The sequence below is a fragment of the Erwinia sp. CGal63 genome (genome assembly GCF_037026505.1).
Taxonomy (GTDB): domain Bacteria; phylum Pseudomonadota; class Gammaproteobacteria; order Enterobacterales; family Enterobacteriaceae; genus Erwinia.
This window is the reverse complement of record NZ_JAKUMN010000002.1, coordinates 399,817-457,487: the sequence shown is the minus strand read 5'-3', so window position 1 is coordinate 457,487 and position 57,671 is coordinate 399,817. Positions and strand designations below refer to the sequence as shown.

The following is a 57,671-nucleotide window of genomic DNA, read 5'->3' as shown; positions in this document are numbered from 1 at the left end:
TCTCTATAAGATTCTTGAGCAACTTTATATTTTCCTTAGCCGTAATCGGCAGGATTATGATCTCAACAGCAGATTTATCGATTATGAACTCAATAATAAAGCCCGTGAAACACGGGCAATGTTTGAAAGATTAAAAAAACTCGACTGAGTAACGCCTCTTAATCCGGCTGAATATTTAAAAATGCTATAAAACATCTGCTTTAGTAAAGCTCAGCCCGCCAGCCGTTCAATCAGGCCGCTGCGGCGATGCGTGCGCATCTTCACCGCGCTGTTCAGCACCTGATTATCCGCATAGAGCGTCAGCCGCTCTCTGGCGCGGGTAATGGCGGTATAGACCAGCTCGCGCGTCAGCACCGGCGCAAACTGATTCGGCAGCACCAGCAGCGTGTGGTCGAACTCTGAACCCTGCGATTTATGCACGGTCATGGCATAGGCGGTTTCATGCGGCGGCAGACGGCTGGGCTGAACCGCTCTGATCGTGCCGTCAGGCAGCGGGAAGAAAACTTTCAGCGCGCCTTCGCCGTCGTTCATCGCGATGCCGATATCGCCGTTAAACAGCCCCAGCGCGCTGTCGTTGCGGGAAATCATCACCGGCCTGCCGATATACCATTTGCTGCCCGGCTGACGCTGGATAAGCCGCTGTTTTTGCAACGCGGCCTCGATGCGTTCATTCAGCCCGAAAACGCCAAACGGCCCTTCACGCAGCGCGCAGAGCAGCTGAAAGCGGCCGAATGCCTCAATCACCTGCTGGGGTTCCGCCTGCGCGGCGATCTGCTCAAGGTAGTCGCGATAGCCTGCTACGCTGGCATCCAGCAAATGCTGATACTCCTCGCTGCTGCTCAGCGTGAAGCGAGTGATATCGTTAAAATCGGCGTCGAACACTTTCTCCAGCTGGCGTACATCGCCAGCGTTGACCGCCAGCGCCAGCTGGCCGATACCGGACGAAGCGTCGAAGCGATAGCTTTTACGCAGCAGGCAAATACTGTCGCGCACGGCGGGCGCCTGGCGATCTTCTTTGCTTGCGATATCGCAGCCGGTAAGCCTCATCAGCATTTCCGCGCGCTGGCTGCTGTAGCCGGATTCCGCGCAGCGGCAGATATCCCCCAATACTGCGCCAGCCTCAACCGAGGCGAGCTGATCGCGATCGCCCAGAAAAATGACTCTGGCATGTGGCGGCAGCGCGGCGATCAGGTTGGCCATCATCGGCAGATCCACCATGGAGGCCTCATCCACGACCAGCAGATCCAGATGCAGCGGATTGCCCGCGTGATAGCGCATACGCTGGCTGCCCGGCACCGCACCGAGCAGACGATGCAGCGTGGTGGCTTCCGTAGGAAAACGCTGCTTTTCCGCCTCGCTTACTTCAAGCCGCTGCAGCGCCTTGCCCAGTGATTCGGTAAGCCGTGCGGCGGCCTTGCCGGTTGGCGCGGCCAGTCGGATGCGCAGCGAGCCGGAAGAGAGCTCCAGCAGCGTGGCGAGCAGTTTGGCTACCGTGGTGGTTTTCCCGGTGCCAGGCCCGCCGGAGATCACCGCGATTTGCCGCGTGATCGCCACTGCCGCCGCAATTTTCTGCCAGTTGTCAGGCTGCGCGCCGAAGTGTCTGTCGAGCGCGCTGCGCAGCCGCTGTTCGTCAAACTCTGAATGCGCCTCACGCACGATAAAGCGCGCCACCTCTCCTTCTGACTGCCACATACGGTGCAGGTAGAGTCGCTGCTGATGCAGCACCAGCGGCGTCGCGGTAGTGCCGTCGCCTACCGCCTGGGTGGTGGAGAGCAGATGATGCCAGTCCGGCTCGCCGACGGCCTGCCACAGCCGGGCGGCCAGCTCGGGATGGCGTCCGCCGAACAGCAGCGGCTCGCTGAGGTGCGTCAGCGGCAGGCAGACATGCCCTTCGCCCGCTTCGGCGCTGACGCAGGCGGCAGCCAGCATCAGCGCGGGATGATCGTCGCCCGCCACCATATGGGCGAACTGCACGTCCAGCGGACGCAGCAGCCGCGCTTCACAGGCGGAGAGCAGCAGTTGCGCTATAGCCATGGTTCCTCCTGAAGTTCTCCGGCAAACAGGGCGTCGAGCGAATGAACAAAAGCCGCTTCAGGACAGGTGCGAAAAATGCCGTTTTCACGCGCAGTACCGTCCACGCCACGCAAAAACAGATAGATAACGCCGCCGAAGTGGCGCTGATAGTCATAGTCCGCCAGACGATGGCGCAGATACCGATGCAGCGCCAGGGTATAGAGCTGGTATTGCAGATCGTAACGATGCGCGCGCATCGCTTCCGCCATCGCTTCCGGCGTGTAGTGTTCGCCCGACTCGCCCAGCCAGTTGGATTTGTAATCCAGCAGATAATATTTGCCCTGCCAGCAAAATACCAGATCGATAAAGCCTTTCAGCATTCCCTGCACCTGCTGGAAGTTCAGCGGCGGACAGCCAGCGGAGAGCGGATCGTAATGATGGGCCAGACGATCCAGCCTTTCCGCGCTGAGCATTTGCCTGATGGGCAGATAAAACTGCAGCTCGACCTGGCGACTCTCTGCCGGCAGCTGGCTCAGGCTGACGCCGGTTTCGTTCAGCGGCGTGGTCAGCACGTTCTCCAGCCACTGTTTTATTACCGGCAGCCAGGCCAGGTCGTGGCCCTGTCCGGCAAGCTGTTCGCTCAGCCAGGCTTCATCTACCGGCTGGGTAAAATCGAGGTTCTCGAACAGGCCGTGCAGAAAGGTGCCGGGCGCCGCGCCGCGCGGAAAAGTATGCGGCGTCAGCTGAGCGATCTGCTGGCTTTGCGCCTCGCCCGCCGCGTCCACGTCCAGCCGCGGCAGCAGCTCCAGCGTCGCAGAATGGCTATGCTGTTGCAGGCCGGAGTAACTGGTCACTCGCCACTCGTCCCGCAGCTTGCGGGCTATCGCCTTGCTGCTTAGCGCATGCAGAGCGTGCTGCTGCGGCTGCCAGGGTTCGCTTTCCGCCGCCTCTGCCAGCACGGTTTCCACCGCTTCGTTTTGCAGCTTCAGCAGCTGTTCGCGCAGCCCTGCGGCGTCGGCGGGCTCGCCCTGCTGTAGCAGCCATCCCAGCGCGCTGTGGTGCAGATCGCTGTTGCCCTCTTTCTTACGGTTGCCCTTAATCAGCGGCGCAACGCCCACGCTACAGTGATAAACAGAGCGCGTCAGCGCCACATAGAGCAGACGCAAATCTTCCGCCAGCCGCTCCTGCTCGGCCAGCTCGATGCTTTCCTCGTCGTCGCGCAGATCCAGCAGCGCCTGATAGCTTTGCCGATCGTGATAGATGCCCGTCGCCGCTTCACGGTAGTTAGCCACAAACGGCAGCCAGACCAGCGGGTATTGCAGCCCTTTCGACTTATGGATAGTGACGATCTGCACCAGATGCCGATCGCTTTCCAGCCGCAGCTGCTGGCTGGCCGACTGGCCGTTGGGCTGCGCCACTTCCTGCGCCAGCCAGCGCACCAGCGCGTGTTCGCTGTCGAGCGAGGCGGAAGCCTCCTGCAACAGCTCGCCCAGATGCAGCAGATCGGTCAGGCGCCGCTCGCCGTTTTCGGAAGCCAGCAGATTTTCCGCGATCTGTCGGTTGACCATCAGCTCGCGCAGCATTGGCAGGACGCCGCGCTTTAGCCAGCGCTGACGATAGCGATCGAACTCGTCCACCAGCGCATCCCATTTACGTTCGTCCTCGCTCAGCGCCTGCAGCGTCGGCGCATCCAGTCCGAAAATGCTGGTGGCGAGCGCGCTGCGCAGGATACGCTCCTGCTCCGGCGCCAGTACCGCCTGCAGCAGCCACAGCATTTCACGCGCTTCCTGAGTGGCGAATACGCTGTCGCGATTGGAAAGATAAACCGAAGGAATATTCAGGGCGTTAAGCGCCTCGCGCACCCGCGCCGCCTCGCTGCGGCTGCGCACCAGCACCGTCACGTCCGATGCCTGCACCGGTCGCAGCTCCTCGCCTTTGCCAATCAGCGCCGTGCCCTGCTGTCCCGCGCTCAGCCAGTGGCAGATATCGGCGGCGCACTGGCGCGCCATAAACTGCTGATACTCCGTTACGCCGACGCCTTCGCCCGGCTGTAGCCAGAAGCGCAGCGCAGGCTGCTCTTTGCCCGCGATACTAAAACTCAGCGCGGCGTTCGGCGCGGCCGGCTCCACGGTGATAAAGGGAATTTCACTGAACAGAAAGGGGTTCTGCAGGCGCGAAAAAAGCTGGTTAACGCTGTTGACCATATTCGGCGACGAACGCCAGTTGGTTTCCAGCGTATAGTGAGCGCTGACTTCTGCGCGCGCTTTCATATAGGTGAAAATATCCGCGCCGCGAAAGGCGTAGATAGCCTGTTTGGGATCGCCAATCAGCAGCAGCGCGTTGTCGGGCTGCTGGCCGTAGATGCCGCGAAAGATACGGTACTGCTGCGGATCGGTGTCCTGAAACTCATCGATCAGCGCCACCGGATAGCGCGTACGGATCGCCAGCGCCAGCGCTTCGCCGCCCGGCTGCCGCAGCGCGCTGTCAAGGCGACCCAACAGGTCGTCAAAGCCAAGCAGCGCGTTCTGACGCTTCTCTTTTTGCGTCGTCTGGCGGATCTCCTCCAGCGCGGTAGCGATCACCAGATCGCGCAGCGACAGCGGTTCGGCCAGAAAGCGGTCGATCTCAGCGAACAGCGCATGTTGCGGCGGTTCGCCTTTTTTGGTTTTTTCCTGCAGCACGCGCTGGCCGAAGCGCTCCAGCTCTTTCGGAAACAGGTAGTCCAGCGTCTCCGCCATGGCCCACTGATTGAGCTTGTCCAGCCAGTTAGGTAAGTGCTTGCTACTGTAGCTTCGCTTATCCACGCCGGACTGCGCGATCAGATCGTGCAGATTGCCGGCCGCCAGCCAGGCGGCTTTCAGCCGATCGATTTGCGCGATGATTTTGTCGTGGCGCTCGGCGAAGGTTTCCTGCAGATCCAACGGGTACTTCAGCGCCGGCGCTTCGCCGTTCAGCCACGGCTGCAGCGTGTTCAGCAGCTGCTCCGGCCCTTGCCACATCTGGGTCATTACGCGTGCTATCGGCAGCGGCAGCGGATAGCAGTAGCGCCGCCAGAAGTCGGCTGCGGCCTGGCGGCGCAGCGGAAACTCATCCTCGACCAGCTGCTGCTCGAACAACATGCCCGACTCAAAAGCGTTGAGGTTGAGCATGCGCTGGCAGAAGCCGTGAATGGTAAAGATACCGGCGTCGTCCATCTGACGCTCGGCAGCCAGCAGCTGCGCGGCCGCCTGCGACAGGTCGTCGATTTCCGTCAGCAGCTGCGCCAGCACGCCGTCGTTAGCGTAACCGCGCACGCAGGCGATACGCAGCCTGTGGATGTTTTCGCGAATACGGCCACGCAGTTCCGCCGTGGCCGCTTCGGTAAAGGTCACCACCAGGATCTCTTCGACGGAAAGCGGCCGTCCGAACGACGCTTCGCCGCCCAGACCCAGCAGCAGGCGAAGATAAAGCAGACCGATAGTAAAGGTTTTCCCCGTGCCCGCCGAGGCTTCTATCAGCCTTTCGCCTTTCAGCGGCAGCGTTAAGGGATTAAGACGCTCTACCTTCATTTATCGCTTTTTACCGGAAAAGATTGCTGCAGTTTCGAAAGTTCCTGCCAGTTGGTGAAACCCGCAGGCGCAGCGTAGTCAGCCTTGCCATGCTGGCTGCCGGAGATCTGCGACAGCAGCGTCATCCCTTGTGGTTTGATCACCGCATCGTGGAAAAACGCCGCCAGCTTCTCAGGCGTCAGCGCCTGAATGCGGGCAATCACTTTTTCCCGCGTGTCGAAGCTGTAGTTCTGACGGTTGAAATCTTTGCTGTAACGTCCGGCTTCCTCATCCAGCGTCTGCGGACGCTGTTTCAGCTCGTTGATCATCGCCGTCTGATACTGCGCGAAATCCTCTTTGCTCATTTCGCGCAGGCGTTTTTCCGCCGTTGGATAGAAGGCCTGGAAACGCTGCAGCAGATAAGCGGGCTGCTTCACGTTGCTCTGCAGCAGGAAGCCGATGCCCCACTGACGGCCAACCGGCATCTGGAAGGCAAACACCGCATAGCCCAGCTGCTCCTCGGTACGCAGCTGGTTATAGAACCACGGCTGCACGATCTGGCTGAGCATGGAGCTGCTGGCAATGCTGTCGTACTCCTCATAGCCCAGCGGCACATAGAGCGCGGCCAGCGCGGAATCGGTGCTGCTACCCGCTTTTTGCAGATTGGCCTGGGCGGGCTTATCCACCAGCAGATAATCGCTGTGCCAGTGGTTTACGCCTTCGCAGTTAAGCTGCGTTTTCAGCGAGGCCGCCAGCGCTTTAACGCTTTCCGGCGTCATATTGCCGACCACCATCAGCTCCGGCGTGGCTTTTTCCAGCAGCATGGCGCGATACGCTTTCAGATCGGCCAGCGTGATCTCCGCTACCAGCCTGCGGCGCTCGCTGCGTTGGGTGTAAGGCAGTCGCGACAGCATCTGCGCGGGCTGAATAGCCAGCTCAAACGCCTTGCCTTTTTCAGCGGCGTCCAGACGCTCCAGATACCAGGATTTCGCCTGATCCAGCTGCTGCTGCGTCGGCTGATAGCTGGCGTACTGTTTCAGCAGCGTCTGCATCAGCTCCGGCAGATGCTGGGTAAAGCCGCTGGCGTTAAAGGTCACGCCGTCGTTTTCGCTGGTGGAAAAGCTGATGCCGGCCACGGAAGCCTGCGAGTTCAGCTCATCCAGCGCCAGCCCGGCCAGGTAGTCGTTCATACCGAACAGCACCTGGTTTTTTGCCGTGCTCATCGCCTCTTTATTGCGCAGCGCCAGCGTGATATTGGCTTTAGGATCGTCGGCGTAAAAGCGGCTCGGCATATAGAACACGCGCAGATCGGGCTGATTGACCAGCGCCTGCGGGCGATCGAACTGCTGCGCCGGTTTAATCAGGGTGAAGTCATCCGGGATATAGGGATTGAGCACGGGCAGCGCCAGCGAAATTTTGTCGCTCTCCGCCTGCCAGGCCGCGAAGCGCTCCGGCGTGATGCGATCCACCTGATAAGGCGCTTCAACAAAATAGGCCATCTTGTTATGCGGCTCGTCAGGGCTGATAAACCAGATGCGTGCGTTCTGTGGCGTCATTCCGTCCAGACGCGCTTTGATAGCCTGAGGATCGTAGTCATCGGCAACATACGGCGCGACCAGCGTGTCGGCTACCGGCACACGCAGCATGGTGTCGACCAGCCATTCGATATAGTCCATATCGCGCGTAATCGAAGGATAGCGGAAGTCGAGATCCAGCACGCGCGCCATCTCATCAAAATAGCGCTTGTCGACGCCCTCGCCGCGCAGCTTGTTCAGATAGCTGAAGATGGCGGCGATCACCTGATCACGGTTCGCCTGGCCTTTATCGGTCAGCGAGACGGAGATAGAGAAAACGCCGCCGTTACGGTCGATAACCGGATCGGCGCCCGCGTTGATCGAGTCGGCCAGGCCATTGCTCTGCAGCCAGTCCGACAGCGTATTTTTGCTGCGGTTGCCGATCATATAGCCGATCAGCGTATCGGTTTTGCTGCGGAATTTATCGCTGTTGTTGTCGATGCGAAACTCAATCCGCACCTGCTTGCGCGGCTGAGCCGGCACGTAGTGAATGATGATACCTTTCTGCTGGTCGGTGACTACCGGCACGGTAATCGCTGGCACGGCGGCATCGCGGTTCTCCACCCGGCCAAAGGTCGCGGCGGCGATTTTTTGCAGCTCCGGCAGCGGCTTGTTGCTGTAGATCACCGCCTTCATCAGGTTGGCGGAGTAGTAACGCTGGTAAAAATCTTTCAGCGCATCATGCAGCTTGCTGTCCGGTTTGTCTTTCAGCGTCTCCAGATTACCGCCGGAGAAGAGCGAGCTGGGGTGGTCAGGATTCAGCGTCTCCGCGCCCACCTGCGCCATACGCAGCCCGTCGCGCGAGCGCGCCATCGTCAGCTCGGCGTTAACGGCGTGACGTTCGCGATCGGCATTGATCGGGTCCAGCAGCGGCTCGGCGATAGCGTCCGCCAGCCTGTCTACCGCCGGTTCCAGCGCGTCGTTTTCCACTTCAAGATAAAAAGCGGTGCGGTAAGAGGCCGTGCTGGCGTTATGACTGCCGCCGTGTTTTTTCAGAAACTCCGCCAGGTTATCCGGCTGCGGATAGCGCTTCGAACCCATCAGCAACATATGTTCCAGATAGTGCGCCAGGCCCTGCTGGTTGCGCGGATTGTCCAGCGAGCCGATCGGCAAGGTCAGCGCCGACAGCGATTTGGTCGCCTGCGAATCGGAAACCAGCAGCACCGTCATGCCGTTGTCGAGTTTGATCGCCTGATACTGACGCGGATCCTTCTCGCTCTTCAGGATTTTATCGGTTATCGGCTGCCAGCCAGACTGTGCCTGAGCCAGCGGGCCCCAGACGGAAAAAAGCAGGAACAGCGTGGTGAACCAGACTGCATAACGACGCATTCAAACTCCTCAACGATCTAACTTATCCGCGCACGGGCCGAAGCCGCCGCAGCTTACCCTCAATACTCCGCTACGCCCAAAGGCGGAACGAACGGAAACATAGCCGGATTTGGTTATAAAGTAACACTACAGGACATCTCACTTAATGTCATTCATCCGCAGCAGCGGCAGCAGCCAGGCTTCGGCCTGCTGCATGATTTGCTGCAGCGTGGCCTCGTCCAGCGTGCGGAACAGCCGTGCCAGGTAGGGGTCGCTGCCTTCGCCTTCCATCTGCATATTCCCCTGCCAGGCCTGCAGCAGCTTGTTGCGCGCTTTCGCCTGGGTCGCCTCGTCACGGGCGATCTCCGCTGTTTTGTCGTCGTAGCTGGCTTCCAGCCAGGCGCCGCCCGTTTTAGGCAGCAGCAGCAGCGGCGCGCACATGCCCTCTTTATAACCGGCGATATAGCGTTCCAGCCAGCCGCTGGCCTCGCTGGCGGAGAGCGGCGGGAACCACCAGCGGCTCTCTTTGCGGCCATACATGCGGCTGGCGCCGCTGCCGCCCAGCACGCAGTAGACCAGATGCTCCAGCCACAGCGTCAGGCCGTCGGTAAAGTTGAGATGACCAGGCCGCCAGCGCAACAGGCCGTCATCCTGCACGGCAGGCAGCCAGCCGCTAAGCTGAAGGCCGCCGACCTGCAGGTTGATCTCCCGGCTTACGGCCTCCATGCGCTGCTCGCGCACCACGCCGGCCAGGTCGGCCATATCCGCCAGCTGCTCCTGCCAGAAGAGCTCTCCCCAGGCGCCATACGGCAAATTGCCCGCCGCGCGATGGCGCTCGAAAAGCGGCTCGCCCGGTTCGCCCTCAATCAGCGTATTCAGCAGTTGGGTGTTGAGCTGGTAGCGGCTGAGGTTATCCAGGATAAAAGGTTCGGCGTCCGGCAGCTCCATATCTTCCGCGCTGAAGCTGACCCCCAGCCGCTGGCTGAAAAAGGCGCGTACCGGATGACGCCAGAAACGCAGCAGCTGATCGAAATTCAGCTCCGTTATGTTGGCGTCGGGCAGCGGCTGCATAAATGGCGGGTGCGGCACGCCGCTCGCTTTTGCCGCCGGTAGCCACTCCGCCGCATAGCTCTGGTAGCGCGCCTGAGGCAAAAAGTTTTCCGCCGCGAACGGCATTCGGCTGTGCAGATGGTGCAGATGCGCGACGACCCGCGCCGCGCTGGTGTCCACATCGCTTTGCCTGTCTTCCGGCAGACAGTAGCTCTGCCCGATATAGTCCACCAGTTCACTGACCAGCACCGAAGGAAAACGTTCTGAATTATCCTGAATGGTGCGGCCGATATAGCTGATATAGAGCTGCTGCTGGGCGGAGTTGATCGCTTCCAGAAACAGGTAGCGATCGTCATCGCGACGGCTGCGGTCGCCTTTTTTCGGCTGCTGGCTCATCAGATCGAAGCCCGGCGGCGGCAGCGTACGCGGATAGACGCCGTCGTTCATGCCCAGCAGGCAGACCACCTTAAAAGGAATAGAGCGCATCGGCATCAGCGTACAGAAGTTGATCGGCCCGGCCAGGAAGCGCTGGCTAATCCGCTCCTGATCCAGCGCTGAACGCAGCTCGTCGCGCAGCAGCGACACCGGGATCGCCTGCCCGTACTCCGCCTGAATGCCATAGCCGATTGCCTGCTGCCACTGCTCCTCTATCAGCGCCAGCGCCGCTTCCGCCTCGGCGTCGCCGGCGAAGAAGTCGCCAAGCAGCTCGCGGCACATCGGCAGCCACTCCTGCAGCGTTTTTGGCGCGCTCAGCCGCTCGCGCCAGCGACGCAGCTGCATCAGCAGCTCCGCCAGATGACCAACAAGCTCGGCGATTAGGCCGCTGGATTCGTCATAGGGCAGCACGCCCTGCCAGTGACCGATATCGCTGTGCATGGCGTAGCCCAGCAGCATTCGCGTCAGCCCGAATTGCCAGGTGTGCTGGCCGGTAGGCGGCAGATCCAGCTCGCGCACCGTGTCGTCGTCCAGCCCCCAGCGAATGCCGCACTCGCCGACCCAGTGCCGCAGCCGCCGCAGCCCTTCTTCATCGATGGCGAAACGGCTGGCTACCGCCGGCACTTCCAGCAGCGCCAGCACGCTTTCAGAGGTAAAGCGGCTGTCGGGCAGGCTTAGCAGCGAGATAAAGGCCTGCAAAGCAGGATGTGCCTGACTGGCGCGCCGGTCGGAGATGGCAAAAGGCAGCCAGCGTTCTGCGGGCGCATTGCCGAAAACCGCCTGAATAAAAGGCGTATAGGCATCGATATCCGCCACCATAACGATGATATCCCGTGGCGAAAGCTGCGGATCTTCCGCCATGATCGCCAGCAGCCTGTCCTGCAGCACTTCCACTTCGCGCTGCGGACTGTGGCAGAGGTGAAAAGTCACCGACTGGTCGTCCGGATCCAGTACCCGTTTGTCGCTGCTGGTTTCCCACTCTTCCCGCTGCAGCCCGATAACGGCGTTGTCTTCCAGCTCCAGCAGATCGCGCTGCAGCGTGTGCAGCAGCGTGGTCGGTTCGATATCGACAAAAGCGTCAATCTCGCGGCACTCCATTTGCGCCAGCAGAAACAGGTTGTCGCGTCCGAGCTTGCCCCAGGAAGCCAGCAGCGGATTGCTCAGCTGCTGCTCGCCCGCTTCGTTAAACAGGCTGGCGGCGTTTTCATCGCGAAACAGCGCGCTTTCACGCTGCTGGTTATAGCGTTCCCGACGGCGGCTTTGCAGCTTAGCCAGGAAGGCGTAATCCTGAATATCGCCCCAGTAGTGACGGCAGGGATTGGTAAACAGCAGATGAATATCGATATGTTTGCCGAGCGCCTGCAGCGCCTGCAGATAAACCGGCGGCAGCGCGGAGATGCCGCAGATAAAAACGCGATCGGGCAGGCCTGGCGGTCTGCTGTCGCTTTTTTCCAGCGTGGAGATAAACCGCGCGTACAGATTGGCGCGATGCCATTCGGAATGCCCCAGTTTACGGTTCCAGGCCACCAGCTCCGCCCACAGCGGCGCCTGCCACTGCTGCGCTTCGCCCAGCCCTTCTATCTGGTGCCCTTTTTCCCAACTGTTAAGCCATTCCGAGCGGAACACCAGATACTGGTCATAGAGATCGGCGATGCGCGAAGCCAGCTGAAACAGCTTGCGCCTGTCCTCGTCATCGGAAAGATAGTGTTTCAGCATGGCAAATTCGGGACGCGGCAGCAGATCGGGCAGTATGGTCATCAGCTTCCAGCTCATGCTGGCCTTGCTGAAGGCGCTCTCTTTTGGGATACCGGGCAATACGCGGACAAACATATCCCAGATAAAGGAAGCGGGCAGCGGAAACGCGATATTGGCGGCAATGCCGAACTGTTCAGCCAGCGACATCTGCAGCCATTGCGCCATACCGGGACTCTGCACCAGCACCACTTCCGACTGGAAGGGATCGCGCAGCGGCTGGTTTTCGATATGAAAAGCCGCCAGCGTTTTTAAAAGATCCAGCTGATTTGAGTGGTAAACGGTAAACATGCCTGCTCCTGAAACGGTGATGCGCTCTGCGTGCACACTCTACCCCGTCCGGAGGCCGTTGCAAATGCGGCTGTCAGACCGTTTACCCTTTATGTAGCCGATTATTTAAAAGTGTAGGCGACGCCTAACCTCAGGCGAAGCTGGCGCTCGCTGGTATAAGCGCTGCGACCGATATCAGCAAAGGTGACGTACGGACGCCATTCTCTGTTGGCGCCAAGCGTATAGTCAAACTGCAGCTCCTGTTCGTAATTATGTTTTTTGTTAGCGAACAAGATATCGTCGCCATGCATATAAATATATTTATAGGTGGTGGTTAAATCATTCCAGCGATAGCGCAGATAGGCATCGAAACGATTAACGGTTCTGTGTTTATCCAGGCTGCAGTTGCTGTGACCGGCTTCGTTACACTGACTGTCGTGCGCGTAGTCGCTCAATTCCAGCCTGTACATACCGCCTACAGCCCAACTGTCGTTAATTTTATACCAGGGCACAACGCCAAATTTCCACTCTGTTCTGACGGAACTAAACTCTGGCTGAATAAAAGGTGTAAAACTCCAGTCGCCATAGTAGACGTTTTTCAACAGCGTCATTTCAACCACGTTCAATACAATATCGTTGTAATATTTATCTTTAGGATCCGGGCCGCCCGTTTTAAATTTTGTTTCGACATTAAAAGCGTAGTCGTAAGGAAGGTTCGCGCCCAGCGCCAGCTTGTCATAATGGGTACGATCCCGCAGTCGATAGCCGTGTCGATAATCTACCGTGACATCCTTAACGGCATCGGCATAGACAGAAGGAAGACACGCTGCTGCCAGCGAGAGAGAAAGTAAAAGTTTGGTTGCTATTTTCATTTTATCTCATCCATGAAAGTTTATTAAAAGTTCCTGTAACCTGTTCCGTTTATTCCAATTTTCCGAATCAGAGACTTCCACTTTTTTATAAGGTGATAGCTACCTCCTGTAACGTTACCCGCAGACCAGAGACTGGATAAAATTTAAAGCTGACAAAATTTACACCAGCACAATAAAGCAAAACATTTCATGACAGTGGAAATTAATGGATGCGCAGAAGGTAAACCTTCGCTATTTTGCCAGCCTCTTTTTTTTATGGCAGCCAAAAAAAGATTTCTGGCTGTTAGCTCTCATAAAAAATAATCGGTTGGCCAAATATTCTCTTTTGCGGAATGGGCCAGTGAGCACGGCTACACCTCTGGCTCTGTGCAACGGCGCGCGACCGTACCAAAAGTGGCGACATTTATTCCGCTGTTTCCGCCTGCTGCGTCCGCTCCTCGCTTTTACAATGCAGCTGCGACAGCGCCGCTCTGGCGCCAACAGGGCTGACAACGCTGGCGGTCAACAGCGCGCAGCCGCCCGCTTCGCTTTGCTGCTCCAGCGATGTCCGCCAGCCCGGCGCCTGATAGCCTTCAAAACGCTGCCGCGCCAGCCTGAAGGCCTCGCGCTGCTGCAGCTGCAGCTGAAAGCTTCTGCCCAGCGCCAGCTGGTACTGTACCAGCGCCAGCGAGCTGATACTGAACAGCAGTAGCGCCACCAGCGTTTCCGGCAGGCTGAAGCCTCCGTCAGCTGTCCGGCACACACTCTTCTTCTTTCGCCAGCGGACAAAAATCCAGCCAGCCGTGCGGCTGTGGCCGTAAACTGCCGTTCTGCTCATCGCGCGTCACCCATTGATAAAAAGCTACGGTGTCGCTGCCGCTGTCGCCGCGCAGCAGCGCCTCATCCTGGCTTATGGTTTTTAAACAGGCCCGCCACTCACCGTGATCCTGCGCCGTCCGGCACTGCCACAGGTTAGCCGCCGTCCATGTTTCCGTTCTACCCCACGCCAGCCCGGAAGCGGCCAGACTCGCCTGGCGCAGCCAGAGCCGCTCGTCCGCCACCAGGCTCAATGACGCGTCCAGCTGCTGGCGCGTGGCGTTGAGCAGCGCGGCCGACATCAGCAGCAGCAGGATGACCATCAGCAGCGCGCCGTTTCCCTGCTGCGTCTTCACAGGTTTTCCGCCGTCACCCAGCGTTCAAGGGTCACCGGCAGCTGGGGAAAACGTCGGGCATAGCCGCTGAGCCGCAGGCGTACCTGCCGATCCTGCTTCAGGATGCGGAAATCGTCGATCTTCAGGCTGGCCGGATCGTTCATCTTCTCCCATCCTCCGCCGTCGCAGTTCTCCACGCCGCGCTGCCCTTCCAGATTGCCGTCGCGCAGCCGGTAGCCGTAATAGTCGCTGTTTTCACTGCCTGGCCCTTCCCATTTGCCGTTGCTGTTTTCATCCCAGCGCACCAGCAGGCACTCCTCTGCGATTTTCAGCCCTTGTCCCTGACAGGCGCCATGACAGTAACCGGCGCGCCGCACGCTTTTCTCCAGCGTGCCCATCATCAGCTGCAGTTCCTCCTGCAGTTGAAAAGTCAGCAGAATACGCAGATTGTTGGACTGCAGCAGCGGCAGAAATCTTGCGGCGCCCAGCATCAGCACGCCGCTAATCGCCAGCGCAACCAGCATTTCCGGCAGCGTAAAGCCCGCGCGCGTCACAGGCAGCTCTCCTGACAGATACGCACTCTGGCCCGCGAAGACAAAATAATATGCCGTTCGCCCGCTTCCCCGACGATCACGATGCGGCCCGGTTTGGCGACGTTACGGCGACCATAGAACCCCATGCCTTCCGTTAGCGAAACCAGTTTAATTTCCGGCCAGGGCGCAATCAGCGTTCTGCGCTGGCGTCCACGACAGGGCGGCTCAGTCGGCGTACCGCCCAGACACCAGACAGCGCCACCGGTTTTCCACAGCAATGCCTGCCGGTTATGCCAGTTTGCTTCACCGCGTAGCCGCAGTAAAAAATGCTGGATCTGCCGCGCGCTGGCGTTCAGCCGCTGGGTTTGCTGCCACTGTCGCCAGCCTTCGACGGCGCCGACCGTCAGCAGGCTGGCGATGGTCATCACCACGATCAGCTCTATCAGGGTAAAACCTTTTCTGTTCATGCCGTCTATTGTGCCGCTGACGACAAAGGGCGCCAGCGCTAAAAAAGCAGGATGCGAGTCGCTTTCCAAAGAATGACGCGCTGAAATGTTTACGGAAATTATTCTGCGTACAGGCTCGCAAAAATGGCTTTTTGCCAGTGAGCTGAGAGGAAGGGATTGCGCGAGAGGATAGTGCTGAAGCGGATTGCAGATAAAAAAGGGAGCGAAAATTCGCTCCCTTTTTCTGTCAGATAGCGACCGGCGCTTTAATGGCCGGATGCGGATCGTAACCTTCGATTTCAAAATCCTCGAAGCGATAGTCGAACAGCGAAGCTGGCTTGCGTTTTATCACCAGTTTCGGCATCGCGCGCGGCTCGCGGGTCAGCTGCAGCCTGGTTTGCTCCAGATGGTTGCTGTACAGATGCGTATCGCCGCCCGTCCAGACAAAATCGCCAGGTTCCAGATCGCACTGCTGCGCCACCATATGCACCAGCAGCGCATAGCTGGCGATATTAAACGGCAGGCCGAGAAAAACATCGCAGGAGCGCTGATAAAGCTGGCAGGAGAGCTTGCCGTCCGCCACATAGAACTGGAAGAAAGCGTGGCAAGGCGCCAGCGCCATCTGATCAAGCTCGCCCACGTTCCACGCGGAAACAATAATGCGCCGCGAATCCGGATCGCTTTTCAGCTGCTGCATGACTTTCGCCAGCTGGTCGATCTGCTGGCCGTCCGGCGCGCCCCAGCTACGCCACTGTTTGCCGTAAACCGGGCCGAGATCGCCGTTTTCGTCGGCCCATTCGTCCCAAATCGTGACTTTGTTTTCTTTCAGATAAGCGATATTGGTGTCGCCGTTCAGAAACCACAGCAGCTCATGAATAATGGAGCGCAAATGGCACTTCTTGGTGGTAACCAGCGGAAAACCTTCCTGCAGATTGAAACGCATCTGATGACCAAAAATCGACAGCGTACCGGTGCCGGTACGATCGTTTTTCGGCGTGCCTTCGCTGAGCACTTTCTGCATTAATTCCAGATACTGTTTCATTTTTCCTCACGTACGTGTTGCACAGCACGGCGGCGGTAAGCCCAAATCATCATGATCGCGCCGGCGATAATCATCGGCGTCGAAAGGATTTGTCCCATGCTGATAAAATTGTCGAACAGGCCCAGCTGGGCGTCCGGCTGACGAAAATACTCCACGATAAAGCGGAAGGTGCCATAGCCAATCAGGAACAGGCCTGAAACCGCGCCCATCGGACGGTTTTTACGGATAAAGATATTCAGGATGATAAACAGCACCACGCCTTCCAGCAGCAGCTCATAAAGCTGGGAAGGATGACGCGGCAGCACGCCGTAAGTCGCCAGCAGCGATTGCCATTCAGGATGGGTAGCGGCCAGCGCTACGTCTTCGCCGCGCGAGCCGGGGAACAGCATCGCCCACGGCAGATCCGGCGCCACACGGCCCCAAAGCTCGCCGTTGATAAAGTTGCCCAGGCGACCTGCGCCCAGCCCAAAAGGGATCAGCGGCGCGATAAAATCCGACACCTGGAAAAAATTGCGTTTGGTGCGGCGAGCGAACCACAGCATCACGCAGATCACGCCAATCAGGCCGCCGTGGAACGACATGCCGCCATCCCAGACTTTAAACAGGTAGAGCGGGTTATCAAGGAACAGCGGCAAATTGTAGAAGAATACATAGCCGATGCGGCCGCCAAGAAACACGCCGAGGAAGCCCGCATAAAGCAGGTTTTCGACCTCTTCTTTTTTCCAGCCGCTGCCTGGCTGATTGGCGCGACGCACCGCGAGCCACATCGCAAAAACAAAACCGACCAGATACATCAGGCCGTACCAGTGCAGGGCGATTGGCCCAACGGAGAAAATTACCGGATCGAATTGAGGGAAAGCCAGATAGCCGTTAGTCATCTTTCACCATTGTTAATAGTCCCTGATTTCAGGTGACGGAATGATAAACCAGCGCGCGTGCGGCGCGGCACAGAGGCGCGCATCATAGCACAGGCCGCGCTGAGGCGGCCCGTTGCAACTGTAAACATTGATAAGCTGGCTAGCGGCCGCCGCGGATCAGCCCGCCCAGCCCGCGCCTTTCCATAAAGGCGGCGACCAGATGGCGCACTTCACCGGCCTGCTCTGCCTGTAGCCCCGCTTCCGCCAGCTTCTGCGCCTCTTCGTAATCGATATGATGCAGCAGGTATTTTACCCTGGCGACGTTGCGGCCGTTCATGCTCAGATGATGATAGCCCAGCCCTACCAGCAGGGCGACGCAGCTGGAATCGCCCGCCATCTCGCCACACAGGCAGAGTTCGATATTCGCTCGCTTCGCCTCTTCCGCAATGGCTTTCAGCGCGCGTAGCATCGCAGGATGCAGACTGTCGTAAAGGTTGGCGACGCGCGTATTGTTGCGATCGACCGCCAGCAGATACTGGGTCAGATCGTTGGTACCGACCGAGATAAAATCGACCCGCTTCGCCAGATGCCCGATCAGGAAGATCATGGAAGGCACTTCGATCATCACGCCGACGCGCGGTCGCGGAATCGGATAGCCCAGCATCTCTTCCACTTCTTTACCGGCGCGTTCAATCAGCCTGAGCGCCTCGTCGATTTCATCAATACTGGTGATCATCGGCAGCAGGATACTGAGATTGTCGCTGGCGACGTTGGCGCGCAGCATGGCGCGCACCTGAACCAGGAAGATCTCTGGCTGATCGAGCGTCAGGCGAATGCCGCGCCAGCCCAGGCAAGGGTTTTCCTCGCTGATCGGCATATAGGGCAGCTGTTTATCGGCGCCGACATCCAGCGTACGCAGCGTGACCGGCTTTTCCAGAAAGAGCTGCAGCATGCCCTGATACTGCGCGACCTGCTCCTCTTCCGAAGGAAAACCGTTCTGCAACATAAAAGGAATTTCCGTGCGGTAAAGCCCGACGCCGTCCACACGGCTGCCCTGCGCCTGCTCATGCTCCGCGCTTAGTCCGGCATTGAGCATGACCTTTATCGGCTCGCCGGACTTCAGCGCCGCCGGACGCTCCACCACGTCTTCCGCCAGCTTGCTCAGCTCGTTTTCTTCGCTGATCAGCCGCTGATATTCCTGCACCAGGACGGGTTCCGGATCGACCAGCAGCTCGCCGCGATAGCCATCCACAATCAGCAGCCTGCCGTTGAGCGCCTCGGGCTGGATATCCGCGCCCATCACCGTCGGGATGCCCATCGCGCGCACCATGATCGCCGCGTGTGAGTTGGCCGCGCCGTCTCTGACCACCACGCCCGCCAGACGATCGTGCGGCAGCTCGGCCAGCGTCGTCGCCGTCAGTTCGTCAGCCACCAGCACAAAACGTTCAGGCCAGGTGTTGGTACCCTGCATGGTGTCGTCAAGATGAAAGAGCAGCCGCTGTCCAAGCGCTCGCAGATCGCCTGCCCTTTCGCGCAGATAGCTGTCCTGCAGGCTGGCAAACTGCGCGGCGAATTTTTCGATGACTTTTTTAACCGCCCATTCCGCCACCGAACCGCTGTCGATCTCCGCGTAGAGATCTTTTTTCAGCCGATTATCGCTGAGAAGATGCGAATAGAGATCGAAGATAGCGGCGCTTTCTTTATGCACGCTGGAGGTGAAACGTTTGCTGTAGCGACGAAACTCGCCGGACGCCTCATCCATCGCCAGCGACAGCCTTTCGCGCTCGCGCACCGCATCCAGCGTCGAAGCCGCCGAAACGGTATCCAGCGAAGGCTGATTGCTTTCCACCCAGCCTGCCGCCACCGCCACGCCCGGCGCGGCGGCCAGCGCGCGAACGCGGGTTTGTCGATACTGGCCGAACAGCGCGTTAAGCTGCGACTGCGAAAGAATGGTGGCCATTTGGGTGGCCAGCGTCACCAGGAAGGATTCTTCGCTTTCGTCAAACTGACGATGTTCACGCTGTTGCACCACCAGCACGCCCAGCAGCTGGCGACGGCTGATTACCGGCACGCCGAGGAAAGAGCGAAAGCGCTCTTCTTTTACGGAAGGAATATATTTAAAGCTGGGATGGCTCTGCGCGTCCGCGAGGTTGATAGGTTCAGCCAGGCGCCCGACCAGCCCGACGATGCCTTCGTCGAAGGCCAGCGCGACGGTGCGGCCGCGCGGTTTTTTCAGACCGCGCGTCGCCATCAGGTAATAGCAGCGCCGATCGTGGTCGGCCAGATAGACCGAACAGACTTCGGTGTCCATCGCCAGACAGATTTCGCTGACCAGAATATCGAGCGCCTCGGTCAGCCGAGGCGCTCCTGCTACTTTCTCCACTATCTCGCGCAGCTGTGTAAGCATAATCTGAGCGGCTTACCCTCTCTTCCGTCGATAAGGCGTATTTCGCGGTACGGCATTCTCCTGCTGCGGCATCACTACGCCAGCGAATTCTTTCATCACCCGACGATAGACGTCGCGTTTGAAAGAAACCACCTGGCGCACCGGATACCAAAAGCTGACCCAGCGCCAGCCGTCGAACTCCGGCGTGCTGCTGGTTTGCATGTTGATATCCGCGTCATTGCACAAAAGTTGCAGAAGAAACCACTTCTGTTTCTGGCCGATACAAACCGGCTTTGTGTCCCAACGCACCAAACGTTTTGGCAACTTATAGCGTAACCAGTTTCGGGTAGAGGCAAGGATGCGCACATCTTTACGATGCAAACCGACTTCCTCAAAGAGTTCTCGATACATCGCCTGTTCTGCCGTTTCGCCAGGATTGATGCCTCCCTGAGGAAACTGCCAGGAGTGCTGGCCATACCTTCTGGCCCACAACACTTGTCCCTGCCTGTTACAAATTACGATACCAACATTCGGGCGGTAGCCATCATCATCGATCACTGGACTACCTCAAACTAAAACCTGGATAGCCTGATTGTTTCATACTCCTTACAGGCGGTAAACCACTGCTTTTGGGCCGCCGTGAGCGGCAAACGCGGGATAACTTGCGTAAATTCACGAAGTTATAAACAGAAAGCGCCGCTTTTGCCCGATCTTATTCACCTTTTCTGTGGATATCTTTGTGCAGAACTCTCTTAACCTTTGGGGAAAACTTTCGATCGGGATCGCATAAGCGCGGCAAGCCATATACTTAACTCATTATATTAGCTGGGTTTTATACGTTTAACCTGTCATTAATTCCACCTTCCGCCCTGTTGTTATGTTGCGCAGGCTGGCAAGTGGCGAAAGATCGAACACCGACTTTTTTATCCACAGGATGTGCCGTTATCCTAAGCAAAAAATGGTGAAAAAGGGACAAAAGCGCGGCGTCAAGCCTGTAAATGGAAACAGTATTATTGTAAAACCCAACTTATCCCATTTTTCTGTGGATAACTACGTGTAAGATCCTGTTCATTGTCGGTGCGCAGACGGGCATAACCTTTTTTTTCACTGGCATCAGCCAATGCGGCAAGGATAAAAAGATGCGATTTATCATGCTATTATTCCGCTCTTCCATGGTTATCAACTCGCGCTGTTAACCGCGCCGATAGGCTGTTCATTTTTTAATCAACCCTGGAGAGCCGACGATGGCAGACCTTTTTTCTCCGGTTCCGCCGCCGGAAAACGAAACCGTTTTACTTGAGCGTGCGCATCAGTTGGCAGGCTACACGCTGGGCGAACTGGCGCTACGCGCAGGGCTGGCTATTCCACGCGACCTGCGCCGTGATAAGGGTTGGGTGGGTATGTTGCTGGAGCGCTATCTGGGCGCCAGCGCAGGCAGCAAGCCCGAGCAGGATTTCGCCGAGATCGGCGTGGAGCTGAAAACCATTCCCGTCGATGCTCTGGGCCGTCCGCTGGAAACCACGTTTGTTTGCGTGGCGCCGCTAACCGGCAATAGCGGTCTGGTGTGGGAAACCAGCCACGTGCGCCATAAGCTGGCCAGAGTGCTGTGGATGCCGGTGGAAGGGGATCGCGCTATTCCGCTGGCCGAACGTCGCGTCGGCGCGCCGTTGCTCTGGAGCCCAAATCAGGAAGAGGAGTCGCTGCTGCGGCGCGACTGGGAAGAACTGATGGATATGATCGTGCTGGGCCAGGTGGAACGGATTACGGCTCGCCACGGCGAGGTACTGCAAATCCGCCCGAAAGCAGCCAACAGCAGAGCGCTGACGGAAGGCATCGGCGAAAACGGCCAGCCGGTGATGACTTTGCCAAGAGGCTTTTATCTGAAGAAAACCTTTACCGCACCACTGCTTGCCCGCCATTTTTTGCTGTAAAGCCTTAGCTCGGCGGCAGCCAGATGAGTATACTCTTCGTTTACCTTTCGTTTAGGATGCGACCTCTGTATGTTTGACTGGCTTGCCGATCCCAACGCCTGGCTGGCGCTGGGCACGTTGACGATTCTGGAAATCGTCCTGGGTATTGATAATATTATTTTCCTCTCTCTGGTAGTGGCTAAGCTCCCCAAACAGCAGCAAAACGCCGCGCGCCGCATAGGCCTGGCGGGCGCAATGCTGATGCGGCTCGGCCTGCTGGCTTCCATCGCGTGGGTGATCCGTCTGACCACGCCGCTGTTTACCTTAATGGATCACGCCTTCTCAGCCCGCGATCTTATTCTGCTGTTTGGCGGACTGTTTTTGCTATGGAAATCCAGCATGGAGATTCATGAAACCATCGAAGGCGGTGAAGAAACGCACAGCAGCAACGTGCACTCTTTTGTCGGCGCGATTGTGCAAATTATGCTGCTGGATATCATTTTTAGCCTGGATTCGGTGATTACCGCCGTCGGCCTGTCCGATCACCTGATTATTATGATGGCAGCAGTAGTTATCGCTGTCGGCGTGATGATGTTTGCTGCCCGCGCTATCGGCGAATTTGTCGAACGTCACCCTTCAGTAAAGATGCTGGCGCTGACTTTCCTTATTCTGGTGGGGTTCACGCTGATGCTGGAAAGCTTCAATATTCATGTGCCAAAAGGCTATATCTATTTCGCGATGTTTTTCTCTATGTCAGTGGAATGCCTTAACCTGCTGCGCAGCAGAAAGCATCACGCCTGATAAAAGCTGGCCGACGATATCGGCCAGTTTCTCCTGCCGCTTTTACGATCGAAGTCAATAGTTTGCCGTGCTGCACCTTTCTTTTCGGAGTTATGCGGTTAACGCTTTCCGTAAAATGCGCTAATACTGGGAGCAGGCAAATTCCAGGTAAAGGGAGCGAAGTATGAAGTTGATGTCAGGCGCGGCCGTATTGATGCTGGCCACGCTGCTGGGCGGCTGTAGCAGCGATTACGTGATGGCGACCAAAGAGGGCAAGATGATCATGACCCAGGGTAAACCGGAGATCGATCCCGACACCGGCCTGGTGAAATACAATGACCGCTCCGGTCACGAGCTGCAGATTAACGGCGATGAGGTTTCATCGATTGTCGAACGCTAAAACCGCCTGAGCCACCTGAGTTATCCGCCGGGTGGCTTCCCACCGCACTTACCGATAAATCCGCTCTTCCCCCTGCTGCGCCCGGCGGTTATAGTCAAAAGCCGGATCTGGCGTCTGCTTCAGCGCGTCAGGCTGGTCTTTTAATAATGAAAAAGGAAGCCGGCAAATGCACTATCATCGTATCCCCCACAGCACGCTGGAGATCAGCAGCCTGGGTTTAGGCACCATGACGTTTGGCGAGCAGAACAGCGAAGCCGATGCTCATGCGCAGCTCGATCTGGCGATTCGCTCCGGCATTAACCTGATTGATACCGCAGAAATGTATCCGGTGCCGCCGCGCCCGGAGACCCAGGGTTTAACCGAAACTTATATCGGCAGCTGGCTGAAATCCCGCGGCAATCGCGAAAAAATCGTGCTGGCTTCCAAAGTTGCCGGGCCAGTACGCGGCGCGGACGCTTCCATCCGTCCGGGCCAGGCGTTGGACCGTAAAAATATTCGTCAGGCGCTGGATGCCAGCCTGAAACGCCTGAACACCGATTATCTGGATCTCTATCAGCTGCACTGGCCGCAGCGGCAGACTAACTATTTTGGCCGCCTGAACTATGAGTATGCGGAAGATACGTCCACGGTCACGCTGCTGGAGACGCTGGAAGCGCTAAACGAACAGGTTCGCGCGGGCAAAATCCGCTATATCGGCGTGTCGAACGAAACGCCCTGGGGCGTTATGCGCTATCTGCAGCTGGCGGAAAAACATGAGCTGCCACGCATCGTCTCTATCCAGAATCCCTATAGCCTGCTGAACCGCAGCTTTGAAGTCGGCCTGGCGGAGATTAGCCAGCATGAAGGCGTGGAGCTATTGGCCTACTCCTGCCTGGCTTTCGGTACGCTGAGCGGCAAATACCTGAACGGCGCGAAGCCCGCAGGCGCGCGCAATACGCTGTTCAGCCGCTTTACCCGCTACAGCGGCGAGCAGGCTCAGCTGGCGATTGCCGAATATGTCGCGCTGGCGAAAAAACATGGGCTTGATCCTTCACAAATGGCGCTGGCTTTTGTCCGTCAACAGCCTTTCGTCGCCAGCACGCTGCTGGGCGCAACCACGCTGGAGCAGCTACAGATTAATATCGACAGCTATAACCTGACGCTGGATGAAGAAGTGATGCAGGCGCTGGAAGCGATTCATCGCCGCTATACTTTCCCGGCGCCTTAATTGTTTGCTCTGCTAACGATCTGAAATTCAAAAAATAAAAAGGGCGGATTCATTCCGCCCTTTTTTCTGCGCCAGGGAAAGTTTACCCTGCGCGCTTTCCGCTACGCTTTTGCGCCAGCTGCCAGCCCCAGAGCACGGCAATCGCCAGCGCAAACAGCGCGCCGAAGCCTACGCCTGTTGCTACCGGTGGCGCGCCCAGCTTCACCGCCAGCGAATAGAGCCCCAGCATCAGCAGCATCGCGCCGTTTTCGCCCAGGTTCTGCACCGCGATAGCGTTGCCCGCGCCGACGCTCTCTTTGCCACGCATCTGCAGCAGCGCGTTCAGCGGCACCACAAAGAAGCCGCCCAGCATCCCAATGACGATCAGCAAACCGTAAGCGCCTGCGGCCGTATGCTGCAAGGCGAAGCAGACCACGGCTACACCAATCAGCACGCCCGCCGGCATACATCTGCCGACCGTTTTCAGGGTTACCAGTTTAGCCGCCGCGCCTGCGCCAAATACAATACCAATGGCGACCATCGCGTTCAGCAACGTGGGCGTTTTGTTGTCTGTTATCCCTAATGCGACCGGCACCCAAAGCACCAGCAGGAAACGCAGCGTCACGCCAGCGCCCCAGAACAGGCTGGTGCCCACCAGGGAAAAACGCGTTTCGCCGTCGCGCCACAGCTCGCGGCAGGCGCGGAAAAAGCTGCGTGACATATGTAGCGGATGCCAGCTTTGCCCCGCTCTCGCCGCCGCCAGTTTTGGGATCAGCACGTTGGCCGCAACGGCAAGTCCGTAAGCTAACACGCACGCGACAAGCGCGCCGGTAAGGTTCCAGTCGGCCAGCACGCCGCCGGCGATTGAGCCCAGCAAAATCGCCGCGATAGTGGATGACTCCATCAGACCATTGGCCTTGACCAGGGTTTCGCCTCCGGTGATTTCGCCCAGGATGCCGTATTTGGCAGGCGAATAGGCCGCCGCGCCGATCCCCACCAGCGCATAGCCGATAAAGGGATTAAAGCCGAAGCAGATAGTTAACGCGCCCAGCAGCTTGAGGCCGTTGGCGAACATCATTACGCGTCCTTTGGCGAAGCTGTCCGCCAGCTGACCGACAAAAGGCGCCAGAATGATATAGGTGGCGACAAAGACCATCTGTAACACCGGCTGGCTCCAGTCCGGGTAGACCTGCTGCTTAAGCACCGCCAGCGTAGCGAACAGCAGCGCATTATCGCCAAACGCCGATAAAAACTGCGCGGCGATGACCGCGAGCATAGCGCGCGAAAGCAGCTTTTCACCACCTGTTGAATTATGCATTTTCCGACTGTTTCTCCGGCTGTTCCGCCATGCTTTTCAGCGTTACGAAATCGGGTTTACCGCTGCCCAGCAGCGGCAGCTGCTTAAGAACGCGAATATCGCGCGGTACCGCCAGCTCCGGCGCGCCCAGCTCGCGCGCTGCCTGCTGCAGACGATCGCGGGTTAACTCGCCGTCAGTGGTAAAGAGTACCAGCGCCTCGCCACGATTGCCGTCCGGCTTGATTGATGCGGCATGCTGCTTATCCTCCGAGGCTTTCAGCGCTATCTGCTCTACCGTTTCCAGCGAAACCATCTCGCCGGCAATTTTGGCAAAGCGTTTCGCGCGCCCCTGGATCTGACAGAAACCGTGCTCGTCAAAGCTGACGATATCGCCGGTATCGTACCAGCCCGCTTCCATCTGCCCTTCGCCGTTATCCGCCTGCGGCGCTTCCAGCACGCCTGGCTTTTCGACTCTGAGGTAGCCTTTCATGATGTTAGGCCCGCGCAACTGCAGTAGCCCGCCCTGCTCAATGCCCGGTACGGAGATTAATCGGGAATCCATACCCGGCAGAATACGACCGACGGTATGATTTTTTGCCGCCATCGGCACGTTGATGGCGACCACGGGCGCGCACTCCGTTACGCCATAGCCTTCCAGAATACGAATGCCGAACTTATCCAGCCAGGTCTGACGCGTACCTTCCTGTAATTTTTCAGCGCCCGCCACCACATAGCGCAGCCGCGCAAAATCATACGGATTGGCAAAGCGCGCATAATTGCCCAAAAAGGTCGAAGTCCCGAACAGCACCGTACAGTTTCGGTCATATACCAGCTCGGGAACGATGCGGTAATGCAGCGGGCTGGGATAAAGGAAGACCTGTGCGCCAGTCATCAAAGGCGTAAACAGCCCGACCGTCAGGCCAAACGCGTGAAACAGCGGCAGCGCGGACATAAATTTGTCGCGCGGCGTAAAGTCGGCAACCGTGCGGATCTGCTCAACGTTCGCCAGCAGGCTTTTATGCGAATGCACCACGCCTTTGGGATTGCCTTCCGAACCGGACGTAAAGAGCACCATTGCCGCATCTTCCGGCTGCTGCTTTACCTCAGCAAGCCGCGGCAGCAGCAGATGCCCCAGGATCCAGAGCTTATCCTGAGTAGTAACGGTGTCTTTTAAATCTTCCAGGAAAACCCATTTTACCTGCGTAAGCTGTTCAGGCAGATGCCAGAGCTTGCCCTTGTCCAGAAACTGACGGGAAGTGAAAACCGTTTTCACCTCTGCCGCTTGCAGCGCGCTGCCGACGCCTTTAACGCCCGCAGTGTAGTTCAACATGGCGGGCACGCGACCACGCATGGAGGCGCCCAGAATCGCGGCGGCGGCAACCGTCGCGTTCGGTAACAGCAAGCCGATATATTCACCCGGCGCCGTGTAGCGTTCCAGGATTCGACCAACGCCCAGCGTTTTTTTCAACAATCCCGTGTAGCTGTCTGGCTGAAAATTGACGTCCTCAATGCAGGGTTTGAAGTAGCCATAGCGCATGCGGGCGGCCAGAAACGCCTGATAAAGCGTCTCGCGCGGACGCACCGCCATCCGCGCTTCCATCATAATATGATGCAGATGCTCGCCCGCCAGCTTACGGCGTTCCCGTGCGGTTTTCGCCTCAGGCATAGGGATAGAAGTGGCAGGCAGCACGGTCAGAGTGATACGCGGAAACAGGCGGCGTTTAAACACGCCAGCCAGACGACCAAACGGCGAAAACTCCGCGCCTTCAATACGTATCGGCACCACGGTAGCCTGCGATTTCGCCGCCACGAAACCGGCGCCGTCGTAGATTTTCATCAGCGATCCGGTAACGGTAATTCGCCCTTCGGGGAAAATCACTACGGGGCGACCCTGGCTCACTGTTTTTACCAGATGCTTGATTGAAAGCGGTTTAGTGGGATCGAGCGGCACAAAATCGACCAGCGAACGCACCCAGCGCATATACCACTGCTCGCTGACAGAGGAGTAAACCGCGAAAACCGGCTTTACGGGCAGAAAGAGCGCCAGCAGCATTCCGTCCAGAAAAGACATATGGTTAGGAACAATCAGCACTTTTTGTTGATGCAGCGGGGCGAGCTCACCATTCAGACGAGTGCGATAAAGTAGCCCAACCAGCCAGCGAAAAAACGAAAGCAACATGCCATCTCCTTAGCAAATAAATTTGCCTGTAACGATGCAGGATATGGCGGCGCAAGACAATGGCAGAGAGTGAAAATCAGGACGTGTTGGATCAATTTCTGCGCGGATTCTACAGCGTTGCAGAGAAAGATGCGGCCCGGCTCGATAAATGAGCATTTGCTGTCGCCAGGCAACCTCAGAAAGGCATTCGCTACTTCAGACGAAACAGAAGGAGGGTACATCCTTAAAAGAGATGATTACTGGAAATAAAATTATGAACACTTCATTAACTGAGAAATAAGCATTGGCGGATCGGCAATTTTAAATGAACTTGGGTCCACGTAGAAATTGGCATTCGATTAAAAGGAACGTGTTAAAACAGAAGGTAAAATCCCGCTGTATAAACGGGACTTCACTATAATGCAGAGATTCTTTTGAGAGCCTGACACTCTGTTATGCTGTAAAAATTAACGTACAAAAACCTTATTTATTCTTTTTGAGAAGATAAAATAAGGTACCCATATAACACAGCTTATTAAGCTTCTTCCCATTGCCTTTACACCACTATCATCAAGCTTAAAATCAAATAATATAGCCGGGAACCAGGTGCAGTAAAAAGTAAACCCCAACCCCAGAAGATAATAAGCAATCATGATATACCGGGTACGCTTTAACTTTTTGAAGAAGCACCAGCATGCTGTTAGCGTTATCGCAACCTGTACTATAATAGCAATAATAATCCCTATGCCATAGGTGTTGATCTGACCTGTCTGTTGATGGATTTGCGCAAGCATTTTTATCAAGTAAAAGCAGGTATATAGCAGGACAGGCAGACCTAATATCAAGCCTAAAGCTGGCAAGTATAAAAGCCCGTTGATTTTGCTTTGCTCTGTCTGCTCACAACTATCACAAATCCCCGACTCTTTATTTCCTTCCACTTTGGAACATTTAAGACACAACATTTTAACTTCCCTTTTAGGTTAAGATTTGAAAATATACAAACAGCGCAGACTACACAGGTTACTATCGGCACCGGCATCCAATATATTATTTTTTTAAGAAAATTCTTCAACTGGCGTCCATAACCTGTTTGATTACCTTTGCCTGATTATATGCTCAGCCGCATTCTTCCTGGCCTATGCTCCGATTACTTCAACCGCCTTGCTGTCTCTGGAAACGCCGCTCGCCAGACCTGCTACCAGTGCCGCCAAGTCCTGCTTCGCCTTCTCGCCCGCTATCTGACCTTCCGTGCGCGCGATATCTATCGCCTTTATGTTGATTTTTGCAATGAGCTGATTATTACCCGACAGGAGCCGTAGCTGGAAGTGATGACTACGCTGCGTAAGGCCTACAAAGAGCTGTCGGCCCGCAAACCGTAGCAGATCGCCGAATTTTCCAGCTGATCGCCAGCCCCGGAAGCGGTCGAGGAAGATCCAGGAATGGCTGTAGAGTAGCGAAAACGTTGAGGTAACCCATTGGTTATAAATTTAAAACCCAGCTGATTGGCTAGAGTTCATATTTTAAGAAAGAAGATTAAATAATTTACTTCTTAGTTGATCTAATTCTTCATTTTCGTCTATTAAAATTTTCCCATACCTGTAAAGTACGAGGTCATTCAAAGATCCCATACCACCGTATAAGCCCAACAAGGAACTTCTCGTAACATCAGGTTCTCTCTCATATTGTTTGGCCAGTTTAAAAATGCTGGCGGACCAATCTGTATAGCCGCCCAATTCTAGCAAAGCAGCCATACGCTCCATTTTATTTTTAATAGATTTTGATTTTTCATTAGTCATTTTAGCGGCTTAATCTCCATAATTTCGACTCCCTTAATACCCATGTTGTTGGAGCTATAATCTGTTGATTTCCCTTACAGTTATCGCCTGCTCACGGCTGATACTCCCCGCATCCACTCCCTGAAGAATGTTTTCCAGATCCACCGCTTCCTGTGGACAAAGGTCCTTATAAATAAGCGAATAACTGACATCTTCACCGTACTTCTTCAGTGCTTCCTGTGCCGGGCCAACCAACGCATCACAGGCTGAACAACCTTTATTACCATCCGTACAGACCGTTTTTATCGCTTCATTACGCGCTTTACCTGTCTGATTAATCGTCGCCAGTTCTTTCGCTTCAGCCGGTGTTCACTCCTGTTTCAGGTAGGTGTGCTTCGTCTTCAGCTGTTTCTTTCTGTCGGCTTCTGCACGCTCAGCCAATTATTCTCAACCGCGTTCTTCCCTGCCTGCGCTCCCGCCACCGCATCCGCCGTGCTGTCCCCAATAATGCCGCCCGCCAGCACCGCCGCCAGCGTGCCCAGCGCGCTGATGGTCTGTTTTTCCGTCTCCGTCAGTTCGCTGACCGCGCCCGCTGCGCCAGCAAGGGCAGAGTTGCCGGACGCATAAGACGCTACCGCCCCGACAACCGCATGGGCCATCGCTTTCGCTTCCGGATTGCCTTCCGTAAGCTTGTGTATCTGCTCCGCCAGATAAGGCGCCGCCGCGCCGCTCACCGCCTGCGCCACGCTACCGCCCGCAAGGCCCTGTATCGCCGCCGTGGCCGCCTGGAGTCCCTGCTGCAGCGCGCTGCCCGTGCCGAATGGCTTCATTGCCGTATCAAAAGCCTGCTTCGCTATTTCATCGGCGGTCGGATTCAGCTTACCTTTTCCGGCAAGTTCCGCCCTGGCAGCCGCCAGCGCCGCCGGGTCAGATTTCGCCTTCTCGCCCGCTATCTGGCCTTCCGTCCGGGCGATATCCATCGCCTTGCTGCCGATTTCCGCTTTCAGTTGCGCCGCCTTCAGCCGGTTCTGCTCCTTCTCTTTATCAAAGATTTGCTATAAATTTACTGCCCAAAATTTTTCCATGCTAACGCATGTTTTTTAGATACAGGCTGTAAACAACCTACAATTTTTTTCCATAGTTCTTCATTTTCATCGGAAGCTGTAACCAATGACTCAATCAGTCCTGTAGCAACTGCCGTAGCCAGTTGCTCGTTTTCGGAACATATACCGGATTCAATGTGTTGAAATAAAAATAACTTTTCTGTTTCACTCAGTAGAAATAGCTGACCAGCAATATTCTTTCCTATTTGAGAGAATAACAAAATGGTTGGGACCGGCTCTGGCGCCCAATACTCAATAGCTCGTCCCACTGTTTTTTTTATCTCTTCTGACCTAAGAGTGAAAAAATTTATGTAATCATTAATATAAACATCCATTGCTATTTTCCTTTAAGAGAATTTTGTAGGTCTTTCAGTACATTTTCTGCTGCAGCTCTATCAGCCTGAGAAGCTTGGGGGTTCTTCGTTAGCCAATCCTGAAGAGCTTTAGAATATGCATTTGCCTTTTCAATATGACCTCTCCCCCCAACTTTTTCTCCTGTAGCTAATTCATAACGGACAGCATCTGCAGTACTTCCGCTACCAACTTTTGCATTAGGTCTGTAAAGATCATTAATTAAATTTTTGAGGTTCTCATCTTTTACATTTGGCTTTTCCATGGATGCACGTAAAGAGTCAACATATTCTTCATGTTGTGCACGGTTTTTAGGATCTAGTGGACTATTATTATTTCTCGCATTCTCCTCATCCTGAGGTTCCCAGCCGCCCGGCGTTCCCGAGCCTGAGCCGCCCAGCTCCGTCTTCTCTGCATCCGTCAGATCCTTACCGATATTTGGCCCGGATCCGCTGTTGTCACTGCCGCTGTTCTGCTGCGCAGACACCATCGCCATCAGCAAACAGCCAGGGTTTGCCAGGCAGGCCGCATCAAGCCCTTCTTTTACCTTTTTGGTCAGCGCCAGCGCCGCCTGTTCATTTGCGCCACCTTTGCCTGCTTCCGCCATGGCCGCCGAGTTCAGCGTCTCCTGCGCCAGCATTTGAGACAACAGGCCACTTGCCCCAAACATATTATTACTGAGTTCGTTCTGGCCCGCCTGCGCACCGGCTACTGCATCCGCCGTACTGTCTCCGGTAAGACAGCCTGCAAGGCCTGCCGCAGCCGTGCCCAGCGCAACCAGCGTCTGCTTCTGCTCCTCGCTCAGCTGGTTTACCGGTACGTCGCCGTACAGCGCATTTTTGATGGCTTCACCCATCGCCGCCGTGGTGGTCGCGCCGCTTACCGCCAGCGCCACGCCAGCGCCACGCTACCACTCGCAAGGCCCTGGAAATGACGGCTAGTATGTAAAAATCCCGGTCTGTTCAGAACCGGGATTTTCGGGTTAAGTCCACTCAAGAGAACCGTTTTCAAGCACCCAGACAGCGCCGCCGGGGCAGTCTTCATCGAAAAACCAGATGCCATCCTCCATTTCTTCTTCTGTTTTTGGGAGCGCTAACCGGAAGAGTTCAACCTGTTCCTCGACGCTACCTTCCAGAAACTTACCGTGTTTAGCGAGTTTGATGCGACCTTCTTTAAGAAGACGCATTAAAACCCATAAAAAAATACTCTTTCTTTCTTCAAAGGAAAAATTTAGCGGCGTAGGTTCTTCTGGTTCGCTATAAGAAAATACTGCGCCTAAATTGCGCCCTTCTGCTGCCATGTATAATTCTTTAAACTGTTTATCCGTAATTGGCGCCATCATTTAAACTTCATCTCCACATCTTTAAATTTGTATCCAATATCAGTTAGTTGTTTGTTGCCTTTAATATCAATGGTCCACCTGGCTCCTGTTTGATTCTGAGATGAAGAGACATTACGCAACGTAATCGATGTGCCGTTATCCAGTTTAGCTGTATAGATCCCCGGCCTTACTTCCTTCAGCGGCGTCTCACCTGCCAGTTGCTGAGCATATTTATGGATCTGTTGATCGGTAAGATTTTGGCTTTCAAAAACCTTCGTTGTACCGTAATTATTACTCACTTCGCCCTGTCGGATTGTCTGACCATCTATATTTAGATTTTGCGATGCATTGCTCTTATCATAAAGCTTACTCAGCTCATCGAAATGGTTTTGCTGCTGCTGTTTAACAGTTTCGCTATTACGTGCATTCTCCTCATCCTGTGGCTCCCAGCCGCCCGGCGTTCCCGATCCTGAACCGCCCAGCTCCGCCTTCTCCGCATCCGTTAGATCCTTTGCCACATTCGGAGCATTTTCCTGCCCTGACTCATCCGACGTACATGCCCGCCCGAACGAGCATTCTGTCGCTTTATCAATCGATTCGACTATATTCTTAACGGCCTAATCCAGCGCAGAAGCCATGGTGTTATTGGCATCGCTGACCGCTTCGCCGGTATTTGTTCCGGCTACCGGCGGTGGCGTGACGGGAACAGCTAACGTATTGTTCTCCAGCGCCGTTTTCCCGGCCTGCGCCCCCGCAACCGCATCCGCCGCGCCGTCTCCGGTGACGCCGCCCGCAAGGCCCGCTGCCAGCGTGCCCAGTGCGCTGATAGTCTGCCGCTGCTCCTCGCTCAGGTCTTCCCGTTTCACGTCCGGATAAAGCTGCTGCGCGATAAACTCGCCCATTGCCGCGCCCGATGCGCCCGCCAGAGCTGAGTTGCCTGCTGCGTAAGCGGTGACCGCACCGACCACAGCGTGCGCCATCAGGTTCGCTTCTGTATTCACCTTACCGCTTGCGTCTGTGGTCAGCCTGTGTATCCGCTCCGCCAGATACGGACTGGCCGCGCCGCTGACCGCCTGCGCCACGCTACCGCCCGCAAGGCCCTGTATCGCAGCGGTGGCCGCCTGGAGTCCCTGCTGCAGCGCGCTGCCCGTCCCGAACGGCTTCATCGCCGTGTCGTACGCCTGCTTCGCTATTTCATCGGCGGTCGGATTCAGCTTGCCTTTTCCGACAAGTTCCGCCCTGGCAGCCGCCAGCGCCTGCGGGTCCTGCTTCGCCTTCTCGCCCGCTATCTGACCTTCCGTGCGCGCGATATCCATTGCCTTGCTGCCGATTTACGCTATCAGCTGCGCCGCCTTCAGCCGGTTCTGCTCTTTCTCCTTGTCGAAGATTTGAGTCACTTCTGCTATCGGGCCATCTTGCTTTTGTAGCATGTGATGTAAGTTAACAGGTTTTCCATCAGTACCAACTGGAGCGCGACCAATTTGCATCAACTCTAAGTTTGTCTTTCCTGACTTAGGATCGACATATTTAGGATCAAACAGATCGTTCCTCTGATAAACCTTGTTTCCGTTGATATTGACCGGTTCAGCACTCCAGTACTTACGTTCCTGTCCAAAATAGTTAACCGAGCTGACTTCATTACTGGCTTTATTGATCAGCTTCGACGCTTCGGCAAGGTCTCCTTTCTTCAGCGCTTTTTCCGCTGCCTTAATGACTTTACCAGCTGTATCACCAAGAACAGGAACCAGCCCTACCGTCGCCGCAAGATAGTCTATTGCGCTCTCGGCTTCCGCAAAGCTCTTGATATCGCCCACAACCGGCACAAAGTCAGCGCCGAAGGATGCGCCACCGGCAAGCAGTTCATCCCGGTGCGCAGCAAGAGCGCCTGAGCAGGCATCGGCGCTCAGCCCGGCACAGTATTTCTCTTCAAGCTCTTTCTGCGCCTCTTTCAACTGACCAGGCGCATTTTTGTACCGGTCAACTTGGGAGACACCTGTTGCCAGCTCGTCGGCTATCTCATATAGCGCATTATTCTCAACAACTAACTTTCAATAATGCTTAAGTCCTTATTAACTAATCGACCTACTTTCTTTCCTTTTTTTATAACTACCGCAACTCTTGCTATTAACTCTTTAATACTCTCCATCAACCGATCAGGAACTATGTCAGCGATATCGTCCAGTTCACACCCAGAGGCAACAATATTAATAATTTCTTCAGGTAACTTTGCCTCTTTTAAAACCTGAACTACCGAGGGCATAAAGATGAAGCCTTCTGCATCATCTATAGAAATTAATTCTTTCTCTAAAGAATATAAAACACCCAATGTTAAAAACCCAATAAGTTGCTCGGTATGTACGTTATCAACTCTATAATTAAATTGCATCATTTTAAATTACTCCAATTAGGTTTAACTTTTACATTAAAAACTCTGCCGCTCTGACTTTGAAAATAATGTACAGATACTTTATTCCCTGAGGTATCGAATCCATCTTTATAGACTTTGTTCCACTTCCCAGGTTCAATCTTCCGTAACTGTTCTAATAATGCACGGTCATTAACTGCATTTTTAGTTGTACCATTTTGACTAGCTCTGAAGCCTTGAGGATACTGTGGAGCATCCTTAATAGAGTTATAAATGTGTTTAATCTCATTTCCTGATGAGCCAGTAGATTGTAGCTTGTTCCAATCCTCATCGTCATCAGGCCCCCACCCACCTGAAGAACTCGATCCCGTGCCTCCAAGCTCTTTTTTCTCTTCGTCAGTAAGATCCTTCGCAATATTAGGTTTTGATAAAGTCTCACCTGTTGAGATTTGCTGAGCCGGCAATAACGAGAATATTCCCTTTTTATCCTGCTCAATAAGATAGTCATAAGCTGCTCGCTGCTCTGGCGTCAGTTTTTCAACCAAATCCGCACGGCCGCCGCTCATTGCTACAGCAAACACATACTGTTGCTCTGATGTGGATAAGCTATCTAAGGCCGTTTTAGCCACGCCTATCCCCAGCAACGCACCCAGCCCTTTCTCAACCAGCGCATTCCGGCAGGGAGCCATCTTACTACAGCCCTGAGCGGCCACTTTTCCTACCTGCACTATCAGGTTGTTATTCTCAACCGCATTCTTCCCGGCCTGCGCGCCCGCAATAGCATCCACCGAACTGTCCCCGGCTACGCCGCCCGCCAGCCCCGCCGCCAGCGTGCCTAACGCGCTTATCGTCTGCCGCTGCTCTTCACTCAGGTCTTCCCGTTTAATATCCGGATAGAGCTGCTGCGCGATAAACTCGCCCATCGCCGCGCCCGACGCGCCCGCCAGCGCTGAGTTGCCCGCCGCGTAGGCCGTGACAGCGCCCACCACCGCGTGCGCCATCAGGTTCGCTTCGCGGTTCACCACGTCCTTCCCGTCCGGGCCTTTCGTGGTGGTCATGTCGTGAATGACCTCCGCCAGATAAGGCGCCGCAGCGCCGCTCACCGCCTGCGCCACGCTACCGCCCGCAAGGCCCTGTATCGCCGCCGTGGCCGCCTGGAGTCCCTGCTGCAGCGCGCTGCCCGTGCCGAACGGTTTCATCGCCGTGTCGTACGCCTGCTTCGCGATTTCATCGGCGGTCGGATTCAGCTTGCCTTTTCCGGCAAGTTCCGCCCTGGCAGCCGCCTGCGCCTGCGGGTCCTGCTTCGCCTTCTCGCCCGCTATCTGGCCTTCCGTTCTGGCGATATCCATCGCCTTGCTGCCGATTTCCGCTATCAGCTGCGCCGCCTTCAGCCGGTTCTGCTCTTTCTCCTTGTCGAAGATTTGCTCAAGGCCCGGATTCGCATTTTCCACGTCCCGGCTCAGCTCTGCAACGTCCTGCTGCTGATTTTCCTTATCGCGGATGGTTATCGTGCCTTCGCTCACCGCCGCCCTGGTCGTGGAGTCCGCGCTGTCCGAGCCGTTCAGGCCCGCCAGCACGCCGTTCGCCATATTGCCTTTGAACTGGTCAAGAACGGTGCCGCCGGTGCTCACGCCCGCGCCGACGTGCTCCACCTCATACTCCGCGTGGTTGTGGATATCGCGCCAGCCCAGCGTGCCGGTGTCGAGTTTATTAAGACTGCTGTCCGCCGTCGAAGCTATCACCGCACCGTCCAGCTGCGTGTGCTCGCCCACCGTGATATCAAAGCCGCCTGAACCCGCAAAGATGCCCGACTGCTCCGTTACAGACTGCCAGTCGCTGTTCATTTTATCCCGTGACGCGCTCACGCTCGCCGTCGCCGTGCCCCCGACCGTGTAGCCTGCGCCCGCGCTGGCGTTCTGCTGTTTCGCGTCAAAGGTTTCACTGTCCTGCTCGCTGGCTATCGTCAGGTTACGCCCCACCTCTGCTTTAACCTTTTCGCCGCTGACCTGCGCGCCCGCAAGCGTGGTATCGCGGCCGGACGTAATCGTTACCTGACTGCCCGCGTTTACCTGCGTTTCCACGTGGCTCAGGCTGTCGGCGTTCTCATGGCCTTTGCCTTTGTTGACGCTGGCGGAGACGTTCACACCCGTGCCGCCGGAGCCTGCGGTAAAGCCCACGCCCACGCTGCCGCCTTTGCTGCTGTTGGTGCTTCGCGTGCTGCTGCTTTCCTCTGCCGAGACCAGGTTTACGTCACGCTCTGCCGACAGCAATACGTCCTTGCCCGCCTGAAGCTGGCTGCCCTGAACGTTGATGTCCGTTCCCGTGGCGGTGATGCTCAGATTTTTACCCGCCGTCAGGCTGCTGCCCTGCTGCGTGGTCTGCGTCAGCGAGCTTTCCGATTTGGAGGACTGTCTACCCAACGAGACGCTGACGCCCACCAGATTTGTATTTGTCGGGTCGTCGCCTTTCGCCGCGTCCAGCCTGGCCGCCTGCGTAGCGCTGACGCCGTCCAACGCGGCTTTCATGCCCTGCAGCGCCGCCAGGCGCCCGTCGCTCTCTTTCCGGGCCTCGTTCACCGTGGTTACCGCCGAATTCAGCGCGCTGCCCGCCGTGCCGGAGAGCGCCACCGTCAGGCCTGAAGTTTTCTGTTCGGTTTTGTGTGTTTCGGTATGGGAGTTTTCCGCCGCCAGAATATCGACCTGCCTGCCGCTCAGGCTGATATCCTGTCCCGCCAGCACGTCCGAGCCCTTCACCGTCAGGTTGTTGCCCGCGCTTATCGTGACGCTGCCGCCGGTGCTGCCGACGGTGCTGCCGGTATGCGTCAGTGTGGTTTCGCTGTCCTGCGTTTTTAGTTTGTTGGTTCCTATGCTGATGCCCAGACCGCCGGTGCCTGAAATGCCCGATTTTTTGCTCTGGCTGGCGGATTCGGCGTGATAGTGGTTTTCCGCCGTGGTCACGGTGATATCGTTGCCCGCCTTCAGCGACACGTCGTCGGTGGCGATAATGTTGCTGCCCGCCACGCTGATGTTGTCGCCGCTTTCCAGCGCCACCGACTGTCCGCTTATCAGGCTGCCGGAAGCGGTGCTGCTGTGTTCTTCCCGCTGATATTTGCTTTCCTTTTTGCTGAAGGTTTTTTTGGTCTTGCTGCTGCCGGACATCTGCATATCGTCAGTGTCCTGACTGGCGGTAACCGCGATATCGCCGGTCGCCTTCAGCCCGACGGCGCCTTTTTCACTCTCAACCGAGCTGCCCTGAACAATGATATCGCCTTCTCGTGCAACGATAGTGATATCACCCTGCGCGCTGAGGCCGCTGCCAGTGCCGGTATTGCTGGCCGTGGTCATCTCGCGCTGGCTTTTAGTTTTGCCCACGCGGTTGCTTTCGCTGTCGCGGTCGTTAACCTGCTGGCGCGCTTCTTCAATCGTCACCTGCTGCGCACTCAGCGCAATATCGCCTGCGCTGCTGGCAACCTGCGAGCTAACCGCCGTGAAATCGCCGCCCGCCCGGATAGCGACGCCCGCGTCGCCGCTCAGCCCGCTGGCAACCAGCCTTTCCTCATAGCGGCTGTTGCTGACGGAAGAGGTGCGGCTGCCGGCCTGCAAATGGGTGTCGTTGGCGGTGGTGTCGCTCAGCAGGGAGACGTTGCCGCCGGCCTGCACGCCAAGCGTCCCTTCCGCCTGCGCCTGGCTGCCGCGCAGGGTAATATCCTGACCGGCCTGCAGGCTGAGATTGCCGCCCGCGGTCAGGCTGCTGCCCAGCGCCTGTTGCCATTCGCCGCTGACCTGCGCCATTCGTTTGCCGGGCTCTTCCATGCCTGCGCTTTTGCGGTTGCCCGTGGTACCAGCTATCACCTCTATATCAGCGTTTTTGCTGCTGCGCGACGTGGTAATGGTCAGATTATTACTGGCGCTCAGGGTGAGGTTTTCCGTGGCGGCAAGAGAAGCGCCTTTCAGACTGATATCGCCGCCGGTCAGCGTCAGTTCACGCGCGCTCATGCTCGCCTGACGCAGCGCATTTTGGAGATCGGTACTCAGGTTCAGGCTGTCGGCTTTAACATTGATGCTGTCCGCGCGGATATCGCCGCCCTGATGCGCGAACAGGCTGCTGTCGATATCCAGCGCGCCGTCGGCAAACAGATTTCCCGCATTGCTGACGCTCTCCGCCGACAGCTGCAGCGAGCCGCCGCCGATCAGCGCGCCGTCGCCGGTCAGGCGCACGGTGGTGTTAGCCAGATAGACTTTGGGCACCCAGACCGTCTGCGGCCCGTCAGCCGTTTCCACCGTTTCGCTGACCAGCCAGACGATATCCTGCTCCAGCGCGGCGATCTGTTCAGGCGTCAGCGCCACGCCGGGCACCAGCTGGAAATCCGCCGCCGTTTTAACGCCGTTGTTCATCAGCTGCTGATAGAGCGCCATCGCGTCTTCGCCTTTTTGCGAAGGCCGACCGGTCAGCATCAGCAGCTGTTCACGCACCACGCGCTGCTCGTAGTAGCCATCGCCCAGCCGCTTGTGCACCTGCGACGGGTCGTAGCCGATCAGATCCAGCATATAGTCGCTGCTGATAAACTGGCCTTTATCCGTAAACCGCGAGTCGGTGACGATCAGATAAGGGCTGCCCGCCGCCGTCTGCTGGCGGAAAAGCGCGTTATTGGGGATGCTGGTGGCGACGCTGGCCAGATGCTGCTGGTTAACCAGCTGGAGCTGACCCGGCTGATTAGCGATATCACCCGCCAGCGGATTGCGCTGCCACTCGGCGAGCTCTGCTTCGGCCGCTTTCTGTGCGGACTCCGCCATACTGATTTGCGCCTGGTTGACGGTGGTGTTTTCAATCTTCGCGCCGTTGAGCGTCACCTTGCCGAAGCCGGTCATAATACCGTCGATGGTGCTCAGCGCGGTGGTTTCATCAAGGTTATAGGTGGGGTACCAGTGGCCGCCGGATTTGTCGTAGTGATCCACAATCACTTCCTGCCGCCGCTGGTTTATCGAATAGCCGCGGTTGATGACTTCGCCTGCGCCTTCAATATTCAGAGTGCCATTGGCGCTGATGGTGCTGGCGTCATTCAGCAGTTCTGCGCTGATATTCAACGTCATATTGCCGCCGGAAAGCAGCGTGGCGCCGACGCCAGCTGAGATCAGTTTATCCGTGGTTAAGGTACCTGTTACCGTGCGTTCACGCAGCAGGCTGTAATCCTGGATAAATTTGCTGTCAGTAAAATCAAGATGCTGTTCAGGGTCCCACTGCTCTATTCTTCCCCGATCGTGCTCGCGCCATACGGTGTGATGATAAGGTGTTGGCACCACGCTCTTACGCGTTCCCTGGGTTTCGTAGAACGTTATGCTGTAGCTGCTATCACTGTTTGGCGTGAGCGCCAGGTAATTGACCCACAAATTGATTATTTGTCCCTGGCTGGTTTTTACTTTTACTTCTGCACGCTTACTGGCGGCATCGATGCTGATAAGCGTGCCATAAGGATCGTTTTCGGCTGCATTTTCATCCTGAAAAGTCAGTATGCGGGTTGACGGCTGTATAGGGTCGGTAATAGTGGCAGTTTCATAAGAGCGCCAGTAGTAGTTATAGCGGTGCCACTTGTAGTCGCTCTGCTCCGCCTCGCGCTCGATCTCCAGCCCCTCGCGCAGGTTGTTCAGCCGCTGCGCCTCAATCGTAACGTCGCCTTCAGCCTCAATGTTGCTGGCGCGGTTTTCGATCAGATCGCCGCTTTTCAGCCACAGCGTGCCGCCACTGTAGATAAAGCCGCTGTCGCGGTTGAGCAGCTGTTCACCGGCCTGCAGGCTAATGGATTCCTTAGCGGCGATCAGCGCGGCTCCGCCGTGGTTGTCAATCAGCCGACTGTTTACCGTAATCCTGTCGCCCATCAGCGCATCCTGATTATCCAGGCTGTCGCTTTGCAGCGTGATGCTGTCGGCTTCTGTCCGTCCCTGATTAAGCAGATTGCCGGTGGTCAGCGTGAGCGTTTTACTGACCAGCTTCGCCAGATTGGTGGCGTGCTGGCTGTTCAGCGTCAGCCCGCCGGGCAGCAGCCAGTCGGCCAGATTGGTGAAGGTGCCGCTGAGGGTCAGGTTCAGCGCGCTGTTGCTGCTTAGCGTCTCGCCGGCGCGGTGAACATAATCCTGTTGCAGGGTCAGCGTCAGCGTCTCGCGACTCAGCAAAGTGCCGTTCTGGTTATCCAGCGTGCCGACAGCCGCAGACAGCGTGCCGTTGCTCTCAATCCTGCCGCCCTGGTTCAGTAACGTCAGCGTGCTATTGCTGTCGAGATGCAGATCCTGACCGGAGACAATCGAGCCCTGCTGATTGTCCAGCGTCTGCCGCAGCGCCAGCGTCAGGGTTCCCGTGCTCTGTACGCGGCCCGAGTTATTGTTCAGGTTTTCTGCGGCGGCGCTGAGATGCGTCGTGCCGATAAGCCGTCCGCCGCCGTTGTCGATCTTTTCGGCTTCAAGGGATAAAGCCTGCTGGCTGCTGACGGTGCCGCCCGCGCTGTTGTCCAGCGTTTTACCGGTAAGATTCAGCGCCTGCACGGCCACCAGCTGGCCGCCGCGGTTATCAAACGAACCGCCATTGAGGGTCAGCGTGCCGCCGCTGTGTAGTTTGCCCTGGCGGTTATCCAGCGTTTCCAGCTGCCAGAGACTCGCCGCCTGACTGATAACCGTGCCGGACTGATTGTTTATCGTGGCCGCCGTTACCTGCAGCGTGCCGCTGCTGCTTATCGCGCCCTGCTCATTTTGCAGCTGGCTGGCGACAAGCTGTAGCGCCTGGCCGGCGTGCAGGCTGCCCTGATGGTTATCCAACACGCCGACCAAATCGATATCGAGCCGCCGCTGGCTCTTTATCTCGCCCTGTGCGTTCAGCATTGTGGCAGCGCGAAGCTGCGTATCGCCTTTGCTTTGCAGCGTGCCGGATCGGTTATCCAGGCTGTCGGTTAAGGACAGTGTCAGCTCGCCTTCGCTGTACAGCAGGCCGTTTTGCCGGTTATCGAGCCGCCAGGCGTCGACCTGCAGCTTTTCGCCCGCCAGCAGTTGTCCGCTCGTGTTATCGATCGATCCTGTGGTCAGTTCCAGCCACAGCGCGCCTGTAGTGCTGATTTTGCCGCCGTTGTTCAGCAGCTCGCCTGCCTGCAGATGCTGATTACGCTGGCTGAATAGCGTTCCACTGCGGTTATCCAGCGTGCCATCAATCTGCACATCCAGCGTCGACAGCGACTGAATTTCGCCCTGCTGATTATTCAGCGCGGCGACCGAGATTGTACTGTCGCCGGTGCTGGTTATCTGTCCGTTCTGGTTATCAAGCGTGCCTGTGAGCTCGAGCGTCAGCTTTTGTTGACTCTGAATCAGGCCGTGTCCGCCATTGGAAAGCCGCGCGCTCCGCAACGCCAGATCGCCGCCGGAAAGCAGGTTACCGCTTTCGTTATCTATATTCTGCCGCGCCGTCAGTTCCAGGGCTGAAGCACTTTGTACGGTGCCCTGCTGGTTTGCCAGCTCGCCGACGTCAAACCGCAGATCGCCGTTGCTGCCGATAAAGCCCGACTGGTTATTCAGCAGGCCGCTGACGCGCCAGCTCGCCTTGTTGATGCTCAGCGAGGCGATACGCCCGCGCAGGTTGGTCAGCGCGGCGCTGCTCAGATCGAGCTGGTCGGCTTCTATGTTGCCGTCGGTGTTGTCCAGAAAGCCAGTCAGGCTGAAAGCGCTTTCGCCCGTCGCCGTTTGCGACCAGACGCCGTCCTGATTAAACAGGTTTGCTGCGGTGATGCGCCAGCTTCCGGCCTGGATTTGCGCCTGCTGTGAGTCGATATCGCCCACGCTGTCGATGCTAAGCCGCTGGCTTTCCGTTTGCGCCTGCTTTAACGCTACGTCGCCGGACGCCGCTATTACCGCTTCTTCTGCCGCCAGGCGACTCTGGCTGATATCGATATTTTTGCCGCTGAGGCTGACCTTTTTCTGACTCAGTAAACTACCGCTGGCGCGAATATCGCCTTCGCTGTGAAGCTTAAGGTTGGCAGGCTGAACAAGCTTGCTTTCGGCATCGCTGCCCGCCAGCAGATGACCGCTGCTGCGGATCGCCTGCTTTGCCTGCAGCGTGACGTCGCCAGCGGCCGCCAGCGTGCCGGACTGAACAATGTCGCCCTGGCGGCTTTGCACCTTAAGCTCGTCGCCGCTATGGAGCCTGCCGTGATGCTCAACGTCGTCGCGCGCCGTCAGCGTAATATCGCCGCCCGCCTGGGTATAAGGTTCCGCCGTAGTCGTCTGCCACAGCAGTTTGCCTTCGCTGCTGACGGTTAAGGTTTTCCCGGCCTGGAGATGGCCGCCCTGATTACGCACGCCCACGCCCGCTTCGGTGCCGATCATGCGGATCGCGCCGCTGTACATGCCGCCCAGCTCGCCCATGTCGATAGCCAGTTCCGGCGCGTCTGCCGCTGCCGCCAGGGCGTTGACCGTTTCGCCATCGGCGGAGATCTGGTTGCGCCCGGCCACGACGGTAATTTTCTCTTTAGCCCATATCCCGGCGTTGACCTTTACCGCTCGCGCCAGCAGATCGACATACTCCGTGTCGTGCCGCGCGTCGCCGTTCAGGCCGCCGCCGGTCACGTGGATTAAACCGCGCTCCACCTGATAGCCGGCCAGGCTGCCGTCCGCGTTCAGCTGCGGCTTGCCGGTGGTCAGCGTCATGCGTCCGGCGTTGATGGTGCCGCAGCCGTCGCAGACGATGCCCGCCGGGTTCGCCACGATCACCTGCGCCCTGCCGCCGGCTACCTCCATATAGCCGCGCAGCTGGCTGGGATTATCGCTGTTTACCTCGTTCAGAATGACTCTGGCTGGCGCCGCGTTGGGATTGAATTTGCTGTTGCCCTGGATATAGCCCGCGAGCTGCGTCTGCGTCATGACGGCAGAGTTATTAAGGATGGCGCCCTTCTGCCCAACGTCGAACTGCTGGTACTGGTTGTGCGAGATGCCCGCCTGGTTCGGCGCGTTGATATTGACCTGCGGCAGTCCGTTTTGGGTGGTGATGACTTCCGGGCGCTGCGCGGGCGCGACCCGGCTGTCGGCGACGATGCCTTCCGCCAGCGCTGGCGCGCCGCAGGCCAGCCCCAGCAGCCAGACGGTGCGGCGCAGCGTAACCCATAAACGCGAACCTGCCGTTCCCGAGCGCTGGCCCGAGCGCACGCTGCAGCCGCGCGCCAGTTCCGAAACCACTTTTAATTCGCCATGAGTGCGGCTGAAGATCAGGCAATAACATTTTTTATTCATCGATAACTTCCTTGTTAACGTTCTGTCGCTACAGCTGCAGATTGACGCTGAAACCGCCGGTTACCCCAGAGGTATGAAAATTATCCGGTTTAGCCAGCGGCACGCCGGCGAACAGGTCGTAGCTTAGCCGGCGCCACAATGCGCCACGTATGCCCAAGGCGCTGCCCGCCAGCGCTTTTGCAGGCAGATAGCGGGCGCCCGGCCCGGCGATGCGGCCATAATCCACGCCCCAGTAAAGTTCGTGGCCCGATAACAGGTTCCAGGCCAGCTCGTTACGCCAAACCACGCCTTTCTCGCCCGACAGCATCTGCTCACCATCGAAGCCGCGCACGGTATAGCGTCCGGCTATCGACAGCCGATCCTGCGGCGTCAGCGCGTCTCCGCTCCATTGCCCTCGTAAGCTGGTGTTGTAGCGCCAGGCAGCGGACAACGGCAGGTTAAAGCTGAGGTCGCCGGTAAAGATCGAAGCGCGGGCGCTGCCGCCGCCGAACTGCTCTTCCGGCGCGGGCCGTGCATTAAACAAACCGGTGCCTCTGCGCCAGTTCAGGTTTGCGTCCACAGTCGCGTTGCCGAAGTAGCTACGCTGGTTTAGTCCCAGCTCCCAACCCGCCGTGCGGCGCTGCTGCTGTGCAATGTCAATGCCGTTGACCGCGTTGGTGGAGTGACGCCGCCAGAGGCGAAAATTGAGCGTGGTTTTATGCGACTGATTGCGAAACAGCAGCCGGGAAAGCGTCAGCTGGGCGTTCTCGCTTTCGCCGCTGTAGATCAGCGTGTCGTTGGCGCTGGCGATATTCTGGTGATAGCGATAGCTGTTGTAATTGGCGGAGAAGAGCCAATAACCGGCCGGAATGCTGTAATTAAAGGTTTTTGAGCGGCTGGCGAAAGGGCCCGGCTGCAGCAGATCTTTCCCTAAGCTGAGGTAAAAGAGATCGTTATGCGCGAAAGGCGCGTCAATCGAGAGCGTGGCCGAGCCCTGATATTTGCCGGTGCTTTTCGCGCCGCTGTCGTCAAGGCCGAGGTTCAGATGCACCGGACGGCTTTCCTGCCAGTCGACAGCCAGGTCGCTGGTGGCTTCCTGTCGGCCCGGTTCAATTTTTATCTCCGCGTTCACGCTGGGTACACGCCTGAAATTTTCCAGCGCCTGCTCAATATCCCGCAGATTAAGGATATCGCCTGAGGCGGTCGGCACAGCGTTCCATAGCCGCGCGCGCCAGGAAACGGGAGGCTCAAAAAAGATCCTGTCGATACGGCCAGGCTGCAGCGTCAGCGTCAGCACGCCCGTGGTTAAATCCTGCTCCTGCGCCATAACGCGCGTGGTGACAAAACCCTTTTCCAGAATCAGGTTCTGCACCTTATTGATGGTCAGCAAAATGCCCTGCGCGCCCAGGCAGCGGCCTTTCGCCAGCGCCGCCGCCTTCAGCGCCCACTGGAAACGTTCGGCGCCATCGCCGTTCAGACGCAGAGTATGGATCGGGAAACAGGGACGCTCGCTTAGCGGATAATAGGGCAGCGTGGCCGTCGGCCGCTCAAGGCGGATATCGCTGTCAGTTTTGTTTTGCTGCTGCAGCGTGCGTTCTCTCTCCTGCTGGCGCGTTTGCTCGCGCGCGTCGATTTCTGCGGCGTTTTGTTGAATATCAGCAGCGGTTGTCGCGGCGAAAAGCGAATTAAAAGGCGCCAGCAGAAACAGCCACAGGCAAACCCTGCCAGTTCCGGCAATACAAAGCTTCATCCATGAATTTCCTTGTCAGTAACGTTCAACTGCGGCGCTATAAAGCGCTGATAAATAGGGGACTCTATCGTCAGGCTAAATAAAAGATCCATCTTTTGGCGGCGGATTATTCAATAAGTCAAATCTGAAATCAATCACTGAGTGACTATTAATCAGGCTAAATACGAGGTTTTTTTAAGCGAACCAATAGCTCAGGCAGAGAAAGAAACGCGGAGATTAAGCTGACCACGGCAGAAAGCGCGGTGATAAAAGGCGTTATTACGATCGATTTGGCACGGGAAGATTGGGGCAGTCGCCGGGAGAGTTTCCCGACGACCGGAACGATTAGCGCGGCGATGCCTGCCAGCCGCCGCCAACGGCGGCGATCAGCTGCACGCTGGCGACCCACTGCGTACTTTGCAGCGACAGCAGGCTTTGCTGCTGGCTGAGGCTGCTGTTTTCGGTGGTGGCGACGTCAAGATAGTCAATCATGCCCGCTTCATACTGATTGCGGGTGACGCGCGCCGACTCCTGCGCCGCTGCGGTGGCGCGCTGCTGAGCGACGATCTCATCCTGCAGGGTATTCAGCTCTACCAGATAGTTTTCCACTTCCTGGAAACCGGTCAGCACCGCCTGGCGATACGCGGCGACGTCGGCGTCATAGGCCGCTCTCGCCTGCTCCACCTTCGACGAGGTCGCGCCAAAGTCCAGCAACGTGCCGCTTAGCGACGGGCCGAGCGACCAGACGCGGTTCGGCAGCGACAGCAGGTTATGCAACGCCGAGCTGGTGAAGCCGCCGCTGGCGCTGAGGGTTAAGTCGGGATAGTAGCCCGCAATCGCCACGCCGACCGCTGCATTAGCGGCGGCCACGTTGCGTTCGGCGTAGGCGATATCCGGACGGCGCTCCAGTAGCGTTGACGGCACGGTTTGCGGGATGGCGGGCAGCGTGGCGGTTATCTCTTTGGCCGCCGGCAGGCTGAACTCCGCTGGCGTTTTACCCATCAGGATGGCGATAGCGTGTTCGGTCTGCGCGCGCTGCCAGCTGAGATCCAGCGCCGAAGCGCGCGCGCTCTCCAGCTGCGTCTGCGCCTGAGCCAGCGTGCCGCGGGATTCGCTGCCCGCCTGATATTTGTTGTTGATCACGTTCAGGTAACGCTGATAAGCCGCGACGCTTTCCTCATAGAGCGCAATCTGCCTGTCCATAATACGTAGCTGAAAATAGTCCTGCGCCAGTTCGGACTGGGCGCTGAGCGTGATATTCGCCAGTTCCGCCTCGCTCGCCTGCGCGCTGGCTTTGTTCTCTTCCAGCGTGCGCCGCAGCTTGCCCCAGAGATCCAGCTCCCAGCTGGCGCTTGCCTGGAGCGAATGGCTGTCGCTGACGGTTCGCTGGCCCGTTCCCGTCGCCGCGCTGCCGCTGCGCGTGGAGGAGCCGCTGTAGGTGGCGCTGGGGAACAGATCCGAACGGGATTCGCTAACCAGCGCCTTCGCCTGGCGATACTGCGCCTCATACTGCGCTACGTTCTGGTTAGAGATGGATACCTGCCGCAGCAGGCCGCTCAGCGTGTCATCGTGATAGACCGACCACCATTCGCCTTTGCTCTGTGCATCCTGCGGCGAGGCTTCGCGCCAGCCCTTAGCTTCTTTATAGTGCGTCGGCACGTTCACCGCAGGACGATGATAGTCGGGGCCAACGGCGCAGCCGCTCAGCAGCAGCGCCAGCACAACAGGCGTTAACGCGCGGCGCCCGGTCAATATCGGTAACTTTTTCATTGTCATCATTAAGCTCTTAAACGCGCCCACTGGCGTTTGGTCGCGCGGCTGGCGCGATCGAGGTAAAGGTAAACCACCGGCGTGGTGAACAGCGTCAGCAGCTGGCTCAGCGCCAGCCCGCCCGCGATAGCCAGGCCCAGCGGGCTGCGCAGATCGGCGTCGCCGCCGCTGCCCAGCGCCAGCGGCAGCGCGCCGAAGAAGGCGGCCAGCGTGGTCATCATAATCGGCCGGAAGCGCATCAGGCAGGCCTGGGTAATTGCCTGCTGCGGCGAGAGACCCTGCTTGCGTTCGGCGGCCAGCGCGAAGTCGATCATCATAATGGCGTTCTTTTTCACGATGCCGATCAGCAGCAGAATGCCGATCAGCGCGATCACCGTCAGCTGCGTGTTGGTCAGCAGCAGCAGCAGTAGCGCGCCAACCCCGGCGGAAGGCAGCGTGGAGAGAATGGTCAGCGGATGAATATAGCTTTCATACAGCATACCGAGCACGATATAGACGGCGGCCAGCGCGGCGAGGATCAGCCAGGGCATAGAAGCGGTAAGATCGCCGAAGGCCTTCGCCGTGCCCTGGAAGCCGGCCTGGATATCGCCCGGCAGCGCGATTTTCGCCATCGCGGTTTTGATCAATGCCGAAGCCTGCTCCAGCGAGACGCCGTCCGCCAGGTTAAAGGCGATGGTGCTGGTAGCGGACTGGCCCTGATGCGCGACCGACAGCGGCGCGTTGGCACCGCTAAAGCTGGCAAAGGCGGAAAGCGGCACCTGGTCGCCGGAATCGTTGACCACGTAAAGCTCGTTAAGCATCTGCGGATCGCGCGTGTAAGCATCCTGCAATGACATCACCACGTGATACTGATTCAGCGTTTTATAGAGCGTGGCGACCTGACGCTGCGCAAAAGCGTTATTAAGCAGCGTATCGATCATATTTACATCCACGCCAAGCCTTGTGGCGCGATCGCGATCGATGTTGATCATCACTTCCTGGCCGCCGGTCTGCGAGTCGGAATCGACGCTGGTCAGCTGCGGGATCGCCTCCAGCGCCGCTTTGACCTTCGGCGTCCAGATGCGCAGCGTTTCCAGATCGTCCGCCTGCAGGCTGTACTGGTAGCTGGCGTTGGCGCTGCGTCCGCCGATATGAATATCCTGCGCCGCCATCAGAAACAGCTCCACGCCCGGAATATTGCGCGTTTTGCCGCTCAGCCGGTTGGCGACCTCCGTGGCGTTGGCGTCGCGCTGGTCGAAATCTTTCAGGTGCACGAAGAAGTTGGCGGTATTACGCGAGCCGAACGCGCCGCTGCCCATTGAGGACATCACGCCGTCCACCGCCGGGTCCTGCTGGATCATTTTGGCGAACGCTTCCATTTTCGGTTTCATCGCCTGGAAAGAGACGTTCTGGTCGGCGCGCAGCATCCCCATCAGCAGGCCGGTATCCTGATTAGGAAAGAAGCCTTTCTGCACTACCGAATAGAGAAACAGGTTCAGGATCACGGTCAGCACCAGGCTGAACAGCGTCAGCCGCTGGTGGCGCATCACCCAGTTCAGCGCGCGGGCATAGGCCGCCAACAGCCGGTTCAGGCCGTTTTCAATCGCCTGATAAAGCGGATGCGGCCTTTTGGTCACCTCGGGTTTGCGCTTCAGCAGCCGCGAGCAGAGCATCGGCGTCAGGCTCAGCGACACCACCATCGAGATAATCAGCGACACGGTCAGCGTGACCGCAAATTCGCGGAACAGGCGGCCAACGATACTGCCCATCAGCAAAATCGGAATAAACACCGCCACCAGCGACAATGTCATTGAGAGCACGGTGAAGCTGACCTCGTTGGCCCCTTTCAGCGCGGCGCGCACCGGACTTAAGCCCTCTTCGATATAGCGCGTGATGTTTTCCAGCACCACTATCGCGTCGTCCACCACAAAGCCGGTGGCGATAATCAGCGCCATCAGCGACAGGTTATCCAGGCTGTAGCCGAGCAGATACATCACCGCACAGGTGCCGATCAGCGAAACCGGCAGCGCCAGCGCGGGAATGGCAACCGCCTGAAGATTGCGCAGGAAGACAAAGACCACGCCAATCACCAGCAGCATGGCGATCAGTAGCGTTTCTTCGGTGTCGTAAAGCGAGGCGCGGATGTTGGGCGAACGGTCAACCACGATCTGTAACGACACGTCGGCGGGCAGATCTTTCTCCAGCGCGGGCAGCTGCGCCTTGATGGCGTCGATGGTTTTCAGCATGTTGGCGCCCGCCTGGCGCGTCACGCCGATCATTACCGACGGCGAACCGTTGTAGTAGCCGACGTTGTACTGATCCTCTACCGAATCGTAAACGGTGGCGACATCGCTAAGCCGGATAGCGCGGCCGTTCTGATAGCTGACCACCAGATCGCGATACTGCTTCGCGCCGTCCAGCTGGCTGTTGCCGTCGATAACCCAGGCGCGATCGCTTCCCTGCAGCATGCCTTTCGGCAGGTTGCTGGTGCTGTTGGCAATCGCGGATCTGACCGTGTCCAGCGAAACGCCCGCGTGGGTCAGCTGCTGCGGCTGTAGATCGATGCGCACGGCGGGAAGCGCGCTGCCCATCAGCGACACGTCGCCGACGCCCTGCACCTGCGCGATCTTCTGATCGATTTTGCTTTCGGCGATATCGTAGAGATCGCCTTTGGAACGGGTCGTCGAGGTCAGCGCCAGCATCACGATCGGCGCGTCGGACGGGTTGGCTTTACGGTAGGTCGGCAGCGACGGCATACTGCTCGGCAGCAAACTGCGCGAAGCGTTGATCGCCGCCTGCACGTCGCGTGCCGCGCCGTTGATGTCGCGGCTCAGCTCAAACTGTAAAATGACATTGGTGGAGCCCTGCGAGCTGCTGGAGGTCATTTCGCTGATGCCCGCAATCTGCCCCAGCGCGCGCTCCAGCGGCGTGGCTACCGTGGCCGCCATCGTTTCGGGACTGGCGCCCGGCAGGCTGGCGGAGACCATGATGGTCGGAAAGTCGACCTGCGGCAGCGGCGCGACCGGCAGCAGCCGATAGCCCAGCGCGCCCAGCAGCAGCAGCGCCAGCGTCAACAGCAGCGTGGTGACCGGCCGAAAAATAAAGAAGCGCGTGATGCTCATCGGGCCGTCCTGCGCAGACGGCGGCGCGCGCGTTCAGCCAGGCGATCGAACCACAGATAGATCACCGGTGTGGAGAACAGCGTCAGCACCTGGCTGAAGATCAGGCCGCCGACGATGACCAGCCCCAGCGGCTGGCGCAGCTCCGCGCCGGAACCGGAGGCCAGCATCAGCGGCAGCGCGCCTAACAGCGCCGCCATCGTGGTCATCAGAATCGGCCGGAAGCGCAGCAGACAGGCCTGGTGAATCGCCTCGCGCGGGCTGAGATGCTGCTTTTTCTCCGCATCGAGCGCAAAGTCGATCATCATAATGGCGTTCTTTTTCACGATGCCGATCAGCAATATCACGCCGATTAACGCGATCAGGCTGAACTCCGTGTTCGCCAGCAGCAGCGTCAGCAGCGCACCGACCGCCGCGGAAGGCAGCGTGGAGAGAATGGTGACCGGATGGATAAAGCTTTCATAAAGAATACCCAGCACCACATACATGGTCAGCAGCGCCGCCAGGATCAGCCACAGCGTGTTGCTGGTGGCGCTCTGGAAAGCGTCGGTTTCGCCCTGATAGCGCAGCGTGATGCTGGAGGGCAGCTGCAGGTTTTGCTGCGTTTCCGCGATAGCCTTCTGCGCCTCTTCCAGCGAGTAGCCGTCGTTGAGGTTGAAGGAAACGGTGACCGCCGGGAACTGGTTTAACCGCATATGCACCAGCGAGCCAATGCGCTGATGGATAGTGGCAACAGAGGTCAGCCTTACCATACCGCTGGTCGACGAAGAAGCGCTGCTATCGTCGGTGGAAGAAGCCGAAGACGAACTGCTGGCCGAAGAAGATGTGTCGCTGTCCGAGGATGTGGAGCCGGAAGCCGCCAGCCAGATATCCTCAAATGAGGCCGGAGACTGCTGATACTGCGGCGCGACTTCCAGCACCACGCGGTACTGGTTCGACTGGGTAAAGATGGTGGAAACCAGCCGCTGGCCGAACGCGTTATAAAGCGCGGTATCCACATCCGCGGCGGTAATGCCGTAGCGCGCTGCCGCATCGCGGTTCAGCTCGACGTAAGCGACCTGGCCCTGATCCTGTAAGTCGCTGACCACGGAGCTGAACTCAGGCCGTTTCTCCAGCGCGGCCACCAGCTTCGGCGACCAGGTCACCAGCTTTTCGCTGTCGGCGTCGTCCAGCGAGAACTGGTAGCGATCTGGCGTGACCCGATCGTTGACCGTTAAGTCCTGCGCGGCCTGCATATAAAGCTGGATGCCCGGCACGTTTCTGGTGGCCTGCTGAAGCTCGGCGATCACCTTATCGGCGCGCTCGTCGCGTTCGTCAAAAGACTTCAGATTAATTTGCAGCCGTCCGCTGTTCAGGCTGGTGTTGTTGCCGTCGATGCCGATGGTGGAAGAGAGGCTCTCTACCGCCGGATTTTTCAGCACGATAGCCGCCAGCTGCTGCTGCCTTTTCGCCATCTCACCAAAGGAAACATCCTGCGAGGCGACGGTGACGCCCTGAATCAGACCGGTATCCTGCGCCGGGAAAAAGCCTTTCGGAATAAACAGGTAAAGCAGCGCGGTCAGCGCCAGCGTCGCCAGCGCCACCAGCAGCGTCAGCCGCTGATGGTTGAGCACGATGGTCAGCAGGCGATCGTAACCAGCCACCAGCTTATCGAAAAACTGGCCGCCTTTGCGGTAGAAGCGGCTCTGCTTCTCCTCGGGAATATGGCGCAGCAGGTAAGCGCAGAGCATCGGCGTGAGCGTCAACGACACCAGCATCGATACCAGGATAGAAACTGCCAGCGTAATGGCGAACTCGCGGAAGAGTCGCCCAACCACGTCGCCCATAAACAGCAGCGGGATCAGCACCGCAATCAGCGAGAAGGTCAGCGAGATAATGGTGAAGCCGATTTGCGCCGAGCCTTTCAGCGCCGCTTCCATCGGCGTTTCGCCCTGCTCCAGCCGCCGCGAGATGTTTTCCACCACCACGATGGCATCGTCAATCACGAAACCGGTGGCGATAGTGAGCGCCATCAGCGACAGGTTGTTGAGGCTGAATCCGGCGAGATACATCACGCCGAAGGTGCCGACCAGCGACAGCGGTACCGCCACGCTGGGGATTAGCGTCGCCGCCACGTTGCGCAGGAACAGGAAAGTGACCATCACTACCAGCGCGATCGACAGCATCAGCTCAAACTGCACGTCGCTGATAGAGGCGCGGATAGTTTGCGTGCGGTCAGAAAGGATCTGCACTTTTACGCCATCCGGCAGCGCGGCCTGCAGCATCGGCAGCTGCTTTTTGATGTTGTCGACTACGGAAATCACGTTGGCGCCCGGCTGGCGCTGCACGCTGATAATAATCGCCGGGCTGCTGTTAGCCCAGGCCGACTGATAACTGTTCTCCGCCGCTTCTTCTATATGGGCGATGTCCTTCAGCCGCAGCGCCGCGCCGTTTTTGTAGGTCAGGATCAGGTTGCCGTATTCGTCGGCGGTGCGCAGCTGATCGTTGGCGTCGATGGTGACCGAATGATATTTGCCGTCGAAGCCGCCTTTCGAGCCGTTGACGTTGCTGTTGCCGATCAGCGTGTTGACGTCTTCCAGCGTCAGCCCGTGCGCCGCCAGCGCTTTCGGGTCCATCTGCACGCGGATAGCGGGCTGATGGCCGCCCGCCAGCGTCACCATGCCGACGCCGGAGATCTGCGACAGCTTCAGCGCCACGCGCGTGTTGATCAGATCCTGCACTTTGATCAGCGGCAGCGTATCGGAGCTGGCCGCCAGGGTGATCACCGCCGTATCCGCCGGGTTGACCTTTTTATAGGTCGGCGGATTGGGCAGATCGGAAGGCAGCAGGCTGTTAGCGGCGTTGATCGCCGCCTGCACTTCCTGCTCCGCCACGTCCAGCGACAGATCCAGCGAGAACTTCAGCGTGATCACCGACGATCCGCCGGAGCTGCTGGAGGCCATCTGGCTTAAGCCCGCCATCTGCCCGAGCTGCCTTTCCAGCGGCGCGGTGACGCCCGAGGCCATCACGTCCGGGCTGGCGCCGGGATAGAGCGTGGTGACCTGAATGGTCGGGTAATCCACCTGCGGCAGCGCGGAGGTGGAAAGAAATTTATAGGCGAAGAGGCCGGAGATCAGCACGCCGATCATCAGCAAAATCGTGGCGACCGGACGCTCGATAAAAATACGGGACGGGTTCATTTCGCTGTCGCTTTGCCGCTGGCGTTCTGCGTCTCTTCTGCCGAAATCACCGAGACTTTGCTGCCGTTGCTCAGCCGGTCAATCCCTACGGTCACGACCTGCTCGCCCGCCTTCACGCCTTCCAGAATCGCCTGCTGCGTGTCGCCCAGCGTCGGCCCGGTTTTCACCGCGCGGCGCGTGACGGTTTTGTCCGCGTTAATCACGTAAACGAAGCTGCCGTCGCTGCTTAGCTGTAGCGCCTGCGCCGGGATTATCGTCGCCTGCTTCAGCGTGCCGGTCTGCAGCCGCATATTGACGAACTGATTGGGATAGAGCGCCTCGTCTTTATTATCGAACAGCGCCTTCAGCTCGACGGAACCGGTGCTGGTGTCGATCTGGTTGCTGATAAATTTCACGCTGCCGCTCGCCAGCTGTGCGTCGCCGTTCTGATCGAAGGCGGTAGCGGGCAGCGTCTGGCCGCTGTGCAGCGCCTTAATCAGCGTCGGAATATTGCTCTGCGGCACGCTGAAGGTGACGGCGGCAGGCTGCATTTGCGTAATAGTCACCAGTCCGGTCGTGCTGCTGCTCTGCACCATGTTGCCTTCGTCCACCAGCCGTAAGCCGACGCGACCGGAAACCGGCGCGGTGATGCGTGCGTATTCGATATTCAGCTTCGCCGAGGCGATCTGCGCCTGGTCAGCCTTAACCGCGCCGCGATACTGCCCGACCGTGGCGATTTGCGTATCGAGATCCTGACGGGAAAGCGAATCCTGCGCATAGAGCTTACGGTAGCGCGCCAGCGTCAGCTCCGCGCTCTGCAGCAACGCCTGATTCTGGCTGAGATCGCCCTGATACTGCGCCAGCGTCGCCTCATAGCTGCGCGGGTCAATCTGCGCCAGCAAATCTCCTGCCTTCACCTGCTGCCCTTCCGTGAAGTAAACCTTCATCAGCTGGCCGTCGACGCGGCTGGTCACGGTGACGGTGGCGTTAGGGATAACCGTGCCCAGCGCGGTGAGATAAACCGGCACGTCGGCGGTAGTGACTTCGCCAGCATGTACCGCCACCGGCCCGGCCATCATCATGCCTGGGCCGCCATGTCCGCCGCCCGGCGGCCCGCCTGCATTTTGCCCCGCGCCGCCGTGCGGCCAGAAGCGCCAGATCAGCAGGGCGGCAAGGATAATCAGAATCGCGATAAGGATTTTTCTTCGGGAGGTTTTTGCTGTTGTCAGGGTCATGAGGCTCAGTCGGATCAAATAAAACAAAGGCGCAGCAGCATGTCGCTACCGCCTGCAAAAAGCCAGGTCACTGTGACCCGGCGTTATTATGAGTGAGCAGGCTGATTAAATTCCATGCTCGTAATGTAAGGTTTCCGTTAAACATTGCCGCTAAAAATCGGGTCGGGCGCGAGCTCATCAGGCCCGCGCGCCCGCGCCGTTACGACTTCCAGCCGCCGCCCAGCGCCTTGTACAGCGTAATTTGCTGATTCAGCTGGCCTAAACGGGTGGTAATTAGCGACTGCTGCGCCGCATAGAGCGACCGCTGCGCCACCAGCACGTTGAGATAGTTGTCCACGCCCTGCTGATAGCGAATATGGGCAAAATCGTAGTTGCGCTGGTTGGCCTGCTCGTCCTGTTCGCGCGCGGTCAGCTCATCCTTATAGGTGTCCTGCCCTGCCAGCGCGTCGCCCACTTCCTTGAACGCGGTCTGGATTGCCTTCTCATAGTCAGCAATTTCAATGCGTTTCTGCAAATGGGCGATATCAAGGTTAGCCGAGTTTTTGCCGCCGTCAAAAATGGGCAGATTGATGCTCGGCCCGAACGACCAGGCCGCGGTGCCGCCCTCCAGCAGATGTCCCAGGCTGCTGGACGTGGAGCCGCCGGAGGCGGTCAGGCTGATGCTCGGGAAGAAGGCCGCGCGCGCCGCGCCGATATTGGCGTTGGCCGCTTTCAGCGTATGTTCGGCGGAAATAATATCCGGGCGGCGCGTCAGCAGATCGGAAGGCAGTCCCGACGGCGTGGCCGGGAAGGCCCAGTTTTTATTCAGCCGCGCGTTTTGCAGCATATCCGCCGGGAGATCCGTACCGACCAGCAGCCTCAGCGCGTTGACGTCCTGACGGACCTGGCGCGTGTAGGAGGCGACGTCAGCCTGCGCGGCGCGCACCGACGTTTCCGCCTGCACCAGATCTTGCTCGCTGCTGACGCCGCCGTCCACGCTGCGTTTGGTCAGGTTGTACGAATCCTGCTGGCTTTTCACCGTTTCCTGCGCGAGCTTCATCAGCTCGTTGTCGGCGCACAGCGAAAGGTAAGCCGACGCGACCTGGGAAATCAGGCTGATTTTTGTGGCCTGTTGCGTCGCCGCCGTCGCCAGATAGCTTTCCAGCGCCTCGTCGCGCAGGCTGCGCAGGCGGCCAAAGAAGTCCAGCTCCCAGGCGCTGACGCCCAGGCTGGTGTTGAACTCGTGATAGGTGACCGGCCCGGTCGAAGCGGTGTTGTAGAGATTGCCCGGCAGATGTGCCGCCGTCTGCGAGCCGCTGGCGCTAATGGAGGGCAGCAGCGCCGCCCGATCGATCTGCACCTGAGAACGCGCCACGTCCACGTTCAGCGCCGCGACGCGCAAATCGCGGTTATTCTCCAGCGCGCTGGCGATAAGCTTATGCATCGTCGGATCGGTGAAAAAGTTCTGCCAGCCGATATCCGCGCCGTTAGCGGCGGTCGCTCCCTGCTGGTCATAGTGAGCCGCTACCGGCAGCGCCGGACGCTGATAGTTGGGCGCCATGGTGCAGCCGCCGAGCAAAAGCGCCGTCGCCAGCGCGGTAAGGGGAAAAAGGTGCCGCATTATTGTTTTACCTCTGTTTTTTTACGGGAAAAGCGCTGTGCGACCACAACGTAGAACATCGGCACAAAGAAGATCGCCAGGAAGGTGGCGGTGATCATGCCGCCGACCACGGCGGTGCCGATAGAGTGCTGGCTGCCCGCGCCCGCGCCGCTGGAAATAGTCAGCGGCAGCACGCCCAGCACGAAGGCCATCGAGGTCATGATGATTGGGCGGATACGCAGTTTGGCCGCTTCCAGCGCCGCTTCGACCAGCCCTTTGCCCTCTTTCTCGTGCAGATCTTTGGCGAACTCCACGATCAGAATGGCGTTTTTCGCCGCCAGGCCGACGGTGGTCAGCAGCCCGACCTGGAAGAAGACGTCGTTTTGCAGGCCGCGCATCAGCACCGCCAGAAGGGTGCCCAGGATACCCAGCGGCACCACCATGATCACCGAGAACGGAATCGACCAGCTTTCATACAGCGCCGCCAGGCACAGGAACACCACCAGGATCGAGATGGCGTAAAGCGCGCTGGTCTGCGAGCCGGAAGTCTGCTCTTCGTACGACAGGCCGTGCCACTGCACCTTAAAGCCCTTCGGCAATTTGGCGGCGATTTCGTTGACCGCTTTCACCGCGTCGCCCGAGCTGTAGCCGCTGGCCGGCGAGCCCATGATTTCCACCGCCGAAACGCCATTAAAACGCTCATAGCGCGGCGAACCGTACTGCCACTCGCCGCTGCCGAAGGCGGAGAACGGCACCATCTCGCCGCTGGTGTTGCGGAAATACCATCTATTGAGATCGGATGGCGTCACGCGCGAACCGGCATTGCCCTGCAGATAGACCTTTTTCACGCGGCCGTTGTAGATAAATTGATTGACGTAGCTGGAGCCCCAGGCCGTCGAAAGCGTGTCGTTGATATCTTCCAGGCTCAGCCCCAGCGCGCGGGCGCGTTCGTCGTCGATAATCAGGTGATACTGCGGCTCGTCCTCCATGCCGTTGGGCCGCGTCGCGCTCAGACGCTTGTCCTGCGCGGCCATTCCTAAGAACTGGTTGCGCGCCGCCATCAGCGCCGCATGGCCCTGGTTGTTGCTGTCCTGCAGGAAGAAGTCGAAACCGGTGGCGTTGCCCAGCTCCATTACCGCTGGCGGCACCAGCGCGAAGACTTTAGCGTCCTTCAGCGTGGCGAAGTGCGCCATAGTGCGTGCGGCAAGCTTCTGCACCGTCTGGTCGCTGTTGCGCTGCGCCCAGGGCTTCAGCAGCACAAAGGACATGGCGGTGTTTTCGCCGCGTCCCGAAAAGCTGAAGCCGTTCGGCGAGAACACCGAGCTGACTTCCGGCTCGTTTTTCAGCAGCCACGCCTGAATCTCATCCAGCACCTGCTGTGTGCGTTCTGCGGAAGCGTTGGCGGGCAGCGTGGTCTGCATCATCATCACGCCCTGATCCTCATCCGGCAGGAACGAGGTCGGCACGCGGGTAAACAGATAACCGGTGGCGACCACCAACAGCAGGTAGATCGCCAGGAACAGGTTGCGTCTGGAGATCACCGCGCCGACGCTGTTGGTGTAGTGCAGCGTGCCCGCATCGAACTTGCGGTTAAACCAGCCCGCCATGCCGCTGGTTTTGTGATCCGCCGAGCCGGGCTTCAGCAGCGTGGCGCAGAGCGCGGGCGTGAAGATCAGCGCCATCAGCACCGACAGCGCCATCGCCGAAACGATGGTAATAGAGAACTGGCGATAGATAACGCCCGTCGAGCCGCTGAAGAAGGCCATCGGCAGCAGCACCGCCGACAGCACCAGCGCGATGCCGAACAGCGCGCCCTGGATCTGCGCCATCGATTTGAGGGTGGCGGCTTTGGGATCCAGTCCTTCTTCGTGCATCACGCGCTCGACGTTTTCCACCACCACAATGGCGTCATCCACCAGCAGGCCTATCGCCAGCACCATGCCGAACATGGTCAGCGTGTTGATGGTGTAGCCGCAGGCGGAGAGAATGCCGAAGGTGCCCAGCAGCACGACCGGCACCACCATA

Annotated in this window: 34 protein-coding genes and 4 pseudogenes (2 of these 38 only partly in view); 5 read left to right on the top strand and 33 right to left on the bottom strand. The window is 57.9% G+C overall.

Annotated features, from left to right (window positions below; genetic code table 11):
* Window positions 1-148: the end of a hypothetical protein gene (locus tag MKZ79_RS10760; protein WP_336141953.1), read on the top strand. Its footprint begins 263 nt before the window's first position; only the last 148 of its 411 coding nucleotides appear in the window; its start codon lies beyond the left edge, outside the window; the stop codon is at window positions 146-148.
* 62 nt (window positions 149-210) lie between these two features.
* On the opposite strand, the gene recD is transcribed toward MKZ79_RS10760, so the two are convergent.
* The 13 genes from recD to rppH all read right to left on the bottom strand — a co-directional run bounded on the left by recD (window position 211) and on the right by rppH (window position 19,753).
* Window positions 211-2,034 carry an exodeoxyribonuclease V subunit alpha gene (gene recD, locus MKZ79_RS10755; protein ID WP_336141951.1) on the bottom strand — a complete coding sequence of 608 codons (1,824 nt, stop codon included), beginning with the start codon at window positions 2,032-2,034 and terminating at the stop codon, window positions 211-213.
* On the bottom strand, window positions 2,025-5,561 hold the full coding sequence (recB, locus tag MKZ79_RS10750) for an exodeoxyribonuclease V subunit beta (RefSeq protein ID WP_336141950.1): 3,537 nt from the start codon (window positions 5,559-5,561) through the stop codon (window positions 2,025-2,027). The genes recD and recB overlap by 10 nt, the downstream gene beginning before the upstream one ends.
* Window positions 5,558-8,443 carry a pitrilysin gene (gene ptrA / locus MKZ79_RS10745; RefSeq protein ID WP_336141948.1) on the bottom strand — a complete coding sequence of 962 codons (2,886 nt, stop codon included), beginning with the start codon at window positions 8,441-8,443 and terminating at the stop codon, window positions 5,558-5,560. The genes recB and ptrA overlap by 4 nt, the downstream gene beginning before the upstream one ends.
* Before the next feature lie 138 nt (window positions 8,444-8,581).
* Window positions 8,582-11,950, bottom strand: coding sequence for an exodeoxyribonuclease V subunit gamma (gene recC / locus MKZ79_RS10740; RefSeq protein ID WP_336141945.1), 3,369 nt, complete (start codon window positions 11,948-11,950; stop codon window positions 8,582-8,584).
* Between the two features lie 101 nt (window positions 11,951-12,051).
* Window positions 12,052-12,801 carry an oligogalacturonate-specific porin KdgM family protein gene (locus MKZ79_RS10735; protein ID WP_336141943.1) on the bottom strand — a complete coding sequence of 250 codons (750 nt, stop codon included), beginning with the start codon at window positions 12,799-12,801 and terminating at the stop codon, window positions 12,052-12,054.
* Window positions 12,802-13,204: 403 nt separating this feature from the next.
* Complete coding sequence (locus MKZ79_RS10730; protein ID WP_336141942.1) at window positions 13,205-13,543, bottom strand: prepilin-type N-terminal cleavage/methylation domain-containing protein; 339 nt, start codon at window positions 13,541-13,543, stop codon at window positions 13,205-13,207.
* Window positions 13,527-13,952 (bottom strand): DUF2509 family protein, encoded by a 426-nt coding sequence (locus MKZ79_RS10725; protein WP_336141941.1) that lies wholly within the window; start codon window positions 13,950-13,952, stop codon window positions 13,527-13,529. The genes MKZ79_RS10730 and MKZ79_RS10725 overlap by 17 nt, the downstream gene beginning before the upstream one ends.
* On the bottom strand, window positions 13,949-14,491 hold the full coding sequence (locus MKZ79_RS10720) for a prepilin peptidase-dependent protein (protein ID WP_336142196.1): 543 nt from the start codon (window positions 14,489-14,491) through the stop codon (window positions 13,949-13,951). Before MKZ79_RS10720 ends, MKZ79_RS10725 begins: the two co-directional genes overlap by 4 nt.
* Entirely contained in the window at window positions 14,482-14,931 is a 450-nt protein-coding gene (locus tag MKZ79_RS10715; RefSeq protein WP_336141937.1) for a prepilin-type N-terminal cleavage/methylation domain-containing protein, read from the bottom strand. Before MKZ79_RS10715 ends, MKZ79_RS10720 begins: the two co-directional genes overlap by 10 nt.
* A gap of 226 nt (window positions 14,932-15,157) precedes the next feature.
* Window positions 15,158-15,952, bottom strand: a complete 795-nt coding sequence (gene thyA / locus MKZ79_RS10710) for a thymidylate synthase (RefSeq protein WP_336141932.1) — start codon at window positions 15,950-15,952, stop codon at window positions 15,158-15,160.
* On the bottom strand, window positions 15,949-16,830 hold the full coding sequence (gene lgt / locus MKZ79_RS10705; protein ID WP_336141929.1) for a prolipoprotein diacylglyceryl transferase: 882 nt from the start codon (window positions 16,828-16,830) through the stop codon (window positions 15,949-15,951). Before lgt ends, thyA begins: the two co-directional genes overlap by 4 nt.
* 139 nt (window positions 16,831-16,969) lie before the next feature.
* On the bottom strand, window positions 16,970-19,216 hold the full coding sequence (gene ptsP, locus MKZ79_RS10700; RefSeq protein WP_336141928.1) for a phosphoenolpyruvate--protein phosphotransferase: 2,247 nt from the start codon (window positions 19,214-19,216) through the stop codon (window positions 16,970-16,972).
* 12 nt (window positions 19,217-19,228) lie between these two features.
* Window positions 19,229-19,753: an RNA pyrophosphohydrolase gene (gene rppH / locus MKZ79_RS10695; RefSeq protein ID WP_336141924.1), complete on the bottom strand. Its 525-nt coding sequence runs from the start codon at window positions 19,751-19,753 to the stop codon at window positions 19,229-19,231.
* Window positions 19,754-20,439: 686 nt separating this feature from the next.
* Here rppH and mutH point away from each other — a divergent pair.
* From mutH to MKZ79_RS10675, 4 genes are all read left to right on the top strand, one after another.
* Window positions 20,440-21,126, top strand: coding sequence for a DNA mismatch repair endonuclease MutH (mutH, locus tag MKZ79_RS10690; RefSeq protein WP_336141921.1), 687 nt, complete (start codon window positions 20,440-20,442; stop codon window positions 21,124-21,126).
* Window positions 21,127-21,195: 69 nt separating this feature from the next.
* Window positions 21,196-21,906 (top strand): TerC family protein, encoded by a 711-nt coding sequence (locus MKZ79_RS10685; RefSeq protein WP_336141920.1) that lies wholly within the window; start codon window positions 21,196-21,198, stop codon window positions 21,904-21,906.
* Window positions 21,907-22,069: 163 nt separating this feature from the next.
* Window positions 22,070-22,285 carry a YgdI/YgdR family lipoprotein gene (locus MKZ79_RS10680; RefSeq protein WP_336141917.1) on the top strand — a complete coding sequence of 72 codons (216 nt, stop codon included), beginning with the start codon at window positions 22,070-22,072 and terminating at the stop codon, window positions 22,283-22,285.
* Window positions 22,286-22,451: 166 nt separating this feature from the next.
* Window positions 22,452-23,492 carry an NADP(H)-dependent aldo-keto reductase gene (locus MKZ79_RS10675; protein ID WP_336141916.1) on the top strand — a complete coding sequence of 347 codons (1,041 nt, stop codon included), beginning with the start codon at window positions 22,452-22,454 and terminating at the stop codon, window positions 23,490-23,492.
* Window positions 23,493-23,574: 82 nt separating this feature from the next.
* On the opposite strand, the gene lplT is transcribed toward MKZ79_RS10675, so the two are convergent.
* The 20 genes and pseudogenes from lplT to MKZ79_RS10575 form a co-directional block, all read right to left on the bottom strand.
* Window positions 23,575-24,789, bottom strand: coding sequence for a lysophospholipid transporter LplT (gene lplT, locus MKZ79_RS10670; RefSeq protein WP_336141914.1), 1,215 nt, complete (start codon window positions 24,787-24,789; stop codon window positions 23,575-23,577).
* Complete coding sequence (gene aas, locus MKZ79_RS10665) at window positions 24,782-26,947, bottom strand: bifunctional acyl-ACP--phospholipid O-acyltransferase/long-chain-fatty-acid--ACP ligase (protein WP_336141913.1); 2,166 nt, start codon at window positions 26,945-26,947, stop codon at window positions 24,782-24,784. Before aas ends, lplT begins: the two co-directional genes overlap by 8 nt.
* A 446-nt stretch (window positions 26,948-27,393) precedes the next feature.
* Window positions 27,394-27,888 (bottom strand): DUF2569 domain-containing protein, encoded by a 495-nt coding sequence (locus MKZ79_RS10660; RefSeq protein WP_336141911.1) that lies wholly within the window; start codon window positions 27,886-27,888, stop codon window positions 27,394-27,396.
* Between the two features lie 558 nt (window positions 27,889-28,446).
* Complete coding sequence (locus MKZ79_RS10655; RefSeq protein ID WP_336141910.1) at window positions 28,447-28,722, bottom strand: DUF6966 domain-containing protein; 276 nt, start codon at window positions 28,720-28,722, stop codon at window positions 28,447-28,449.
* A gap of 54 nt (window positions 28,723-28,776) precedes the next feature.
* Window positions 28,777-29,049, bottom strand: coding sequence for a DUF6862 domain-containing protein (locus MKZ79_RS21265; RefSeq protein ID WP_442897147.1), 273 nt, complete (start codon window positions 29,047-29,049; stop codon window positions 28,777-28,779).
* An 83-nt stretch (window positions 29,050-29,132) separates the two neighbouring features.
* Window positions 29,133-29,753 (bottom strand): annotated as a pseudogene (locus MKZ79_RS10650) (VENN motif pre-toxin domain-containing protein); the annotation flags it as partial.
* Window positions 29,754-29,764: 11 nt separating this feature from the next.
* The gene (locus MKZ79_RS10645) at window positions 29,765-30,139 is read right to left on the bottom strand and encodes a hypothetical protein (protein ID WP_336141907.1); all 375 of its coding nucleotides are present in this window, start codon (window positions 30,137-30,139) and stop codon (window positions 29,765-29,767) included.
* 2 nt (window positions 30,140-30,141) lie between these two features.
* A pseudogene (locus MKZ79_RS21260) lies at window positions 30,142-30,615 on the bottom strand (hypothetical protein); the annotation flags it as partial.
* A gap of 216 nt (window positions 30,616-30,831) precedes the next feature.
* Window positions 30,832-31,011, bottom strand: a pseudogene (locus MKZ79_RS21255) (VENN motif pre-toxin domain-containing protein); the annotation flags it as partial.
* Window positions 31,012-31,137: 126 nt separating this feature from the next.
* Window positions 31,138-31,497, bottom strand: a complete 360-nt coding sequence (locus MKZ79_RS10635; RefSeq protein WP_336141904.1) for a DUF596 domain-containing protein — start codon at window positions 31,495-31,497, stop codon at window positions 31,138-31,140.
* Window positions 31,494-33,395, bottom strand: a pseudogene (locus MKZ79_RS21250) (VENN motif pre-toxin domain-containing protein); the annotation flags it as partial. The gene MKZ79_RS10635 and the pseudogene MKZ79_RS21250, both read right to left, overlap by 4 nt.
* A 122-nt stretch (window positions 33,396-33,517) precedes the next feature.
* A complete protein-coding gene (locus MKZ79_RS10615; RefSeq protein ID WP_336141898.1) occupies window positions 33,518-33,865 on the bottom strand; it encodes a DUF3969 family protein in 348 nt (115 codons plus the stop codon).
* Window positions 33,862-43,098: a hemagglutinin repeat-containing protein gene (locus tag MKZ79_RS10610; RefSeq protein WP_336141896.1), complete on the bottom strand. Its 9,237-nt coding sequence runs from the start codon at window positions 43,096-43,098 to the stop codon at window positions 33,862-33,864. The genes MKZ79_RS10615 and MKZ79_RS10610 overlap by 4 nt, the downstream gene beginning before the upstream one ends.
* 28 nt (window positions 43,099-43,126) lie before the next feature.
* On the bottom strand, window positions 43,127-44,827 hold the full coding sequence (locus MKZ79_RS10605) for a ShlB/FhaC/HecB family hemolysin secretion/activation protein (RefSeq protein WP_336141893.1): 1,701 nt from the start codon (window positions 44,825-44,827) through the stop codon (window positions 43,127-43,129).
* 324 nt (window positions 44,828-45,151) lie between these two features.
* Window positions 45,152-46,576, bottom strand: coding sequence for an efflux transporter outer membrane subunit (locus MKZ79_RS10600; protein ID WP_336141892.1), 1,425 nt, complete (start codon window positions 46,574-46,576; stop codon window positions 45,152-45,154).
* Window positions 46,577-46,584: 8 nt separating this feature from the next.
* Entirely contained in the window at window positions 46,585-49,677 is a 3,093-nt protein-coding gene (locus MKZ79_RS10595) for a multidrug efflux RND transporter permease subunit (RefSeq protein ID WP_336141890.1), read from the bottom strand.
* A complete protein-coding gene (locus MKZ79_RS10590) occupies window positions 49,674-52,853 on the bottom strand; it encodes an efflux RND transporter permease subunit (RefSeq protein ID WP_336141888.1) in 3,180 nt (1,059 codons plus the stop codon). Before MKZ79_RS10590 ends, MKZ79_RS10595 begins: the two co-directional genes overlap by 4 nt.
* Window positions 52,850-54,067 (bottom strand): MdtA/MuxA family multidrug efflux RND transporter periplasmic adaptor subunit, encoded by a 1,218-nt coding sequence (locus MKZ79_RS10585; protein WP_336141883.1) that lies wholly within the window; start codon window positions 54,065-54,067, stop codon window positions 52,850-52,852. Before MKZ79_RS10585 ends, MKZ79_RS10590 begins: the two co-directional genes overlap by 4 nt.
* A 199-nt stretch (window positions 54,068-54,266) precedes the next feature.
* Window positions 54,267-55,667, bottom strand: a complete 1,401-nt coding sequence (locus tag MKZ79_RS10580; protein ID WP_336141881.1) for an efflux transporter outer membrane subunit — start codon at window positions 55,665-55,667, stop codon at window positions 54,267-54,269.
* A protein-coding gene (locus tag MKZ79_RS10575) for an efflux RND transporter permease subunit (RefSeq protein ID WP_336141879.1) crosses the window boundary here: on the bottom strand, window positions 55,667-57,671 show its 3' portion. It continues 1,106 nt past the right edge of the window; only the last 2,005 of its 3,111 coding nucleotides appear in the window; its start codon lies beyond the right edge, outside the window; its stop codon occupies window positions 55,667-55,669. Before MKZ79_RS10575 ends, MKZ79_RS10580 begins: the two co-directional genes overlap by 1 nt.

Bases quoted from the DNA above. Each gene is read 5' to 3' on its own strand.
- recD (WP_336141951.1), bottom strand. From the start codon at position 2,034: ATGGCTATAGCGCAACTGCTGCTCTCCGCCTGTGAAGCGCGGCTGCTG.
- recB (WP_336141950.1), bottom strand. From the start codon at position 5,561: ATGAAGGTAGAGCGTCTTAATCCCTTAACGCTGCCGCTGAAAGGCGAA.
- ptrA (WP_336141948.1), bottom strand. From the start codon at position 8,443: ATGCGTCGTTATGCAGTCTGGTTCACCACGCTGTTCCTGCTTTTTTCC.
- recC (WP_336141945.1), bottom strand. From the start codon at position 11,950: ATGTTTACCGTTTACCACTCAAATCAGCTGGATCTTTTAAAAACGCTG.
- MKZ79_RS10735 (WP_336141943.1), bottom strand. From the start codon at position 12,801: ATGAAAATAGCAACCAAACTTTTACTTTCTCTCTCGCTGGCAGCAGCG.
- MKZ79_RS10715 (WP_336141937.1), bottom strand. From the start codon at position 14,931: ATGAACAGAAAAGGTTTTACCCTGATAGAGCTGATCGTGGTGATGACC.
- thyA (WP_336141932.1), bottom strand. From the start codon at position 15,952: ATGAAACAGTATCTGGAATTAATGCAGAAAGTGCTCAGCGAAGGCACG.
- lgt (WP_336141929.1), bottom strand. From the start codon at position 16,830: ATGACTAACGGCTATCTGGCTTTCCCTCAATTCGATCCGGTAATTTTC.
- ptsP (WP_336141928.1), bottom strand. From the start codon at position 19,216: ATGCTTACACAGCTGCGCGAGATAGTGGAGAAAGTAGCAGGAGCGCCT.
- mutH (WP_336141921.1), top strand. From the start codon at position 20,440: ATGGCAGACCTTTTTTCTCCGGTTCCGCCGCCGGAAAACGAAACCGTT.
- MKZ79_RS10685 (WP_336141920.1), top strand. From the start codon at position 21,196: ATGTTTGACTGGCTTGCCGATCCCAACGCCTGGCTGGCGCTGGGCACG.
- MKZ79_RS10680 (WP_336141917.1), top strand. From the start codon at position 22,070: ATGAAGTTGATGTCAGGCGCGGCCGTATTGATGCTGGCCACGCTGCTG.
- MKZ79_RS10675 (WP_336141916.1), top strand. From the start codon at position 22,452: ATGCACTATCATCGTATCCCCCACAGCACGCTGGAGATCAGCAGCCTG.
- lplT (WP_336141914.1), bottom strand. From the start codon at position 24,789: ATGCATAATTCAACAGGTGGTGAAAAGCTGCTTTCGCGCGCTATGCTC.
- aas (WP_336141913.1), bottom strand. From the start codon at position 26,947: ATGTTGCTTTCGTTTTTTCGCTGGCTGGTTGGGCTACTTTATCGCACT.
- MKZ79_RS10660 (WP_336141911.1), bottom strand. From the start codon at position 27,888: ATGTTGTGTCTTAAATGTTCCAAAGTGGAAGGAAATAAAGAGTCGGGG.
- MKZ79_RS10655 (WP_336141910.1), bottom strand. From the start codon at position 28,722: ATGACTAATGAAAAATCAAAATCTATTAAAAATAAAATGGAGCGTATG.
- MKZ79_RS10645 (WP_336141907.1), bottom strand. From the start codon at position 30,139: ATGGATGTTTATATTAATGATTACATAAATTTTTTCACTCTTAGGTCA.
- MKZ79_RS10635 (WP_336141904.1), bottom strand. From the start codon at position 31,497: ATGATGGCGCCAATTACGGATAAACAGTTTAAAGAATTATACATGGCA.
- MKZ79_RS10615 (WP_336141898.1), bottom strand. From the start codon at position 33,865: ATGATGCAATTTAATTATAGAGTTGATAACGTACATACCGAGCAACTT.
- MKZ79_RS10610 (WP_336141896.1), bottom strand. From the start codon at position 43,098: ATGAATAAAAAATGTTATTGCCTGATCTTCAGCCGCACTCATGGCGAA.
- MKZ79_RS10605 (WP_336141893.1), bottom strand. From the start codon at position 44,827: ATGAAGCTTTGTATTGCCGGAACTGGCAGGGTTTGCCTGTGGCTGTTT.
- MKZ79_RS10600 (WP_336141892.1), bottom strand. From the start codon at position 46,576: ATGAAAAAGTTACCGATATTGACCGGGCGCCGCGCGTTAACGCCTGTT.
- MKZ79_RS10595 (WP_336141890.1), bottom strand. From the start codon at position 49,677: ATGAGCATCACGCGCTTCTTTATTTTTCGGCCGGTCACCACGCTGCTG.
- MKZ79_RS10590 (WP_336141888.1), bottom strand. From the start codon at position 52,853: ATGAACCCGTCCCGTATTTTTATCGAGCGTCCGGTCGCCACGATTTTG.
- MKZ79_RS10585 (WP_336141883.1), bottom strand. From the start codon at position 54,067: ATGACCCTGACAACAGCAAAAACCTCCCGAAGAAAAATCCTTATCGCG.
- MKZ79_RS10580 (WP_336141881.1), bottom strand. From the start codon at position 55,667: ATGCGGCACCTTTTTCCCCTTACCGCGCTGGCGACGGCGCTTTTGCTC.